Annotated in this window: 51 protein-coding genes (2 of these 51 cut by a window edge); 26 read left to right on the top strand and 25 right to left on the bottom strand. The window is 34.6% G+C overall.

All coding sequences use genetic code 11. The annotated features are described in order from the left end of the window. The 3 genes in view from arsB to BLV84_RS10250 are tightly spaced (at most 18 nt apart) and all read right to left on the bottom strand, a layout consistent with a single transcriptional unit that may run on beyond the window. Positions 1–4, bottom strand: the beginning of a protein-coding gene (gene arsB / locus BLV84_RS10260) for an ACR3 family arsenite efflux transporter (protein WP_093244634.1). It extends 1,007 nt beyond the left edge of the window; the window shows 4 of its 1,011 coding nt (coding positions 1–4); it begins with the start codon at positions 2–4; the stop codon falls past the left edge of the window. A 9-nt stretch (positions 5–13) separates the two neighbouring features. Then, positions 14–457 (bottom strand): DUF6428 family protein, encoded by a 444-nt coding sequence (locus BLV84_RS10255; RefSeq protein WP_093244632.1) that lies wholly within the window; start codon positions 455–457, stop codon positions 14–16. A gap of 18 nt (positions 458–475) precedes the next feature. Then, positions 476–811 (bottom strand): ArsR/SmtB family transcription factor, encoded by a 336-nt coding sequence (locus tag BLV84_RS10250; protein ID WP_093244629.1) that lies wholly within the window; start codon positions 809–811, stop codon positions 476–478. A 158-nt stretch (positions 812–969) separates the two neighbouring features. Between BLV84_RS10250 and BLV84_RS10245 the strand changes: the two genes are divergently transcribed. Beyond that, complete coding sequence (locus BLV84_RS10245; protein WP_234953135.1) at positions 970–2,841, top strand: ABC-F family ATP-binding cassette domain-containing protein; 1,872 nt, start codon at positions 970–972, stop codon at positions 2,839–2,841. Between the two features lie 79 nt (positions 2,842–2,920). Here the strand turns inward: BLV84_RS10245 and BLV84_RS10240 are convergent, their stop codons facing one another. Beyond that, the gene (locus BLV84_RS10240; RefSeq protein ID WP_093244626.1) at positions 2,921–3,109 is read right to left on the bottom strand and encodes a hypothetical protein; all 189 of its coding nucleotides are present in this window, start codon (positions 3,107–3,109) and stop codon (positions 2,921–2,923) included. Positions 3,110–3,255: 146 nt separating this feature from the next. On the opposite strand from BLV84_RS10240, the gene BLV84_RS10235 reads away from it, so the two are divergent. From BLV84_RS10235 to BLV84_RS10215, 5 genes are all read left to right on the top strand, one after another. Continuing rightward, on the top strand, positions 3,256–4,032 hold the full coding sequence (locus tag BLV84_RS10235; RefSeq protein WP_093244623.1) for an O-methyltransferase: 777 nt from the start codon (positions 3,256–3,258) through the stop codon (positions 4,030–4,032). A 206-nt stretch (positions 4,033–4,238) separates the two neighbouring features. Further along, the gene (locus BLV84_RS10230) at positions 4,239–4,817 is read left to right on the top strand and encodes a cob(I)yrinic acid a,c-diamide adenosyltransferase (protein WP_093244620.1); all 579 of its coding nucleotides are present in this window, start codon (positions 4,239–4,241) and stop codon (positions 4,815–4,817) included. A 156-nt stretch (positions 4,818–4,973) separates the two neighbouring features. Continuing rightward, a complete protein-coding gene (locus BLV84_RS10225) occupies positions 4,974–5,195 on the top strand; it encodes a DUF2795 domain-containing protein (RefSeq protein WP_073193496.1) in 222 nt (73 codons plus the stop codon). Between the two features lie 88 nt (positions 5,196–5,283). After that, positions 5,284–8,646 carry a preprotein translocase subunit SecA gene (secA, locus tag BLV84_RS10220; protein ID WP_093244617.1) on the top strand — a complete coding sequence of 1,121 codons (3,363 nt, stop codon included), beginning with the start codon at positions 5,284–5,286 and terminating at the stop codon, positions 8,644–8,646. 11 nt (positions 8,647–8,657) lie between these two features. Beyond that, positions 8,658–9,131 carry a DUF4199 domain-containing protein gene (locus tag BLV84_RS10215; RefSeq protein WP_143521351.1) on the top strand — a complete coding sequence of 158 codons (474 nt, stop codon included), beginning with the start codon at positions 8,658–8,660 and terminating at the stop codon, positions 9,129–9,131. Between the two features lie 3 nt (positions 9,132–9,134). On the opposite strand, the gene BLV84_RS10210 is transcribed toward BLV84_RS10215, so the two are convergent. Both BLV84_RS10210 and BLV84_RS10205 read right to left on the bottom strand, forming a co-directional pair. Then, entirely contained in the window at positions 9,135–10,373 is a 1,239-nt protein-coding gene (locus BLV84_RS10210) for a glycosyltransferase (RefSeq protein ID WP_093244611.1), read from the bottom strand. Between the two features lie 103 nt (positions 10,374–10,476). After that, positions 10,477–12,441, bottom strand: coding sequence for a putative porin (locus BLV84_RS10205; RefSeq protein WP_093244608.1), 1,965 nt, complete (start codon positions 12,439–12,441; stop codon positions 10,477–10,479). A 101-nt stretch (positions 12,442–12,542) separates the two neighbouring features. Here BLV84_RS10205 and BLV84_RS10200 point away from each other — a divergent pair, with 101 nt between their 5' ends. After that, complete coding sequence (locus BLV84_RS10200) at positions 12,543–13,142, top strand: ribonuclease HII (protein WP_093244606.1); 600 nt, start codon at positions 12,543–12,545, stop codon at positions 13,140–13,142. A 68-nt stretch (positions 13,143–13,210) separates the two neighbouring features. Then, positions 13,211–15,658 carry a hypothetical protein gene (locus BLV84_RS10195; protein ID WP_093244603.1) on the top strand — a complete coding sequence of 816 codons (2,448 nt, stop codon included), beginning with the start codon at positions 13,211–13,213 and terminating at the stop codon, positions 15,656–15,658. 18 nt (positions 15,659–15,676) lie between these two features. On the opposite strand, the gene lipB is transcribed toward BLV84_RS10195, so the two are convergent. The 8 genes from lipB to BLV84_RS10155 all read right to left on the bottom strand — a co-directional run bounded on the left by lipB (position 15,677) and on the right by BLV84_RS10155 (position 25,425). Beyond that, complete coding sequence (gene lipB, locus BLV84_RS10190; RefSeq protein ID WP_093244600.1) at positions 15,677–16,372, bottom strand: lipoyl(octanoyl) transferase LipB; 696 nt, start codon at positions 16,370–16,372, stop codon at positions 15,677–15,679. Between the two features lie 109 nt (positions 16,373–16,481). Beyond that, entirely contained in the window at positions 16,482–17,834 is a 1,353-nt protein-coding gene (gene mgtE, locus BLV84_RS10185; RefSeq protein WP_093244597.1) for a magnesium transporter, read from the bottom strand. Then, positions 17,824–18,624, bottom strand: a complete 801-nt coding sequence (gene rsmA, locus BLV84_RS10180) for a 16S rRNA (adenine(1518)-N(6)/adenine(1519)-N(6))-dimethyltransferase RsmA (protein WP_093244594.1) — start codon at positions 18,622–18,624, stop codon at positions 17,824–17,826. The genes mgtE and rsmA overlap by 11 nt, the downstream gene beginning before the upstream one ends. Before the next feature lie 5 nt (positions 18,625–18,629). Further along, entirely contained in the window at positions 18,630–18,938 is a 309-nt protein-coding gene (locus BLV84_RS10175; RefSeq protein ID WP_093244591.1) for a DUF4286 family protein, read from the bottom strand. Continuing rightward, complete coding sequence (locus BLV84_RS10170; RefSeq protein WP_093244588.1) at positions 18,925–20,721, bottom strand: tetratricopeptide repeat protein; 1,797 nt, start codon at positions 20,719–20,721, stop codon at positions 18,925–18,927. The genes BLV84_RS10175 and BLV84_RS10170 overlap by 14 nt, the downstream gene beginning before the upstream one ends. Before the next feature lie 116 nt (positions 20,722–20,837). After that, the gene (locus BLV84_RS10165; protein WP_093244585.1) at positions 20,838–21,527 is read right to left on the bottom strand and encodes a zinc metallopeptidase; all 690 of its coding nucleotides are present in this window, start codon (positions 21,525–21,527) and stop codon (positions 20,838–20,840) included. Between the two features lie 98 nt (positions 21,528–21,625). Beyond that, on the bottom strand, positions 21,626–24,457 hold the full coding sequence (leuS, locus tag BLV84_RS10160; protein ID WP_093244582.1) for a leucine--tRNA ligase: 2,832 nt from the start codon (positions 24,455–24,457) through the stop codon (positions 21,626–21,628). A 77-nt stretch (positions 24,458–24,534) separates the two neighbouring features. Further along, complete coding sequence (locus BLV84_RS10155) at positions 24,535–25,425, bottom strand: hypothetical protein (protein WP_093244579.1); 891 nt, start codon at positions 25,423–25,425, stop codon at positions 24,535–24,537. A 41-nt stretch (positions 25,426–25,466) separates the two neighbouring features. Here BLV84_RS10155 and BLV84_RS10150 point away from each other — a divergent pair, with 41 nt between their 5' ends. The 5 genes from BLV84_RS10150 to truB all read left to right on the top strand — a co-directional run bounded on the left by BLV84_RS10150 (position 25,467) and on the right by truB (position 28,666). Continuing rightward, a complete protein-coding gene (locus tag BLV84_RS10150) occupies positions 25,467–25,838 on the top strand; it encodes a TM2 domain-containing protein (RefSeq protein WP_234953134.1) in 372 nt (123 codons plus the stop codon). A gap of 170 nt (positions 25,839–26,008) precedes the next feature. After that, positions 26,009–26,887 (top strand): cell division protein FtsX, encoded by an 879-nt coding sequence (locus BLV84_RS10145; RefSeq protein ID WP_093244576.1) that lies wholly within the window; start codon positions 26,009–26,011, stop codon positions 26,885–26,887. Positions 26,888–26,916: 29 nt separating this feature from the next. After that, positions 26,917–27,177 (top strand): DUF3098 domain-containing protein, encoded by a 261-nt coding sequence (locus BLV84_RS10140; protein WP_093244573.1) that lies wholly within the window; start codon positions 26,917–26,919, stop codon positions 27,175–27,177. Next, entirely contained in the window at positions 27,177–27,968 is a 792-nt protein-coding gene (locus tag BLV84_RS10135; protein ID WP_093244569.1) for an undecaprenyl-diphosphate phosphatase, read from the top strand. Before BLV84_RS10140 ends, BLV84_RS10135 begins: the two co-directional genes overlap by 1 nt. After that, entirely contained in the window at positions 27,968–28,666 is a 699-nt protein-coding gene (gene truB / locus BLV84_RS10130; protein ID WP_093244713.1) for a tRNA pseudouridine(55) synthase TruB, read from the top strand. The genes BLV84_RS10135 and truB overlap by 1 nt, the downstream gene beginning before the upstream one ends. Here the strand turns inward: truB and BLV84_RS10125 are convergent, their stop codons facing one another. Next, positions 28,667–29,284 (bottom strand): thioredoxin family protein, encoded by a 618-nt coding sequence (locus BLV84_RS10125; protein ID WP_093244566.1) that lies wholly within the window; start codon positions 29,282–29,284, stop codon positions 28,667–28,669. A gap of 294 nt (positions 29,285–29,578) precedes the next feature. Here BLV84_RS10125 and BLV84_RS10120 point away from each other — a divergent pair, with 294 nt between their 5' ends. From BLV84_RS10120 to BLV84_RS10085, 8 genes are all read left to right on the top strand, one after another. Continuing rightward, a complete protein-coding gene (locus BLV84_RS10120) occupies positions 29,579–31,885 on the top strand; it encodes a T9SS-dependent choice-of-anchor J family protein (protein WP_093244563.1) in 2,307 nt (768 codons plus the stop codon). A 326-nt stretch (positions 31,886–32,211) separates the two neighbouring features. Then, on the top strand, positions 32,212–35,424 hold the full coding sequence (locus BLV84_RS10115) for a SusC/RagA family TonB-linked outer membrane protein (RefSeq protein ID WP_093244562.1): 3,213 nt from the start codon (positions 32,212–32,214) through the stop codon (positions 35,422–35,424). 11 nt (positions 35,425–35,435) lie between these two features. Next, the gene (locus BLV84_RS10110; protein ID WP_093244561.1) at positions 35,436–36,884 is read left to right on the top strand and encodes a SusD/RagB family nutrient-binding outer membrane lipoprotein; all 1,449 of its coding nucleotides are present in this window, start codon (positions 35,436–35,438) and stop codon (positions 36,882–36,884) included. Positions 36,885–36,963: 79 nt separating this feature from the next. After that, on the top strand, positions 36,964–37,518 hold the full coding sequence (locus BLV84_RS10105; protein WP_093244560.1) for a DNA-3-methyladenine glycosylase I: 555 nt from the start codon (positions 36,964–36,966) through the stop codon (positions 37,516–37,518). Between the two features lie 131 nt (positions 37,519–37,649). Next, positions 37,650–39,407, top strand: coding sequence for an aspartate--tRNA ligase (gene aspS, locus BLV84_RS10100; RefSeq protein ID WP_093244559.1), 1,758 nt, complete (start codon positions 37,650–37,652; stop codon positions 39,405–39,407). A 43-nt stretch (positions 39,408–39,450) separates the two neighbouring features. Further along, complete coding sequence (locus tag BLV84_RS10095; protein WP_093244558.1) at positions 39,451–41,244, top strand: chloride channel protein; 1,794 nt, start codon at positions 39,451–39,453, stop codon at positions 41,242–41,244. A gap of 8 nt (positions 41,245–41,252) precedes the next feature. Continuing rightward, a complete protein-coding gene (locus BLV84_RS10090; RefSeq protein ID WP_093244557.1) occupies positions 41,253–41,489 on the top strand; it encodes a hypothetical protein in 237 nt (78 codons plus the stop codon). Between the two features lie 114 nt (positions 41,490–41,603). Next, on the top strand, positions 41,604–41,795 hold the full coding sequence (locus BLV84_RS10085) for a cold-shock protein (protein ID WP_093244556.1): 192 nt from the start codon (positions 41,604–41,606) through the stop codon (positions 41,793–41,795). Between the two features lie 201 nt (positions 41,796–41,996). On the opposite strand, the gene rpmF is transcribed toward BLV84_RS10085, so the two are convergent. Genes rpmF through pdxA form a run of 3 tightly spaced genes read right to left on the bottom strand, consistent with a single transcriptional unit; the run spans position 41,997 to position 43,860 of the window. After that, complete coding sequence (rpmF, locus tag BLV84_RS10080; RefSeq protein WP_093244555.1) at positions 41,997–42,200, bottom strand: 50S ribosomal protein L32; 204 nt, start codon at positions 42,198–42,200, stop codon at positions 41,997–41,999. A gap of 11 nt (positions 42,201–42,211) precedes the next feature. Next, positions 42,212–42,751 (bottom strand): YceD family protein, encoded by a 540-nt coding sequence (locus BLV84_RS10075; protein ID WP_317041018.1) that lies wholly within the window; start codon positions 42,749–42,751, stop codon positions 42,212–42,214. A gap of 50 nt (positions 42,752–42,801) precedes the next feature. Further along, the gene (pdxA, locus tag BLV84_RS10070) at positions 42,802–43,860 is read right to left on the bottom strand and encodes a 4-hydroxythreonine-4-phosphate dehydrogenase PdxA (RefSeq protein ID WP_093244553.1); all 1,059 of its coding nucleotides are present in this window, start codon (positions 43,858–43,860) and stop codon (positions 42,802–42,804) included. A gap of 50 nt (positions 43,861–43,910) precedes the next feature. Between pdxA and BLV84_RS10065 the strand changes: the two genes are divergently transcribed. Next, on the top strand, positions 43,911–44,498 hold the full coding sequence (locus tag BLV84_RS10065; protein ID WP_093244552.1) for a riboflavin synthase: 588 nt from the start codon (positions 43,911–43,913) through the stop codon (positions 44,496–44,498). On the opposite strand, the gene BLV84_RS10060 is transcribed toward BLV84_RS10065, so the two are convergent. The 5 genes from BLV84_RS10060 to BLV84_RS10040 all read right to left on the bottom strand — a co-directional run bounded on the left by BLV84_RS10060 (position 44,495) and on the right by BLV84_RS10040 (position 50,400). After that, positions 44,495–45,016, bottom strand: coding sequence for a 1-acyl-sn-glycerol-3-phosphate acyltransferase (locus BLV84_RS10060; RefSeq protein ID WP_234953133.1), 522 nt, complete (start codon positions 45,014–45,016; stop codon positions 44,495–44,497). The two genes, BLV84_RS10065 and BLV84_RS10060, sit on opposite strands and share 4 nt — an antisense overlap. Positions 45,017–45,065: 49 nt before the next feature. Beyond that, positions 45,066–45,503 carry a TlpA family protein disulfide reductase gene (locus BLV84_RS10055; RefSeq protein WP_093244550.1) on the bottom strand — a complete coding sequence of 146 codons (438 nt, stop codon included), beginning with the start codon at positions 45,501–45,503 and terminating at the stop codon, positions 45,066–45,068. Positions 45,504–45,571: 68 nt separating this feature from the next. After that, on the bottom strand, positions 45,572–47,929 hold the full coding sequence (locus BLV84_RS10050) for a TonB-dependent receptor (RefSeq protein ID WP_093244549.1): 2,358 nt from the start codon (positions 47,927–47,929) through the stop codon (positions 45,572–45,574). Positions 47,930–48,208: 279 nt separating this feature from the next. After that, positions 48,209–49,921, bottom strand: coding sequence for a DUF6029 family protein (locus BLV84_RS10045; protein ID WP_093244548.1), 1,713 nt, complete (start codon positions 49,919–49,921; stop codon positions 48,209–48,211). A 2-nt stretch (positions 49,922–49,923) separates the two neighbouring features. Further along, the gene (locus BLV84_RS10040) at positions 49,924–50,400 is read right to left on the bottom strand and encodes a TlpA family protein disulfide reductase (protein WP_093244547.1); all 477 of its coding nucleotides are present in this window, start codon (positions 50,398–50,400) and stop codon (positions 49,924–49,926) included. A gap of 116 nt (positions 50,401–50,516) precedes the next feature. On the opposite strand from BLV84_RS10040, the gene BLV84_RS12700 reads away from it, so the two are divergent. The 4 genes from BLV84_RS12700 to BLV84_RS10020 all read left to right on the top strand — a co-directional run bounded on the left by BLV84_RS12700 (position 50,517) and on the right by BLV84_RS10020 (position 54,382). After that, positions 50,517–51,980, top strand: a complete 1,464-nt coding sequence (locus BLV84_RS12700) for a T9SS type A sorting domain-containing protein (protein WP_093244546.1) — start codon at positions 50,517–50,519, stop codon at positions 51,978–51,980. Between the two features lie 4 nt (positions 51,981–51,984). After that, positions 51,985–52,737 (top strand): T9SS type A sorting domain-containing protein, encoded by a 753-nt coding sequence (locus BLV84_RS10030; RefSeq protein WP_093244545.1) that lies wholly within the window; start codon positions 51,985–51,987, stop codon positions 52,735–52,737. Between the two features lie 8 nt (positions 52,738–52,745). Next, positions 52,746–53,804 (top strand): Omp28-related outer membrane protein, encoded by a 1,059-nt coding sequence (locus tag BLV84_RS10025; protein WP_093244544.1) that lies wholly within the window; start codon positions 52,746–52,748, stop codon positions 53,802–53,804. A 104-nt stretch (positions 53,805–53,908) separates the two neighbouring features. After that, positions 53,909–54,382, top strand: a complete 474-nt coding sequence (locus tag BLV84_RS10020) for a CYTH domain-containing protein (RefSeq protein WP_093244543.1) — start codon at positions 53,909–53,911, stop codon at positions 54,380–54,382. 74 nt (positions 54,383–54,456) lie between these two features. Here BLV84_RS10020 and BLV84_RS10015 read toward each other — a convergent pair whose 3' ends face one another. After that, a complete protein-coding gene (locus tag BLV84_RS10015) occupies positions 54,457–54,843 on the bottom strand; it encodes a TraR/DksA family transcriptional regulator (protein ID WP_093244542.1) in 387 nt (128 codons plus the stop codon). Positions 54,844–54,845: 2 nt separating this feature from the next. Further along, on the bottom strand, positions 54,846–57,671 hold the 3' portion of the coding sequence (gene ileS, locus BLV84_RS10010; RefSeq protein ID WP_093244541.1) for an isoleucine--tRNA ligase. The gene runs 582 nt beyond the window's last position; 2,826 of the gene's 3,408 nt are visible here — the last part of the coding sequence; its start codon lies beyond the right edge, outside the window; the stop codon is at positions 54,846–54,848.

The following is a 57,671-nucleotide window of genomic DNA, read 5'->3' as shown; positions in this document are numbered from 1 at the left end:
CCATAAAATAAATTTAGCAGCAACCAGAATTTGGATCACATGCATTTTCAGGTTGAAGTTCAGGAATGCCGCATTTGTCTTTTGCTAAACAGTCAGTTAAAGTTGATTTTAAATGAAAAAATTCTCCATCAAACTCAAGACTGTAGATTCCAATCGTGTCACCTTGGTACTCAACCTTGACTTCTAAAGTATCATCGATGCTCAATTGGCGTTTGGCAAGCTTGATAATGTTTCTCAGTTTTTTGGGTTGCAAGCGATGCTCAACATCCTCAGCGCTCCATAATTGGAAATTCACATGTTTTTCATCTCTTAAAGTGCCACCACAATCGATAAATTTTCTATTGATTTCTCCTATTTCAGTGACATGAAAATGTTCAGGAACAATTTTCCCGTCAGGACGTTTAAAAATAAGTTGATCTATTTTTTCTAAATTCTGTTTAACTTCTGATAATGTCATCTTTCTATATTTTTGTTTTTAACAGCAATTTTTCTCTGCAGTTGAAGGATATTTATCAAATAAGGCGATAAATAAATTCTTGGTTTCTTCCCATTTTTTTGGTTCGATGCAATAGCAAACCGATGTGCCTTCAATTGTGCCTTGTATAATGCCAGTTTTTTTTAACTCGCGTAAATGTTGACTGATTGTTGCTTGTGCTAGGCCAAGTTCTTCAACCAAATCGCCACAAATACAAGTTTTGGTTTCTAATAAATATTCAATAATTGCCAAACGCGCTGGATGTCCAAAAACTTTGGCAATTTGCGCAAACTCATTTTGATGTTTTGTAAATAAATCTTTCTTGGTAATTCCCATCATTAAATTATATATTGCAATATTACGATGAATAAATAAAATGACAATTTGATTCTTTTAATTTTTATAAAAAATTTCTTTATCTCATTTGAACTGAAGTCATAAAAGTGCTGTATTCGGTTAAATTAAAGTATTTTCGTGCAAAAATAAATCGAGCTGTGGAAACAAGTGCTGCTTTACTTTCAGTAGAAAATATTGATAAATCATACGGAACATTGGTTTTGTTTGAGAATTTATCTTTTGGAATTAATCAAGGTCAGAAAATGGCTTTAATTGCTAAAAATGGAACTGGTAAAACCTCCCTTTTAGAAATTATAGCAGGAGCTGATCAACCCGATGCTGGTCAGGTTGTTAAAAGAAATGATGTTAAAGTAGGTTACTTACCTCAAGAACCAAATTTAGATCCTCAGCTAACAGTTGAAGAAAGTATTTTTGCTGCTGATAACGAGACTTTACAAGTGATTAACCGTTATGAAAAAGCATTAAATAACCCTGAAGATACTGAAGTTTATCAAAAAGCTTTTGACCAAATGGAGGCTTTGCAAGCTTGGGATTTTGAAACGACTTACAAGCAAATTTTAAGCAAATTAAAACTTGATGATCTTTCTCAAAAAGTCAGTGATTTATCTGGAGGCCAACGTAAAAGATTGGCTTTAACAAATTTGATTCTGGATAGGCCAGATTTGTTAATTCTTGATGAGCCAACTAACCACCTGGATTTGGAGATGATTGAGTGGTTAGAAGATTATTTAAAATCAGAAAACCTGACGCTTTTTATGGTGACTCACGACCGTTATTTCCTTGATCGTGTTTGTAATCATATTATTGAATTGGACGATCAAAAACTCTACTCTTATAAAGGAAATTACGCTTATTACGTGGAGCATCGCGCTAATCGTATGGAAACTGAAGCGACGAACTTAGCAAAAGCAAAGCAACTTTATAAATCTGAACTTGACTGGATGCGTCGTCAGCCAAAAGCGAGAACGACCAAATCAAAATCACGAATAGAAAATTTTGATGATATCAAGGAACGTGCAACTAACCGTCGCAAAGAACACAAAGTCAGTCTCGAAATTAATATGGAACGTCTTGGCTCAAAAGTGATTGAACTTCACAAAATTTCAAAAGCTTATGGCGAAAAAGAGCTCTTTTCAAATTTTGAATATGTTTTTAAGCGCCAAGAACGCATCGGTATTATTGGTAAAAATGGAACTGGAAAATCAACTTTTCTAAACATCTTGACGGGTCAGGAAGAGCCAGATTCAGGGAAAGTTATCATTGGCGAAACCATCAAAATTGGTTATTACACACAAGGCGGCATCAAGATCAAGCCAGAGCAAAAAGTAATTGATGTTATCCGTGAATTCGGTGATTATATTCCGCTCAAGAAAGGACAAAAAATTTCTGCTCAACAACTTTTAGAACGTTTTCTTTTTGATCGTAAAAAGCAATATGATTTTGTTGAGAAGTTAAGTGGAGGTGAACGTAAACGTCTTTATTTATGTACGGTTTTAATTCAGAATCCGAATTTTTTAATTCTCGATGAGCCAACCAATGATTTAGATATTATTACACTTAATGTTCTTGAACAATTCTTGCTCGATTTCCCAGGTTGTTTGATCGTTGTGTCTCACGACCGTTACTTTATGGACAAGATTGTGGATCACCTTTTTGTTTTTGAAAATGAAGATATTTCTGATTTTCCAGGGAATTATTCTGATTATCGTGCTTATAAAAAACTTGAACAAGAAGAAGCTTATGCAAAGCCAAAAGCTGAAAAGAAAGTTCAAGAAAAACCAAAAACCACTGAAGTCACTTTAACTTATCAGGAACAAAAACAATACAAGCGATTAGAAAGTGATATCAAAAAACTGGAAAGTCAAAAAGCTAAGCTTGAAGCTAAATTCCTAGAAGATCTCAATCCAGAAAAAATCAAAGAATTATCAATCGATTTACAGAAAATTGAATCAGACATTGAAGAAAAAACCGAAAAATGGTTTGAGCTGTCAATGAAGTCTGAGAGTTAAAACAAAAAGCACCAACTCTCTACTAAAAGTTGGTGCTAAAAAAAATCCTATTATCATGAAATATAATGCGAACTACACATTATGCGTTAAGCGAATTGCTTTCTTCTTTTTCTTGTAATTCTTTTTCGCGTTGTTCTTTTTTAATGCTATTATTAATAAAAATTAAAACAGCTGCAACAAGTCCGATGATGACAAGTCCAAAAACGACTGTCATTATAAAAGCACCATTGCTCCAATTCACGAATAAAGTTAATAAGTTAGGTATCATAGCTTTTGAATTACAAGACAAAAATAAGACCCAAGTTCGCATTATAAAATGACCAATGTCAGTTTTCGAGTTTTATTTTAATTTATCTTTGATGAATGATAAAAATAACAAATTTTAATAGTTTTCCTAATTCAAACTCTTGATTAATGATTCATCAGGCCAAAGCTTATTTAAAATTCATTCGATGTTCCAAGAATCAACATGGCATACATTCGCCATTTGTATATCAGTTGATCACGAAATGTTTTTATCATAAAAAAAAACGCAAAGCTTATCAACTCTGGAAGCAAGCTAAAAAATCACTTTTAAATGATAAATCTTTTATTGAAGTTGAAGATTTTGGTGCTGGCTCAAAGGTTTTTAAGTCAAGCAAACGTCAAGTCAAAAAAGTTGCTGCCAGAGTAGGTGCTTCTTATAAAAGAGCCAGATTATTAAATCGTTTTGTCTATTATTTAAATTCCAAAACAGCGCTTGAATTAGGCACATCTTTAGGTTTAGGAAGTTTAGCAATAAGTTTAGAAAACAATCTTCAATTAACCACACTTGAAGCTTGTCCAAACACACTAAATAGGGCAAAACAACTATTTAAAAAAATGGATTGTCAAGATAAAATAAAATCCGTGAATGCAGATTTTCAATCTTATATCAATGAACTTTCTGGCGAACAAAAATTTGATTTAATTTTCATTGATGGTCATCATAATTATGAAGCAACTATCAGCTATTTCAACCAGCTTTTAAAGCATAAGCACAACGATTCTGTTTTTATTTTTGACGATATCCATTGGTCAAAAGGCATGGAAAAAGCTTGGGATGAAATTTGTCAATCAAAGGAAGTGACAGTTAGCATAGATACTTTTCAGTGGGGTTTTGTTTTTTTTAGAAAAGAACAAGCAAAAGAACATTTTACAATAAGAGTCTGAGCATTTTTTGTATTTTAGAGCAAAAATTATCTTGAAATGTTAGAGGATTTTTCACCGACAATGCAATTCGTTATTGTCATTATTATTTTAGCTGTTTTATTTCTTTTGGTTATTTTGAATAACAAGAGAAATAAAAGCAAACGTGATCGCAGGTCAAAACGAAATTTTAGAGAAAACATTTCTGAAAAACGCAAAGAAAAAGAATCATGAAAATTTATACAAAAACTGGTGATAAAGGAACAACAGCTCTTTTTGGCGGCTCGCGTGTTCCAAAACATCATATCAGAATAGAAAGTTACGGTACCGTAGATGAGCTGAATGCCAACTTAGGCATGTTGCGTGATTGTGAAGTGAATGCACAGATCAAAAAAGATATTGAACTCATTCAAGATAAGCTTTTTACCTTAGGCGCAATCTTGGCAACCGATCCCAAAAAAGCAAAATTAAAAAGCGGAAAAGATCGTTTAAACATCCCGCGCATCACAGCAAAGGATATCGAATATCTTGAAAAACGCATTGATGAAATGAATGAAACTTTACCACCAATGACGCATTTTGTTTTGCCAGGTGGACACAAAGCCGTTTCTCAAAGTCATATTGCGCGATGTGTTTGTCGTCGTGCTGAACGAAATGCCGCAGCTTTGCATGAGATTGAAGCTTTTGATGAAGAGGTTTTACAGTATCTCAACCGTTTGTCAGATTATATTTTTGTGGTTTCACGAAAAACAGCAGACGATCTTAACGTCAAAGAAACACAATGGATACCCGAAAAACTTGATTCTTAAAAAAGAGATAACAAGTTAAGCTTTGTGATTTAGTACTTTTTTGAAGTTAAAGCATCAACTCTAATTTCCTGATAATCAAAGAAGAAATAAAGAGTAAAATGTTTGCTTGTTACAATAAAAAAATTACATTTGCAAAAATTTAAAACGACTTAAAAGATGTATTGGACATTAGAATTAGCATCGTACTTGAGTGACGCGCCTTGGCCAGCAACCAAAGATGAATTGATTGATTACGCTATCAGAACTGGCGCACCTTTGGAGGTTGTAGAAAATCTTCAATCAATCGAAGATGAAGGTGATACTTACGACTCAATCGAAGAAATATGGCCTGATTATCCCACAGACGAAGATTACCTGTGGAATGAAGATGAATATTAACAGTATTTTTCATATAAAAGCACTAAAAGTCTCCTAAAGGGACTTTTTTTTTTCACTACCTTTGAATTATTAATTTTTTAAACAAGTTATGGGTGTATTAGACTCTGTATTAAAAATATTTGTTGGTGATAAGACGAAAAAAGATCTGAAAAGCATCACGCCTATCGTCAACAAAATTAAATCCCTCGAAAAAGAATATGAAGCGCTGACTTTAGATGAGCTGAGAGGAAAAACAATTGAATTTAAAGGGAAAATAAAAGAAGCTTTAGCTGAAAATACTGCCAGGCAAGATGAGCTGAAAAAGCAGGCTGAGGCTGAAGAAGATATCGATGATAAAGAAAGCTTTTTTAGTCAAATTGATCAACTGAAAGATGAGGCTTATAAAATTTCTGAAGAGGTTTTAAACGAAATTCTACCTGAAGCTTTTGCGACTGTCAAAGAAACTGCAAAAAGATTTTGTGATAACGAAACTTTAAAAGTCACTGCTTCTGAATTCGATAGAGCATTATCTGCTCAAAAAGATTATATAACCTTAGATGGAGATGATGCCATGTGGAGCAACTCTTGGGATGCTGCTGGTAAACCAGTAACTTGGGATATGGTTCACTATGATGTGCAGCTCATCGGTGGTATTGCAATGCATCAGGGCAAAATTGCAGAGATGCAAACAGGTGAAGGTAAAACCTTAGTGGCAACATTACCGATGTATCTGAATGCTTTAACCGGAAATGGCGTTCACCTTGTCACAGTCAACGATTATTTGGCGAAACGTGATAGCGCATGGATGGCACCAATTTTCGAATTTCATGGCTTAAGTGTTGCTTGTATTGATTATTACAGACCAAATTCAGAAGAGCGTCGTCAGGCTTATAATGCAGATATCGCTTACGGAACAAACAACGAATTTGGTTTTGATTATTTACGTGACAACATGAGTCACTCGCCAGATGATTTGGTTCAGCGTCCGCACAACTTTGCGATTGTCGATGAGGTCGACTCCGTTTTAGTCGATGAAGCAAGAACACCTTTAATTATTTCTGGACCTGTGCCAAAAGGTGATGTTCACGAATTTGATAATTTAAAACCTCCAGTTGCTAAAATTGTTGAAGCGCAACGCCAACATTTGATTAAAGTCTTAGCTGATGCAAAAAAATTAATCAAAGCTGGTGAAACTAAAGAAGGCGGATTTTTGTTACTCCGTGTATTCAGAGGTTTACCGAAAAATAAAGCACTGATTAAGTTTTTGAGTGAAGAAGGTGTAAAGCAACTTCTTCAGAAAACTGAAAATCATTACATGCAAGATAACAATCGTGAGATGCATAAAGTTGATGCAGATTTATATTTCACGATTGAAGAAAAGTCAAATCAAATTGACTTAACAGATAAAGGAATCGATTACCTATCTGGCGGAGATGATGATAACTTCTTTGTGATGCCAGAAATAGGAATGGAAATCGCAAAAATTGAAAGCGAAGGCCTTTCTAAAGAAGAAGAAGCAGAAAAGAAAGAAGAACTCTACCGCGATTTCAGTATTAAAAGTGAGCGTATTCACACGATGAATCAGCTTTTAAAAGCCTACACTTTATTTGAAAAAGATACAGAATACGTTGTCATGGACAATAAAGTTAAGATTGTCGATGAGCAAACAGGTCGTATCATGGATGGCCGTCGTTACTCTGATGGTTTGCACCAGGCAATCGAGGCAAAAGAAAATGTCAAAATTGAAGATGCAACACAAACCTTCGCAACAGTTACACTTCAGAATTACTTCAGAATGTACAACAAACTTTCTGGTATGACAGGTACCGCCGTGACTGAAGCTGGTGAGTTCTGGGAAATTTATGAGTTAGATGTTGTTGAGATTCCAACAAATAGACCTATCGCTCGTGACGACAGACAAGACAAAGTTTATAAAACAATAAGAGAAAAATATAACGCAATCATTGAAGAGGTTGTTAACTTATCAGAGCAAGGGAGACCTGTTTTGATCGGGACAACATCAGTTGAAATTTCTGAATTACTCAGTCGAATGCTGAAAATCAGAAATGTGAAACACAATGTCCTGAATGCGAAATTACATAAAAGAGAAGCTGATGTTGTTGCTGAAGCTGGTAACAGTGGTGTTGTCACAATTGCAACAAACATGGCTGGTCGTGGTACCGATATTAAACTTTCTAAAGAAGTTAAAGATGCAGGTGGTTTAGCAATTATTGGTACTGAACGTCACGATTCGCGTCGTGTTGACAGACAGTTGAGAGGTCGTGCTGGTCGTCAAGGTGATCCAGGAAGTTCACAGTTTTACGTTTCTCTTGAAGATAGTCTTATGCGTAAATTTGGTAGTGAGCGTATTGCCAAATTGATGGATAGAATGGGCTTAGAAGAAGGCGAGGTGATTCAGCATTCGATGATTTCAAAATCTATTGAGCGTGCTCAACGTAAAGTTGAAGAAAATAACTTCGGTATTCGTAAGCGTTTACTAGAATATGATGATGTGATGAACGCGCAACGTGAAGTGATCTACAAGCGTCGTTACAATGCATTATTTGGTGATCGTCTAAGAATTGATGTTGCAAACATGATTTACGACACCACTGAAGCGATTGTGAATTCAAACAAAATGCAAAATGACTTTAGTAATTTTGAGTTTGAATTAATCAGATTTTTCTCTCTAAGTTCTTCAATTACAGAAAAAGAATTTGAAAAAGAGTCGACTCAAAAGTTAATTGCTAAAATATACAAAGAAGCTTACGCTCATTACCAAGATAAAATGTCGCGTAATGCTGAAGAAGCTTTCCCTGTGATCAAGCAAGTTCATGAAAATGAAGGTCAGAAGTTTGAGCGTATAGCTGTGCCATTTACCGATGGTCAGAAAACACTTCAAGTTGTCACAAATCTTGAGAAATCTTATGAAACAGAAGGAAAAGAACTGATTAAAGATTTTGAAAAAAATATCAGTTTAGCGATTATTGATGAAGCTTGGAAAAACCATTTGCGTAAAATGGATGAGCTTAAGCAAAGCGTTCAATTAGCTGTTCACGAGCAAAAAGATCCACTTCTCATTTACAAGTTTGAAGCTTTAGAGCTTTTTAAAATGATGATCGAAGATGTCAATAAAGAAGTGATTAGCTTCTTATTTAAAGGAGAAATTCCGCAAGGAAATCCAGAAAAGAACATTCAGGAAGCTAAAGAGCAAAAGCCAAAACAAAAGCTAAAAACACAAAAAGATGATGTTCAGAACCTGAATCAGCAGGCGTCACAAAACAGACAAGCTGGCGAGCAAGCAAGTCAGCGTCAACCTGTGACTGAAACGATTACGCGTGACCAACCTAAGATAGGAAGAAATGAAAGGGTAACGATCAAGAATGTTGTTAATGGCGAAGAAAAAACAGTTAAATACAAACAAGCAGAACCATTGCTTTCGCGTGGTGAGTGGGTTTTAAAAAACCATTAAAATTTATAAAATTGAAAAATTTTAGAATAGAATTCAAATGGGCAATGTTTTATACATTGCTCAATTTTCTTTGGTTATATGCAGAGAAAGCCTTTGGGTGGCACTCAAGTGGTGCTTCTCGTTATGCGGTTTACAGCATGATTATGGTTGTTCCTCAAGTTGCTGTCACTTATTTTAATATGAGAGAAAAAAGCGAAAAGTTTTTTGATGGCAATATCGAGTGGCGTAAAGCTTTTTTCTCAGGTGTTGTTCTTTCTGTTCTTATCGCAGCTTTATCACCTGTGATTGTTTACGCATTAACGGAATTCGTTTCGCCAGATTTTGTAACAACTGCAATTGAACAAGGTGTCGGCAAAGGCATGGAAGAAGATTCTGCAAAAAGTTTGTATAACATGAATTCATTATCAAAGCAAGCCATGTTTGGCAATTTAGCAACAGGCGTGTTTTGGTCAGCAATACTCGCTTTATTCTTTAAGAAAAAGTAAATTTCACTTCTTCTTATTTTTCTCTTCTATCCATCTAGACATGTATTTTGTGCTTTGATGGCTGTGGTGCATCAACATTTGTCCAACAAAATTCTCTTGCCTGTTTTGACTAAGCTCTTTCTCAAGCTTGTTTAAACGTTTAAAAAAGATACTTTTAAAAGTGCTTGCTTTAAAACGTTTTTCAAGAATCTGGAATCCATTTTTTTGAGCTAAAGTCCATCTTTTTTTATTTGTATAAAGTTTGACAGCTTGTTCAGCAATCAGTTGAGGTTCATTCGCTATTTCGCCACACCATGGCAAGTCTCCGCAAATACCTTCTGCACCAATAATTGTCGTGATTGCTGGCGTTCCTGCACGCATCCCATCAATAAATTTTCCTTTTAAACCAGCACCAAAGCGTAATGGAGCAAGTAAAACGCGTGATTCTCTAATGACGCCAACGGCATCTGCAGCGCGTCCCATAATGTAAAAATCATCTTTAGGTTGATGGAGTTGTTCGACTTTTTGTGATGTATAAGCGCCGTAAATAAAGAGTCTTGCTTCTGGTAATTTCTTCTTGATTAATGGCCAGATTTCTTCTTTTAAGAATTTTGTTTTATCAAAATTAGGCGGATGTAAAAAGTTACCGATACTTACAAAATCTTGACGCTCTTCAAAAGCAGGAAGATTTTCTTTTTGTATCAATTTCTGATCAACCAGAAAAGGAAGATAGAGGAGGAGTTTTTTGTCTATTTTGAAATGCTTGATAAGAAGTTGCATTTCAGTTTGAGAAATAATCAAACTTAAATCTGATCTATACATCGACGCAATTTCTCTTTTGGCTTCATCTGTTAATAATGAAGATTTGACGAAATTTTGTTTTTGCTCATAAGCCCGTTGACGTGCTTTTCTGAAGAAATGTAAATCTTGTGTGTCTAAAATCCGAATAGCATCTGGGCAATTTTCAGCGATTCGCCAACCGAATTGTTCCTCCATCATAAAACGATCAAAAAGAACATGACTAGGATTGAGTTTTTTTATATAATCATCAAAATCAGAGTTGTTAGCTGAAATCTGTTGTGTTTGAATTTTATAATCCGATAAGTCTTCAGCGTGTACAGAATCTTTAGCGGGAGAAGCATAAATAATTTCAAATTTTTTAGATAAAAAAAGACGAATCAACTGCATCATCCGACTTCCTGCAGCTGAAGAGTTTGGTTCAGGCCAAACAAAACCGATAATTAACAACTTTTTCCCTGTCATATACTTTATTTTAAATGTGAAGAAAAGCTGAGATCAACTCAATTTTCAAAAGTACGGTTAAAAGCTTGTAAGCTTCAAATAAAAGGATGGTTTTAATGAAATTTTACATAAAGAAATTCCAGACGATTCCAAAGCGTATCGCAAAATCACGGTATGGATGTCGAGGTGCAGCAAAGTTGTTATTGCCTTCCAATAATGTTGTGAAGTTTTCTAATTTAAAATACAGTCGTGCAGTTCTCACTTTAGCATTAAAAAAGAAATCAAGTGTGTAAAAACTTTTAAAATCTTGATTCGTAACAAAAAATTCAGCTAAAATGGGATCATATCCATCTGATTTAAAATCAGTGAAATAATTAAAAGTAAAACCAGTTTGTAGGTATAAAGCTTTTTGGAACCAATAATCTTTATAATAGATTGATTGTCTCGTCACGAATTCAGGTACATGAAAAGCACTTTCGCCAGATAAAACATTTTGGTAAATCACATCGTTGGCCAATGCAAACTTGCCAAGCTCAAAATCTTTAGAAGCTTGAAGTTTAAAGTAGCGCACTTCTTTCCCGCTTTGCATAGGTTTTACCAATGAATCAATAGAAGAAGAAGTATCTGGATTATCGATTAAACCAAAATATGTGTAGTTATTAATTTGCGTTAAACTTGCTTTATAATCTCCGAATTTCTCGCTATTAATCGATGCTGAAAGGCTTTGTGTTTCAATATTAGAAAAATCAGGATTATGCCAATTGTAATTTTTATAATCGTTTTGAAATAGTAAAGTATTGAAGTTTGGTCTAGCAGAATTTAATTTAATTCCGGCTTGTACGCTGTTTAGAGAATCGATTTTGTAAGCTGCATTAGCTTTTAAATCGTAACCTTCAAAGCTGTCGCTAAGGTTGTAAACAGCTTGAGCTTTAAGCTTAATCCCAGCAATTTGATTTTGATATTTTCCACCAATACCAACAACATCTTCTTTAATTCTGTTTGGGATGATTTCATTGTCTTTTAAAACCACAGATTGATAGCCATAATTATAATCAGTATGTTCGATAAAACCTTCTAAAGTCCCTAAATCTGGCTGAAAGTAGCTGGCGCCAACTTGGTTTTTAATATATTGGTATTCAACTTCGTTGTAGAGATCTTTATTTTCATAAGTTTCTCCATAAATATTAGTGGCTTGTTTCTGCTGGAAACGGTATTCTTTATCAGAAAAATTAAGGCGATGATTAATTCTTATCTCGTATCGACTTAATGAATCTCCTGCTTTTAATTTGTAAAAATGATCAAGATAAAAGCGCTTGCCATCTAATTGATTTTCTGCATTTTGATATTGTACAGCAACTGATGAACGCTCATCATATTCTGGAATTTCTTCTATATATAGACGTTCACCTTCAGCGGTTAAACCACCGTTTTCTTGGTTCATCAAATCTTGAGCAACAAAATGCGTTTTGGCATAATAGCGCTCATTTTTTGTGTTGTAATTTAAAGTCATTCGTAAATTACCTGTGCTCGTGAGAGAATTTTGGTAATTTCCTAAAGAGCGCAAACCTTTGTAAGCTATAGATAAATTGACATTTGGTTTAATGTTAGTTGTGAAAAATGCATCAACATTCTGACCTTGTTCGAAAACTGTTTTAAAGTAAAGCTCAGTAAAAGGCGTTGGCACACGATAATAATTAATGTCTTTGGCTTCCATGAAATTGAAATGTCTGGCGCGTGCTCCAAATTTCGGCGAATTTGATAGGTCATCAAAATCGTAAGTAAGACGATTGAAAGTTTGTCCGATATTCTGAAAAGCTAACAAACCAAAATCATCACGCCTTAAATAGTTGTATTTGTAAGCTTTCTGAATTGTTAGGCTTGTATCAACGTAGGTTGTATCATTTTCAATAGAAATGATTTTATAGCTTTCCACTTCTGTTTCTACATCCTTGGTTTTCTTTTTGTTATCTTCTTCGTTATTATTTTTGCCACCAAGTCTCGTATCTGGCAAGCTAGTACCAGTAAGCTTGCGTTGTGCAGATGCGCTTAATGCAAAAAGGAATAAAAACGTTATAAGGACTAATCTCATCTTTCTATTTACAAGCGCAAAAGTATCATTTTTTCATGAAAGCCGTTTCTAAAAATAACTTAAAGACAACCAATACTTTCTGAAATGTTTACATTTGTGAGATGCTTAAATTACAATTTCAAAATCAGTTAATAGAATGCGGCACAGATGAAGCAGGCAGAGGTTGCTTATCGGGACCAGTAACGGCGGCAGCTGTGATTTTGCCAGTCAATTTTAAAAATGATTTACTCAATGATTCTAAACAATTAAGTGAGAAAAAAAGATTGATTTTGCGAGAAATTATTCAGAGAGAAGCTGTTGTTTATGCTATAGCTCATGTGATGATGGATGAAATTGATGAAATTAATATTCTGAATGCGTCAATTTTAGCAATGCACAAAGCTGTTGAAAAATTAAAACCACAACCTGAGTTTATTGCTGTTGATGGAAATAAATTTAAACCTTATAAAGATTTAAAACACCAATGCGTCGTTAAAGGAGATGCAAAATACATGAATATTGCTGCGGCTTCAGTTTTAGCTAAAACGGCTAGAGATGATTTTATGCAGAGAATTTCAGAAGAGTTTCCTGTTTATGATTGGCATAAAAACAAAGGTTATCCGACACAAGCTCACAGAAAAGCAATTCTTGAATACGGTTCCACAAAGTATCACAGGCAGAGTTTTAAATTATTACCTGAGCAATTAAAAATGGAACTTTAAAAATTCATTTTATTATCTTTATAAATCTTGAGTTTGTTAACTTTGCTCATCGTAAAGGTGTCTATGCTATGAAGAAAATATTAATTCTATTTCTTGTTCTAATTGTTGCTTCTTGTCAAGATTCTTCACAGTCAACTTCATCGGATTCCTATCATTTATTGCCGCTTAAAAGTATTTTGGTTTTTGATATTCAATCGCTAGAAGATTTAAATGAAAACTTAAATCAGAATGAATTTTTGGCTTCAAATATGGAGTCAAAACTTATTGTTGACCTCAAAGATAAATTCGATTTACTTCAATCTGTTGATCCGAAGTTATCTGGTTTGTTAAGTATTTCTGCTATTGGTACAAAAGATTTTGCTTTTACATTTATTGTTAACACGACTTCTGAATTTTTTAAAGCTGGTGTCATTGAACAAAAATCTTCTGAAACTTATGATGGTATAGCTATTCAAAAAGTTCAAATTGATCAAAAGGATTTTTATTTATCAGAATTATCAGGTCACCAAGTGATCAGTACTTCAAAGTTGACACTTGAAAATATTATTCGAAATTCTAAAAACAATTTAGACCTTGGTTCAGCTTTTTTTAAAGCCAAAAAAGCAAGTCGTTCTCGAGATTTAAGTATCTATGTGAGTCTTGATCATGTTGACTTATTGGCTAAATCTCATTTTCAATCGCTGGATTTCGATTATGAAAATTATGGGAAATGGATGGTTTTAGATACAGATCTTGAAACTCAAAAGATTTGGTCTAGCGGCGTTGTTATTTCACAAGAAAATAAACATTCAAAGTTTGAAACCCTTGAAGGGAATACAACTGAAAATTCAAATTTTGCAGAAATTGTCCCTTTAAACGCAAGCTATTTTGTAAACTTTTCAGTTAAAAGCTTTAAAAATTTACAACAAAAGAGAAGACAGCTAGGTTATACAGACGATATTATTAAGCATCGCATAGGTCAATATCCTGCTGAATTTGGTATCATTAAAATTGATAATTATTACCTGATAGATTTTAAACCTGATGATGTGCTTGGCTTTGAAGAAGAGTTTTTGCAAACAGAAACTCAAGTTGAAGAGTTTAGAGGAGAAAATATTTATCAACTTGATAATTTTGATGGATTTCAGCATTTTTCTCCTTTATTGCCTAAGCTTAAAACCAACTATGTTGTTAATCATCAAGGACATTTTGTTTTTGCTGAAAAGCTAGATCAATTAGAATCACTTTTAGTCAACTTGAAGAATAATTCTATATTATCAAAAACCTCCTATTATAAAGAAACAGCCGATGATTTACGTTCTTCATACAGTGTTCAAATTGGTTTTTTAAACGAAAATCTCAAATCTCATTTGTCTGGTAAATCAACTGATGCTTATCAAAAATCTTGGAAGACGTTAAAAACTGAATCTTTTAAGTTTGGTTTGGCTCAATTGACCAATGACAAGGGTTTTACACATGTCAATTTCAGTTTTGGTTCTACTGAAAATGGTTCTTCTTCCAATCTGAAAGTCAATAGAATCAAGTTTGAAAAAGACTTGATCACATCGCCGTCGTATTTTATTAATTGGCGAACAAGACAGCGTGATATCGCGGTTCAGGATGAAGATTATCAATTGCATTTGGTGAGTTCAAAAGGTCAAAAAATATGGACTAAACAATTGGATAGCAAAATTGTTGGTGATATTCAATGGCTTGATATTTACAAAAACACCAGAATTCAAATGGCTTTTGTGACACAAAATAAACTTTACATTTTAGATAAAAACGGAAAGGACGTCGGCCATTTTCCTTTGTCTTTTAATGACATCATCACACAAGGTTTGCAGATTTACGATTATGCCAACAATGGAAAATATCGCTTTGTTGTGACGCAAAACAACAATATGTTGATGTATGATAAGGAAGGGAAAAACGTCAAAGGATTTAAATATCACGCGAGTGATGACAAAATTATAAATCCACCCAAACATATACGCATTAGCAATAAAGATTACATTCTTGTACAAACAGAAAGTGATGTTTATATTTTGAATCGCGTGGGAGATATTAGGGTTAAAAAAGATAGATTAATTGAATCTTCACAAAACGAATTTTTCAGATATGATGATCAATTTGCAGGGACGAATACTGAAGGACAATTAGTGACTGTTTCAGAAGAAGGAAAAGTGAATTTCAATGATGAAGATTGGTATGATGGTCACCATTTTGCAGCTAATAATCGCAATTACGTCGTTCTTTCTGAAAATACATTACATATTAATGATAAAAAACTGAAGCTAGATTATGGCTTATATTTAACGCCTCAATTACATCAATTTAATGAACAACTTTTCATTTCTGTGGTTGATGAACAAAGCCAGAACATTTATTTATTTAATGAAGACGCTGAACTGATCAATGCTTTTCCTGTTTTTGGGAGTTCAGAAATTCAGATTTTAGAAATTGAGCCTGGCCGTTATGAAATTCTCACCAAAGGAGATAACAATTCTGTTTTGGTTTATCAATTATCACTTTAGTTTTAAAATAAAGAGTTTTTAAACGAATTTAGCTTCAAAAAGCTTCTCAAAGTTAGCTTTGATTTTAGTTTTAAGTTCATTTTCGTTAACCTTATGACCAAGTTCGACCTGTAACGAAGTCACAGCCTTGTCTTTAATGCCGCAAGGAACGATATGATCAAAGTAGCCTAAATCTGTATTGACATTGAGTGCAAAACCATGCATGGTCACCCAGCGAGAAGCTCTGACGCCCATCGCACAAATTTTTCTAGCAAAAGGAGTGCCGACATCAAGCCAAACGCCAGTTTCGCCTTCGCTTCTTTCTGGCTTTAAACCATAATCTTTAAGTGTCAAAATAATGACTTCTTCTAAAGTTCTAAGATAACGATGGATATCAGTAAAAAAGTTTTCGAGATCTAAAATAGGATAACCAATAATTTGTCCTGGACCGTGATAAGTAATGTCGCCACCACGATTGATCGGGTAGAAACTAGCATTTTTTTCTTTAAGCTGATCTTCAGAAAGCAGCAAATTCTTGATGTCACCATTTTTACCTAAGGTGTAAACGTGTGGATGCTCAACAAATAAAAAGTGATTTTGTGTATTTATTGAAGTTTCTTCACGTCTGTTTTTAATTTTTGTATCAAGGATTTCTTGGAATAAGTCTTCTTGTAAGTCCCAAGTTTCTTTATAATCTCTTAGACCTAATTCTTGTAAATGCAGCTTTTTATTCATTATCTTATTTGTGGAAACAAATGTAAAAAAAGCCTTTTAATTGAATTGACATAAAGTGCAATAGCTGATCATATTTTAAGAAAAAATCAAGCTTTTTTGGATTAAGAATTTAAAAACCTAAAATCAATTTGGCAATTGTAAAGTAGATCAATATACCACAAATATCATTACTTGTTGTGATAAATGGGCCTGTTGCTAACGCAGGATCTATGCCGTATTTGTGTAAAGTAATGGGTACAAAAGTGCCAATAATTGAAGCGATGATCATTACAGAAATGAGTGATACAGAAACCGTGATCCCAATGCTGTAAGGATGTCCGAGTAAAAAGTGAGTTCCGATTAGTAAAATGAGAGCTAATGCAAGTCCATTTAAGATGCTTAATCCCATTTCTTTAAGAACTCTTTTAAATAGAGAACCTTTTAATGTATTATTAGCAATACCTTGCACCATAATCGCTGAAGATTGCACACCAACGTTTCCAGCCATCGCTGCGATGAGAGGCGTAAAGAAAAATAATACACCAAATTTAGTCATCGCACTTTCAAAAGTTCCAGCAACATGTACGGCTACAAAACCACCTAAAAGCGCCAAGATTAACCATGGCAAACGCGCTTTAATCATGTCGAGCATACTTGCATCTGCTTCAACATCATCAGAAATACCAGCTGCCATTTGGTAATCACGATCGGCTTCTTCACGAATAAAATCAACAATATCATCAATCGTAATCCTTCCGACCAATCTGTTGAGTTCATCAACTACAGGAATCGCTTCAAGGTCATACTTCTGCATTATTCTAGCCACTTCTTCTCCTTTTGTATGGACATTCACATAATCAACTTTTGTGATATAGATGTCAACAATCTGAGCATCTTTTGATGCGGTAATCAAGTCTTTAAGTGATAAACGGCCTTTAAGTCTATCTTTATTATCTACGACATAAATGGAATGCACACGTGTGACATTTTCGCCTTGAGCTCGCATTTCCTCCATGCAGCCTGTTACACTCCAGTTTTCATTAACACGTATGAGTTCTTTTGCCATTAAACCACCTGCGGAATCTTCAGGATAATTTAAAAGCTCGATAATGTCTTCAGCATGTTCGCGATCAGACATTTTACCAATGACCTCTTTTCTTAAATCGATACTGAGTTCTCCGATAATATCGGCAGCATCATCGGTATCCATTTCTTCAACTTCGTCTGCAATCTCTTGTGCATCTAGGTTTTGAAGTATTTTCTCTCTATCGTCTTCAGTAATTTCCATCAAAACTTCAGCAGTTTTATCACTGTCTAATAGTTTGATGATATAGGTTGCTTCGTCGAGTTGTAACTCGTCTAAAATTTCGGCAATATCAGCGTGGTGAAGTTCCTCAAGATGCGTTAATAATTCACGATCATTTTTTTCTTCAATTAATCGTTCTATTTTCTCAATGAAATTCTTACTGATTCTAAACCGCATCGGCATCAATTTTTTGAGTTAATACTATAAATTCTGAAACGCTGAGTTGTTCAGGTCTTTTTGAGAAAATCTCATCAGTTGTGAGATCTTTTGAAAGATTCAGGCTTTTCAAACTGTTTCGAATTGTTTTCCGGCGTTGATTAAAGGCCGTTTTAACAACTTTAAAAAATAGTTTTTCATCACAATCCAGACTGAAATTCTCACGTCGTGTTAATCTTAAAACACCACTTTCTACTTTTGGAGGCGGATTGAAAACTTCTGGTTTAACGGTAAAAAGATATTCAGCTTTATAAAATGCTTGTGTTAAAACGGAAGTAATGCCATAAACTTTACTACCAGGATCTGCGCAAATTCGCTTGGCAACCTCTTTCTGAAACATACCAGCAAACTCAGGAACATAAGCTCTGTTTTCAAGAGTTTTAAAAACGATTTGCGTTGAGATGTTATAAGGGAAATTTCCGATCACAGCAAATTGTTGTTGATCTACAATTTTGAGCACATCTTCTTTTAAAAAGTCGGCTTCAACCACTTCAAAATTTTTGAGGGTTTCGTTTTTAGTAAACTGTGCACGAAAACTTGTGTTGAGGTATTCGATGGATTCTTTATCGATATCCATCGCGATAAGTTTAGCAGGTTTGTCAAGTAAATATTTCGTTAGCACGCCCATTCCTGGACCAATTTCGATAATTGTATCGCAGTGATCAAGACTCAAAGTATCAGCAATTTTTTTGGCGATATTTTCATCTTTTAAAAAATGTTGTCCTAAATGTTTTTTTGCTCTAACCTGCATAATTATTAATGTTCTGAAACAACTTTTAAAACAGAGCTGAAGAAAACAACTTTGCCTTTAAATTGTTGAAATTTTGATTCAACTTTTGGTTTGTGTACTTGCTGAAAAGCTTCTAAATGACTTTCTGTAGGCGCTGTAAATTGAATAGAATAAGTGATTCCACCCATTTCTTCATTCACCATCACTTGAGTGATAAGGGCTTTTGAGAATTTTTTAGTATTGAGCATACTTGGTATATAACTCTCGTCTAACCACTGCTTCCATTTTAAGTGAATGCTTTCATCTACATTCATTGTCATATTATATATCAGCATTTTCTTTTATTTTGTCTCCTCTTAATTCTCTAAAATAGCGTCTTGCGGCTACAAAGAAAATACTATCTGAATAATTAAAGATGATAGATTCAAAATAAGTTTGTGCTTTTTTGGGTTGATTTAATTTGTTCATATAAATCAGTCCAAGCTCAAAGTTGGCATTATCCGCTAAAATACTTTCAGGGTGATCATCTATTAATTTTTGATAATAAGTTGAGGCTTGTTCTAAATCTTGATTTTCGTTGTGTATTTGCGCTAAGCGATAAAGCGTTTTGTCGATAATTTCCTCTGTTTTATAATCTTCTAGAACCTGCTCTAAAACCTGAATTGCCTCAGTATTTTTATTTTGAAATTTCAGAAAATCAGCTTTTGCAACTTTTTTTAAATCGGTTTGTGTGCTATCTTGATATGCATTGTCTTTGATATGTAATGCCAATTCCATCGCATCATTAGCAATGAGTTCTGATACTGAGTTTTTTAAGACATCAAGTTGAGATAAAGCCCATTTGAAGTCTCCTTTAAAATAACTGGCTTGTGCTGTTTTAAATTTTGATTCGCGTGACAAATCAGAGTTAGGCACTAAACGTTCAACTTGAGCGTAAAGTAATAATGCTTGGTTAAATTGCTCGTCTTTAAGCAAAATATCAGCTTTTAATGTTTTGAGTTCGGCTTCTTGTGTTTTCCTGATTTCAGCATCTGCTGCATCATCTAAAAGCTGAAGTGCAGCGGTTTTATCATTGTTTTGAAAAGCTTTAAATCTTGCCCAATTCAATAGAATAGGTGAAGTATATTCGTTAACATCTTCATTATCAAAAAATGTTTGGTAGGCTTCTTCGACTTCAATTTTTTTGATGTCTTCTCTTTTTTCTAAAATCAGTAATAAGTGTTGTGCTGATTCGTAAAACAAACTTTGATAATTTGTTTTGTCTTGGACTTCTAAAAATATTTTTTCAGCTAAAGAAAAATCTTCTTCTTCAAAAACGATTTTAGCCAAATCAAATAGGCGTTTTGCGTTCTTTTCTTCACTTCTGGCATAAATGGCTTTTTCTTGAATAAAAGCCATGTTATAATCTTTTTGTTGTGTAAATAACCAACTTAAAGTTTCGTTATAAATCAACTTCGGTTCTTCTTGATTGCGTTTGAGAAGTGTCTTTTTAAGCGCTAAATTTGCTTCATTTTGAGGATCTTCAGTAATAAATTCATTAAAAATCTGATTTAGCATTTTGAAGTAACGTTCATTTTTTTCAATAAGATCAACATACATTTCAAACATTTGATCAAATTTAGATTGCTCACCGTAAATCTGCGCTAGCTGGATCAAGAAATTTGTGCTTGGCCTGAGTTCTTGCGCTTTCTCATAAGTTTGCTGCGCGTAACTAAGTAAACCATACTTCTGAAAAGCTTTACCGATTGCATAAGCGTAAACAGGTCTGATTTCAACTTTGCTAATAGCTGAATTGTAAAGGCTTTCAGCTTTTTTTAATTGTTGATCTTGCTGGTATAAGTAACCTAATTCAACTTCAATATGCGGATAATCGCCAGGTCTTTTTAAGAACTCAACTAGCACATCTTCAGCTTGATGTATACTGTCAAGGTTTTTATACGTATCGACCAGATCAACTAAAAATGTTTGAGAGTTTGGGTTTTGCTGATAAAGCTCTTTGTAAATCACTAAAGCTTTTGCATACTCGCCTTGTTCAGCATAATTTTCAGCTAAACTTTTGTTTTGGGCTTCTGAAATGCCCAAGCACAGAAAACAGAGGATGATCAGAATTTTTTGCATCTCGCTAAGTTAGTGATTTTAAAGAAAAAACATCTTGAATTAAGATAAGCCTAAGCATAAAAAAATCGGTTATCTTCATAAAAACAACCGATTTTAAATTAAAAAATATTTAGATTTTAATCTCTTCCTAAGTAAATACTTAAGAAATAGAGCAGTGTAGCTAATGAACCAATTGCAGCAACAACATAAGTTCTGGCAGCCCATTTGAGCGCATCTTCAGAGCCTTTATATTCTTCAGCAGTCACAATATTTCTATCTTTCAACCAAGCCAAAGCTCTGTTACTTGCATCATATTCAACTGGTAAAGTGATAAAACTAAAAAGCGTTCCCATCCCGAACATGATAATTCCGGCTAAAAGGACAGCTTGACCAACGCCAACAGAAACCATCCCCATTAAAATTAAGCCTCCGAAAATAACCCATTGCGAAAACTGTGAAGCCACACTTACAATTGGCACAAGTTGACTTCTCATCTCTAACCATTTATAGGCTTTAGCGTGTTGTACAGCGTGGCCAACTTCGTGAGCAGCAACTGCAGCCGCAGCAGCATTTCGTTGGTTATAAACGCTTTCGCTGAGGTTTACTGTTTTCTTTGTTGGGTGGTAATGATCGGTTAATCGGCCAGGTGTCGAAATCACTTCAACATCTGTGATATGGTGATCGGCAAGCATTTGGCGAGCAATCTCTGCTCCGCTCATGCCATTTTGTAAATGAACTTTGGAGTATTTCTTAAATTTAGATTTAAGCTTGTTACTCACAAGCCAACTCACTAAAAGAATTCCTCCGATTAAAATATAATAACTCATTTTTTATCGTCTTTAAAAATCAAAAAATAATAGGTCAAATTTAGCACCAAAGTCTAATCAACTGACAAAGTTTACTTTTATTTATGAAAATAGATAAATTAACCGACAATATTGACAATTTTGCCTGGTACAATAATCACTTTTTTAGGTGTTCTGCCATCAAGTTGTTTCTGGGTTCTTTCATCGGCCATCACAATTTTTTCAATTTCATCTTTGCTAAGGTCTAGAGATAAATCTAGTTTAAAACGCATTTTTCCATTGAAAGAAATCGGATAAGTTTTTGTGTCTTCTACTAAAAACTTCTCTTCAAAAACAGGGAATTTTGCTTGTGAAATACTTTCAGTATGTCCGAGTTTCTCCCATAATTCTTCAGCAATGTGCGGCGCAAAAGGCGAAATTAAAATCGCTAAAGGTTCGAGAACTTCACGTGAATTACACTTTTCAGAAAGTAAAGTATTCACGCAAATCATAAAACTAGAAACACTTGTGTTAAAGCTGAAGTTTTCGATGTCTTCTGTCAGTTTTTTTATGGTTTGATGCAAGGCTTTTAAAGCTTCTTTAGAAGCTGGATTTTCGCTCACTTCAAAATCATCGCCTTTATGATAAAGTTTCCATAGCTTCTTCATAAAACTAGAAACACCAGAAAGTCCTGCAGTATTCCAAGGTTTTGATTGATCAATCGGGCCTAAAAACATCTCGAATAAACGCAGGCTGTCAGCGCCATATTCATCACAAACATCATCAGGATTGACGACATTAAATTTTGATTTCGACATTTTTTCAACTTCTCGAGAAACCAAAACTTTCCCATCATCATTTTTGATGAATTCTGCATTTTCAAACTCAGGTCTCCACTTTTTAAAAGCTTCAATATCTAATTCATTTGACGTGTTGACAAAAGAAACATCAACGTGAATTTTCAGTGCTTCTTTTTCAGTTTTTAAATCTGAAGAAATGTAAGTGTTGGCATCAATTCTATGCACAAAAGCACTTTCACCTAAAATCATGCCTTGGTTAATCAGTTTTTTAAAAGGTTCATCAACTTTTATGAATCCTCTATCTTTCAGAAATTTTGTCCAAAATCGTGAATAGAGTAAATGGCCAGTTGCATGTTCGCTTCCGCCGATATATAAATCAACATTTTCCCAATAATCGAGAGCTTCTTCAGAAGCAAAACACTTGTCACGATTTTCGGTTTCCATGTATCTGAATAAATACCACGAGCTGCCAGCCCAACCAGGCATTGTGTTAAGCTCTAGTGGGAAAACTGTTTTGTGGTCGATTTCTGAATTATGAACAACCTCATTTGTTGTTGTATTCCAAGCCCATTTGTTAGCGCGACCTAAAGGAGGTGCGCCATCTTCAGTTGGTAAATACTTTTCAACCTCAGGAAGCTCAAGAGGTAAATATTTTGTCTCGATGATTTTTGGTAATCCATTGACGTAATAAACTGGGAAGGGTTCGCCCCAGTATCTTTGTCTAGAAAAAACAGCATCACGCAAACGATAATTGATTTTTGCATAACCTGATTTTTTATTCTCTAAAGCTTCAATTGCTTTTCTGATGGCTTTTTGAGGTTCTAAATCATTTAGAAATTCAGAATTTGCAATCACTGTATTGTCTTGTTCTGTATGTGCTTTTTCAGAAATATCAATGTTTTTAAAAACATTTGGAATCGGTAAATCGAAATGTCTTGCAAAATCATGGTCACGCTGATCACCAGATGGAACTGCCATCACAGCGCCAGTGCCGTAACCTGCTAAAACATAATCGCCTATCCAGATCGGGATTGGTTCATTTGTAAGTGGATGTTCAGCGTAAGATCCTGTGAAAACACCTGTAATTGTTTTAACGTCGGCCATACGTTCACGTTCGCTGCGTTTTGAAGTTTGAGTGATATAATTATCAACAGCTTCTTTTTGCTCAGGAGTTGTGATTTTTTGAACCAAATCATGCTCAGGCGCAAGCGTTAAAAATGAAGCGCCGAAAATTGTATCAGGTCGCGTTGTAAAAACTTCAATTTTTTGGTCTTGATCTTTTAAGTTGAAAAAAACTTGCGCACCAATCGATTTTCCAATCCAGTTGCGTTGAGATTCTTTCAGGCTATCTGTCCAGTCAAGCTTATTTAAACCTTGAAGTAAACGCTCTGCATAAGCTGAAATACGCATGCTCCATTGTTTCATTTTTTTACGAACAACTGGATGCGAACCACGCTCTGAAACGCCGTTGATGATTTCGTCGTTTGCTAAAACAGTACCAAGAGCAGGACACCAATTGACTTCAGTTTCGGCAAGATATGTTAAACGATAGTCAAGTAAAATTTCTTCTTTTTTCTCATTTGAAAAAGCATTCCACTCATCAGCAGAAAAGTTTTCAACATTTTCATCACAGGCAACATTGATATTGATATTTCCTTCTTTAGAAAAAATCTTGATGATTTCATCAATAGGTTTGGCTTGGTCAGCTTTATGACAATAATATGAATTGAACAATTCGCTAAAAATCCATTGTGTCCATTTATAATATTCAGGTGAGCTTGTTCTGACTTCACGATCCCAATCAAAAGAAAAACCAATTCTGTCGAGCTGTTCACGGTAGCGTTTGATATTATCTTCTGTTGTTTTTGCAGGGTGTTGGCCTGTTTGTATGGCATATTGCTCAGCAGGCAAACCAAAAGAATCATAACCTTGCGGATGCAAAACATTAAAACCTTGATGACGTTTGTAACGCGCAAAAATATCACTTGCGATATAACCTAACGGATGACCAACGTGCAAGCCTGCGCCTGATGGGTAAGGGAACATATCGAGAACGTAGTAAGGCGGTTTTGCTTTCTCTTTAAAATCTTGAGGTTGCTGAGCAGCGAAAGTTTTGTTATCTGCCCATTTTTTCTGCCATTTGGCTTCGATTTCTTTAAAATTATATGCCATGATTTTTTGCTAAAATTCAATTTTGGCAAAAATACTATTTATGTGCTAAAAAGGTGTGAAACTTGAGAGTTAAAAGTTTACTGATTGCTTTTAAGCATAATGTAGGCTTGTTCGTCTTGTTGAAGCTTGGTTCTGATTTTATGCGAATTGTTTTTATCGCGTAAAATTAAACTGACGGTGTTTGGCGCTTTTTGACCGATATTGTTGGCAATAACTGTCACGCTAACATCAGAATTACTAAATGGTATTTTGATAATTTTCTTTTGATTTTTGATTTCAAAATTTTCTAAAACTATTTTTTGGTTGATGAAAAGATCAATTTTATCGCCATCTTCAAGCTCTTCATCCCACAATTCCAAAAAAACTTCGCTTGAATCGTCAATATATAAAGAGATAACATCTTCGTTTTCTAATAGATTTTTAGCAAGCTTCTTTTTGAAAGTTGACGTTTTTAAATTCGCTTTTGTGACGCTATCGATCTTTTTAACACGACTAATCTTTCTATTAAGTTTTTCCATGCGTTTATAGAAAAATTCAGAACCAACAAGAATAAGTTCGCCTTCCACGCAATTTTCTCCATCAGGAAATTTGCCTTGAAAGCTTCCTTTAATTGAGCTTTTTCTGTTTTTGAGATTAAAATCTGCATTTGTCAAGTGGATATAGCAAAAATTTTCTTCATCATAATCTGATTTTGTTGATAGATTTTTCACTTCTGCGTAAGATATTCTGTCATTTTCATAATCAATTCGTCCTTTGATTTCTGAGGTTGTTCTATGATCACCAGAAAAATCTGTGATCGATTTACCTTCAATCATGCCTTTGCCAATATCAGTAAATTTTAGTTTGTAAGAAATGGTGCTATTGTCCTCTAATTTAAGGGAACCAATAAACTCGAATTCTTTAATGTTTTGACTATTTGAGACAAAAAAAAGTGAAGAAAAAATTATCGTAAAAAGTATTTTTAACATAAAATTTATATATTGTGAGCCTAACTTAAAATTTCAAAATTATGAAAAATTTATTATTACTTGTTTTTATTTTCACCTCATCTTTGATGTTTGCTTCTTTTCCAGTGAATAGAGAGAAAATGAGTAATGATCTCGTTGTTCATGAAAATCTTGACACTGATAATTACAAAGATTTTTCAGTTGCAGAAGTTTCTGAAACTGTTAAAAAGGAAGAGGCTTTAACACCAATAGTTGCTTCTGGCTATGATAAATGGGTTGCTGCAGCGCTTTGGTTTATTTTATGGCCTTTTGCAGCGCACCGTTGGTACGCTGGAAAACCTGTTTGGGTGAATATTCTCTTTATTGTAACTTTAGGAGGTTTAGGTATTTGGGCTATTATTGATATCATCAACATATTGACAGATAATTTTTAATAAAAACTTTATCTTAATTATTTTTAAGATTACCATCTTTTAAGCAGCTTCATAAAGTGAAAATCTCTTTTGAAGCTGTTTTATTTTATGCTATAAGGTATTAAAGAAAATATTTAACAGGAAGAGGCGTTAGATGTAGAGAGTTTTATATTTTTACGAAAATTAAATTTGTGGCATCATCATTTGAAAAATACCAAAAAAGACGCTTAATCACCTCATACTTTTCTGTTGTGATCAGTATTGCGTTGGTTCTTTTTTTAGTAGGTTTATTAGGTATTTTAGTTTTAAATACTAAAAAAGTTGCTGATCATTTCAAAGAGCAAATTGCGCTCACTATATATTTAGATGATACGGCAAAAGAAGTGGAGATTGATCAATTACAGAAATCTCTTGCTTTGGCGGAGTATACTAAATCTGTGAATTTTGTTTCTAAAGAAGATGCTGCCAAAAAATATAGTGAAGAAATCGGTGAAGATTTCATGGAGTTTTTAGGGTATAATCCGCTTCAGAATTCTATTGATATTTATTTTAATGCAGATTATGTTTCTGAAGTTAAGCTAGCTGAAATTACAAGAGATATCAACGAAAATAAATTTGTTGACGAGATTGTTTACGATAAGCCTTTGATTGCTTTATTGAATGATAATATCAAGAAATTAAGTTTGTGGATTATCATTATCAGCGTTGTCTTTACATTTATTGCGGTTTTACTCATCAATAGTTCGATAAGATTATCGGTGTATTCAAAACGATTTACAATCAAAACTATGCAAATGGTTGGTGCGACTAAATCATTTATTCGTCGCCCTTTCATATGGAAGAGCATCAAGTTAGGTTTGATAGGTTCATTTTTGTCCCTAGCAGGGATGGCTGCTGTTTTATATTATTTAAATGAAAGTTTTCCTGAACTGAATTTCCTCTCAGACAGACTTATTTTATTAGCTTTGTTCGCAGCAATATTATTGCTTGGTATTTTGATCACTTGGTTGAGTACCTTTTTTGCAACACAGCGTTTTCTTAATTTAAAAACTGACGAACTTTACTACTAATTCAATCTAAATTCAAAAATCTCAATATTATGGGAGAGAAAAAACGTAGACAGGAAAGCGAAATTGATAAAAACTTTGTTTTTGAAAAAAAGAACTACAAGTTTATGTTGATTGGCTTGGCCGTGATCGCTTTAGGTTTTATCCTGATGGCTGGCGGTGGAAGTGATGATCCTGAAGTTTTTAATCCTGAAATTTATAATTGGCAACGTATTCGTTTAGCTCCGACTCTTATTCTGATTGGTTTCGCAATTGAGGTTTACGCCATACTACTTAAGCCTTCAGGTGATTAATGGATATTTTAGATGCTAGTATTTTAGGGGTTATTCAGGGTTTAACTGAGTTCCTGCCAGTTTCGTCAAGCGGACATTTAGAGCTTGGGAAAGCGCTTTTAGGTGACCATAGTTTGCCAAAAGAATCTATGCTTTTTACAGTTGTACTGCACTTTGCAACAGCATTGAGCACCGTTGTTATTTTCAGAAAAGATATTTTAGAAATCATCAAAGGTTTGTTTCAGTTTCAATGGAATGAATCTTCTCGTTTTTCTTTAAAAATTATCATTTCGATGATTCCTGCAGCTTTAGTGGGTTATTTTTTTGAAAGCCAAATGGAAGTCTTGTTTGGTGATAATATTGTGCTAGTTGGTTTTATGTTAATTGTAACAGCGCTTTTATTATGGCTAACCGATAAAGCGAAAAGCACACCTAAAAAAGTAAGTTATGGAAATGCTTTCGTGATTGGTGTTGCACAGGCGATAGCAATTTTGCCAGGAATTTCGAGAAGCGGCTCTACAATTGCAACATCAGTTTTGTTAGGAAATGATAAAACACAAGCAGCGCGTTTTTCTTTTTTAATGGTTGTGCCTTTAATTTTTGGAAAAATAGCCAAGGATTTACTTGATGGAAATGTTTTTCAAAGTCAGGTAGATTTTATGAGTTTGAGTGTAGGATTTCTGGCTGCATTCCTCACAGGCTTATTCGCTTGTACATGGATGATTAGTCTTGTTAAAAAAAGCAAGCTTAAATATTTCTCAATTTACTGTTTTGTTGTTGGTGTGATTGCAATTATTTTAACTCAAGTATGATGCGTGACTTAACTTTAGAAGATTTTAAAGAAGGACAATTAATCTGCTTTGATAAGCCTTTAGGGTGGACTTCATTTCAGGTAGTCAATAAAGTGAGATGGTTGATTAAAAGGAAGTTTGGCATTAAGAAAATAAAAGTTGGACATGCAGGAACTTTAGATCCTTTAGCAACAGGTTTGGTGATTTTGTGCACTGGCAAATACACAAAGCAAATCGAAAGCTTGATGGGGCAAACTAAAGTTTACATAGGTGAAATAACACTAGGTGCGACACGTCCGTCGTACGATATGGAGACAGAAATCGATCAGACTTTTGAAACTAAACATATCACTTCAGATTTATTAGAAGAAGTCCGTCAAGAATTTTTGGGAGAAATTATGCAACAGCCACCAATTTTTTCTGCCTTAAAGAAAGATGGAAAAAAACTGTATGAGTATGCGAGAAAAGGAGAGGAGGTTGAGATTCCGAAACGCCAAGTTCTAATAGATGACTTTCAGCTAACAAAATTTGATTTGCCAAAGTTTGAATTTAAAGTCACTTGTAGTAAAGGAACATATATCAGAAGTTTAGCTCATGATTATGGAATGGCTGTCAAATCAGGCGCCTACTTAAGTGCTTTAAAAAGAACTCAAATAGGCGACTATAAAATTTCAAATGCGTTAAGCATTGAAGGTTTTGAAGATATGATGAAAGCCTAATTAAGCTTTATTATTCTCTTCTAAAAGTTTGATAAGGTCTTCAATTATATTTTGTCCTTTGTCCTTATTATACCATTGTTGTAAAACAGTTTTGGAGTCGGCTGTAAATTTGCCGTCATTTTTGGCCTTTTCTTCTTCAACAAGTTTCGTTGCTGCTGCAGAACGAGGTCCCCATGTGTAAAGAATCTTTTCCTCTGAAGAATCAATAGCAATGAGTTTAGGGATAGATTGCCCGCCGTTAGTCAAGAAAGCATTGATTAAATCTTGGTATTCATCCCTTAAAATGACTTTTAATGTGATCAAAGAGTTAAGGGAGCTTATTTTTTCCATTACAGGAAGTGCTGTCGCTGCATCACCACACCAGCCTTCAGCAATAACTAGCCATGTTTGAGGTTTAGAAATGTTAATGATTCTTTCCTTTTGTTCATCATTAATCTTGACTGTTTTCTCCCAGCGTTTCATTCTTTGAACGCCGAGTTTCGAAAATTCTAAATAAGTTTCATCTTGAGTATTTCCTGTAGCTTGACCTTTTTCTAACAATTCGTTTACAAGAGCTTTGTAGTCATTGTAGCTCATTGATTGATCAAGGTGTTTTTTGACGATTTTATATGAATCCATAATTAATTTTGAATATAATTTCAACAAAGTTACAACTCAAAAATCACTAAAAGGCTGATTTAAATCATCTTTAGGAATTTGAAAACCTTCATGAAATTTTTGTTATACGCTAACCACTCAAGTATAAGCCAATTGGCTTATACCGAATCTTATCAATATGCGTAATTTAAATTTTTAAATCAATACTATTTAAGGCCATAAATGATTTAGGATTTAAAAATTTAACGTTTTTAAGTTTTTATTAGTTGTTTTTTGCTTAGTTTTACAATTCATTAACTTAAAAATCATAACAATATGAAAAAAATTACATTTTTAATGATGTCATTTATGATGTTTGCTTTCGGGTATGCACAAGATGCCATCATTACAGGTTATGTTGATTCTCCTTGCCCTGGTGCAGATGGAAGAACAATAGAAATTTACGTTAACGGAACGGTTGATTTTACAGACTGGAATCTTGCAAGACAATCTAATGGAGGTGGTTTTACAACAAATGTTGATTTAACTTCATTAGGAAGCTTAACAGATGAATTTGCTTATGTTACAAACGATGAAGCAACTTTGGATGTTGAATTTACGATTAACTCCACAACACACAACGTAATTGAGAATTCGGTTATTAGCAGTAATGGAGATGATGCTTTTCAAATTACTGATGCTGGTGATGTTGTCGTGGATAGATTTGGAGAAGAAAACGTAGATGGAACGGGAACTGCTTGGGAGCATGTCGATACTTATTATTATCGTAACGATGGAGCAACAGCTAATGCAGGTGCTTTTGATCCTGCTAACTGGACTTTTGGAACGCAAGATGCGCTTGATGGTTTAGGTTTGTGCAACTCTTCAACACCATTGAGTGATACAGTTCCATTTGGGTCATATATGTCGACTGTATCTAATCCGGGTGAGTCTTGTGCAAATCCTATAGCAATTACTGGTTTACCTTACACTACATCTGATGATACTGCTAATTATGGTGATAATTATGATAATGTTGATAGTCCATGTAGTTCTCTTTATTTAAGTGGTGATGAGGCAATTTATGCTTTTACACCGGCAAATAATATGGCTGTCAATATTAGTTTTTATAATGTTTCCGTCGATTACTCTGCAATTCATGTTTTAGATGCTTGTTTAGATGATAGCCCAAATTGTGTGGCTTTTGAAGGAAATTCTAACTCAATTGATAGAAATTTAGAGGGTGTATATTTGACAGGTGGACAAACCTATTATATTGTTATTTCAACATGGGCTACGCCACAAAGTGTGCAATATGAATTAAGTATAGAAGAAATTACTTGTCCTGCTCCTGCTGATGTTGTGTTTAGTAATATCACACAGACTTCTGCTGATGTTTCATGGACATCTTTTGGATCAGAAACCGAATGGGAGATTCTTTATGGTGAAACAGGCTTTGATCCATTAGTTGATGGAACTTCAGTTGCAGATAATGATGGAACTTTAGGTGAAACTTTATCAGGTTTAACTTTAGGTACTACTTATGATGTCTATGTTAGAGCAATGTGTTCTGCAACAGATATGAGTGATTGGACGGCTGTGGAGACTTTTTCAACAGCTTGTGATATCATAAATACAGCTTATACTGAAGATTTTGAATCTGTATCAAGTTTACCAGCTTGTTGGTCAGTTATTAATCAAGGTGGAGCGAATGAGTGGGTGTTTGAATCAAGTCCAGATGGTGGCGCTCAAAGCGGAGATAATGTGATGAAAATTAGATATAATTCTTCTGCTCATGATGATTACTTAATTATGCCAGCAACTGAAGTTATTGCAGGAACTACAGATATGGTTTCTTTTTCTTTAAGATCAAGAGCTTCTAGTCTTTTAGAACCTTTTGAAGTTGTTTTATCTACAACTGATAATATGTCGGACACATCTTTTGATGAAGTTCTTCAAGCTGAAATGGATGCTCCAGATACTTGGACGCAATACGAGTTCGATTTATCGGCTTATGCAGGTCAAACTGTTTATGTTGCGATTAGAGCGACTGGTACTGATGAATTTGAATTATATGCTGACGACTTTGCGTTTGGAACAAATACAGTTTGTGCAGCTCCAACCGATGTGATGTTTACAAATATAGATGACACCTCTGCTGATGTTGCTTGGTTAGAAAACGGAACAGCAACTGAATGGGAAATTCTTTACGGAGAGGCAGGATTTGATCCTCTTGTAGATGGAACGTCTATCATTGATAATGATGGAACATTAGGTGAGACACTAACAGGTTTAACTGCAGCGACAGATTATGATGTTTATGTTCGTGCGCTTTGCGGACCAAGCGATGAAAGCAGTTGGTTTGGGCCTGCGGCTTTCACAACAACGACTTTAGGTTTAGAATCTGTAGGTTTCGATAATTTTTCTTATTATCCTAACCCTGTGAAAAACGAGTTAGTTTTAAAAGCAGGTCAAGTAATTGATCAGATAGATATCTATAATTTGAGAGGTCAAGTTCTAATGTCGGAAAATGTTGAAAGTATTAATGCAAAAATTAATTTACAAAAACTTCAGTCAGGTATTTACTTGATGAAGGTAAAAATTAACAATGCAACTAAGACATTTAAGTTGATCAGAGAATAAATAAACGAAAGTTTCTTTTTGTTAAAGCAAGCTATGTAAATAGCTTGCTTTTTTGTTTTTAAGAGTTTTTAGTACAATATACCTATGTTTTTGAGAATGATGTTCAATGATGTCTTAAACATACATTGAATGAGTCTCAATTGATTAAAATTAAAAAAGATGATTTTGATAACATCATTGGGTAAGCTTGCCTATGCTGCAATAAGCGTGTTATTTATTAACATAATAAATGTTAAAAAGTTAAACAATTAACCTAATATGGATTTTAGGCTTTGTTTTTAACATATAATTTATATATTCGTTCTATAACTTAAAAAACCTTACTCATGAACAAAGTCAAAAACACAGTCTTGTTATTGTTCACCTTGTTAAGTGCAGGAATGTTTGCACAACAAGTGACGGTGACAGGTGCTGTTAAAGATGCAGACGGGATTCCTTTACCAGGTGTAAATATTTTGGTAAAAGGAACGTCAAATGGTACTCAGACTGACTTCGATGGTCAGTTTACCATTCAAGCAGAAACAGGTGAAACACTTGTTTTTTCTTATCTAGGCATGAAAACTCAAGAGATTGGAGTTTCAGGTGATGCCGAAATTGAAGTCGTTTTAGAAAGCGACGCAAACAAACTAGATGAAGTAGTTGTTACTGCTCTCGGTATCAAACGAGAAAAGAAATCACTTGGTTACGCAACACAAGAAGTTGGTGGTGAAGAGGTTTCTGATGTGGCAACACAAAACTTTACAAATGCACTTTCAGGTAAAGTGGCAGGATTAAAGGTTAAATCTTCAGGTACAATGGGTGGTTCTACCAACGTTGTGATTAGAGGTAATGCTTCATTAACAGGTAACAACCAAGCTTTATTTGTTGTTGATGGTACGCCGATCATTAACCAGAACTCAAACACTGGAGACCAACAAACAGGTCGTGGTGGTTATGACTACGGTAATGCTGCTTCTGATATTAACCCAGACAATATTGAGTCAATCAATATTTTAAGAGGTGCTGCGGCAACTGCACTTTATGGTGAAAGAGCTGCCAACGGTGCGATTGTTATTGAAACAAAAAAAGGAGCACGAAACAAAGGAATGGGCGTAAGCATTCGTTCATCTGTCACTTTTGCTGATGTTAACAAAGAGACCTTGCCTAAATATCAAAAAAAGTATGGAGCTGGTTATGCACCAACTTATGATACAGGAGATGGTTTTTGGTTAACTGACTTAGATGGTGATGGTATCGACGAAGAAACAACAGTGTTTACAGCAGATGCTTCTTATGGTGCTAGATTTGATCCAAATAGAATGATTTACCAATGGAATTCTATTTATCCTGAATTAGATACGTATTTACAAGCAACACCTTGGACTGCGGCTAAGCATACACCTAATGATATTTGGGAGACTGGCCACACAACAATCAACTCAGTTGCTTTGGATGGAGGTAATGAAGATGGGAATTTTAGAATTTCTTACACAAATTTAAATCAAAAAGGAACTTTACCGAACAGTAGAATCAAGAGAGATAATATTAAATTCTCAGGATCTCATGATTTAACTGATCGTCTGACAGCTGCTGCAAATGTAACTTTTATTAAAACTGATGGTAAAGGTCGTTTCGGTACGGGTTATGATGGTCAGAACTTAATGCAGACTTTCAGACAGTGGCATCAAATGAATGTTGATCTTTATGATCAAAGAGATGCATATTTCAGCACTCGCAAAAACATCACTTGGAACCCGAATAGTGCTTTTAATAGAACGCCTATTTATACTGACAACCCTTACTGGGTAAGATATGAAAATTATCAAACGGATACGAGAAACAGATACTACGGTAATGTTAATTTGAATTACAAAATTAGTGATGTCTTTAGTGTTTTAGGGCGTTTTACTTTTGATACTTATAGTGAGTTGCAAGAAGAGCGAATCAATGTAGGTTCTGCGGCGGTATCTAGTTATTCTAGATTTGATAATCGTGTTGCGGAGTATAACTATGATTTGATTCTTAACTTTAATAAAGACTTGACTTCTGATTTAAATCTTGATGGTAACATCGGTTTTAACTTAAGAAGAAATGAACAAACCTTTATCAGAGCTGCAACTAATGGTGGTTTAAATGCGCCTGGTTTTTATGCTCTAAGTAACAGTAAAGATCCAATTAATCCACCTTTAGAGTATGAGGCAGACGAAATGGTTGATGGTATTTTTGCAAGAGCAAGTCTTGGCTATTTAAGCACATATTATTTAGAAGCAACAATCCGTCGTGATCGCTCTTCGACTTTACCAAGTTCTGACAATACTTATTATTATCCTTCAGTATCAACAAGTATTTTATTATCAAATATTATTAATGAAGACTGGTTAGGTTTTGCGAAGTTACGAGCTAACTTTGCACAAGTTGGTAGTGCAACAAATCCATATGAGGTCTTTAATACTTATGTGGTGAGTACGCCATTTAATGGTCAAGGCTCTGCAAGTTTAAGTAGTACTTTAAACAACTTGAATCTTAAATCTGAAACATCAACTTCTTACGAGGTAGGTTTAGAGTCTAGCTTTATCGATGATCGTGTAAACTTTGATATTTCTTACTACCGTACACGTACAGAAGATCAAATTACGCCAGTGCCAATTTCTACTGCAACAGGTTATTCAAGAAAATTATTGAATGCTGGTGAGATAGAAAACAAAGGTGTTGAAGTTTTAGTTGGTTTAGTGCCAGTGAGAACTGAAGATTTTAGCTGGAATATGAATGTGAACTGGTCTAAAAATGAAAATGAAGTGATCAGTTTAAGAGATGGTATTAACAACCTTCAATTGGCAAGTTTCCAAGGAGGTGTTTCAATAAACGCAGCGCCTGGTCAGCCTTATGGAGCTATCAGAGGTACTGACTATGTTTACGATAATCAGGGTAACAAAATTGTTGGTGCTGATGGATACTACGAAGTAACATCAAATAATAATGAAATTATTGGTAATATTCAGCCTGACTGGAATGCTGGTATTACAAACACGTTCAAATATAAAAACTTATCATTTAGTTTCTTGATTGATATTCAGGAAGGTGGAGATATTTTCTCTCTTGATACATGGTATGGTATGGCAACTGGTTTGTATGATGTGACTGCAGGTCTTAATGATTTAGGCAACGAAATGCGTGCGCCAATTGCTGATGGCGGTGGAGTTATTCTACCAGGTGTTGATGCAAGTGGAAACCAAAATACAGTGAGAATCCCTGCTGGCTCAACATCAGACAGTCCTTATGGTTACTCTAATGATGCTAACAGAGGTCATGTTTATGATGCATCTTTTATCAAATTAAGAGAGATGAGTTTAACTTACAGTTTAGACGATAAGTTAGTAGAAAAGCTACCATTTACTGGAGCTTCATTATCTTTAATTGGTCGTAACTTATGGATTATTGATAAAAATATGCCTTACTCTGACCCAGAAGCAGGTTTAAGTTCAGGTAACATCCAAGGTTACCAATCAGGTGCTTACCCTTCTGCTAGAGAATATGGTGTGAATGTTAAACTTAAATTTTAAAAAATAATAGGATGAAAAAATATATAATAACATTCATAGTTGTCTCTTTATTCATCGGCTGTGCTGATGACGACAAGTATGAAAGATTAAATGAAGATCCTAAAAACCCTACAACGGTGAGTGAAGATTTTCTCTTCACAAGTGCTGTTGTAAGTTTAGGGGATTTGTTAGCGAGTCCAAATGTTAATACGAATATTTACAGATTTGTTTCTCAGTATTTAACATCTACGGAATATTTAGATGAGCCAAACTATAAGTTGGTTTCAAGAAACGTTCCTCAAACACAATGGTCTGAAACATACCGTGATGTGTTGTTGGATTTAGATGATGCAAAATCATATATCGAAGAAAAAGAAAATTTAACGCAAGCAGAAAAAGATGCGAGATTAGGGCAAATAGAAGTCATTCAAGTTTATGCATGGCAAATGCTTGTGGATACTTTCGGAGATGTCCCTTACACTGAAGCATTGAGAGCTCAAGAAATCACAAACCCAGTTTATGATGATGCTTCTGGTATCTATGAAGATTTATTGACAAGAATCCAAGCGGCAAGAACTATGCTTCAAGCAGGTCAAGGTTTTTCAGGTCCAGATGTGATTTACATGGGAGACATGGCAAAATGGGAGAAGTTTGCTAATTCATTACAATTAAGATTAGCTTTAAGAGTTGCTGACGTTTCTGGTATGCAATCTATGGCGCAGACTGCTGCTGAAGATGCAATCAGTTCTAGTGCAGGCGTAATGGCAAGTAATGCTGATAATGCTGTGATTCAATATCAGAGTTCACCTCCGAACACAAACCCATTGTGGGAAGATTTAGTTCAGTCAGGTCGTTCTGATTATGTTTCTGCAAACACAATTGTAGATATTATGAATGACTTAGATGATCCACGTCGTTCTTATTACTTTGATGATAACTTAGGTGCTGGTGTATTTGATGGTGGGACTTATGGTGGTTCTAACACATATGCTAATTACACGCACATTGGTGACGCTTTTAAAGACCCTACACATCCAGGTATCTATATGGATTATGCTGAGGTTTCATTTTTATTAGCTGAAGCTGCAGCAAGAACTTATGCAACACCATCAACAGCTGATGTTCATTATGAAGATGGAATCACTGCTTCTATGAATTATGCTGGAATTACGAATGCTGCTGATATTTCAGCTTATATAGCGCAACCAGATGTTGCTTATGACGCAACAAACTGGAGAGAAAGCATTGGAGAGCAATTCTGGATTGCAATGTTTGATAATCCTTTCCAAGGATGGGCTGTATGGAGAAAGTTTGATGCACCTACATTTAACTTGCCAGAAGACACAAACAACCCAGTTCCGTTGAGATATACATATCCTGTGAGCGAGCAAAACCTGAATGAAAGTAATTATAATGCTGCTTCAAGTGCAATTGGAGGAGATGAGCAACAAACTGCTTTATTCTGGGATACGATGCAATAAATATTTGAATTAGTTTTTTAAACTAGATTTATAAGCGGCTGGACTTAGTGTTCAGCCGCTTTTTTTATAAATTTATAGAATGAAAAAGAAAAAATGTGACTGGTGTTTAGAAAGTCAACTTTATGAAGATTACCACGATAATGAGTGGGGTAAGCCACTACATGATGATCAGAAGTTATTTGAATTTCTTGTATTAGAAAGTTTTCAAGCAGGTTTAAGTTGGTTGACTATTCTCAAAAAAAGAGAAAATTTTCGACAAGCATTTAACGACTTTGAAATAGATGAAGTTGCTGATTATACCGATGATAAAATTGAAGAATTATCCAAAAATGCTGGAATTGTAAGAAATAAGCTAAAAATTAAAGCTGCGATTAACAACGCAAAGTGCGTCAAAAAAGTTCAAAAGGAACACGGTAGCTTCAATGATTTTTTATGGTCTTATGTTGATTATAAACCTTTACAAACCAATTTTATGACCATTAATGATGTCCCTTCTCAAACAGAATTGAGTCAGAAAATCTGTAAAGATCTCAAGAAAAAGGGTTTCAAGTTTCTCGGTCCAACCATTATTTACGCCTTTATGCAAGCAACAAGCATGACAAACGATCACCTTTTAGAGTGTCCTTCACGTTAAAATACACAAGATTTTCTCAATGGAAAATTATAGGAAACTAAGAAATATGACATAAATAATTTTTTCTGAAGAGTCTATGTTTACGACCTATAACTTCTTACTTTTGCAAATCGATTTACAATAGAAAAAAAATGTACAGAACGCACGATAACAACACGTTAAACTTAAAGAATTTAGGCGAAAAAGTAAAGCTCTCAGGTTGGGCACAAACAATTAGAGATAAGGGTTTTATCATCTGGATTGATATCCGTGATCGGTACGGAATGACGCAACTTGTCTTTGATGCTGAGCGAACGCCAGAAGCTGTTGTTAAAAAAGCGAGAGAAATCGGAAGAGAGTATGTGATTCAAATTGAAGGAGAAGTCATTGAAAGAGAGTCAAAAAATAAAAATATTTCGACTGGTGAAATTGAGATTTTAGTTGAGGATTTAAAGATTTTAAACGCATCTAAAACACCACCATTCACAATTGAAGATGAGACTGATGGAGGCGAAGATTTACGAATGAAATACAGATATCTTGATTTAAGACGTTCTCCTGTTAAAAATAAATTGCTTTTCAGAAGTAAAGTCTCAATGGCAATCAGAAACTACTTGAGCCAAAAAGACTTTGTAGATGTAGAAACACCTTATTTGATTAAATCGACTCCAGAAGGTGCTCGAGATTTTGTTGTGCCAAGCCGTATGAACGAAGGTCAATTTTACGCATTGCCTCAATCTCCGCAAACATTTAAGCAGTTGTTGATGGTTGGCGGACTTGATAAGTATTTTCAAATTGTCAAATGTTTTAGAGATGAAGATTTAAGAGCAGATAGGCAACCAGAATTTACGCAAATTGACTGCGAAATGTCTTTTGTTGATCAAGAAGAAATTTTAGAAACTTTTGAAGATTTAACTAAACATTTATTGAAAGAAATCAATGGTGTTGAAATAGAGAAATTTCCAAGAATGACTTATGCTGATGCCATGCGTAAGTATGGAAATGACAAACCAGATATCCGTTTTGGGATGGAGTTTGGTGAACTCAATGAAGTGACTCAACATAAAGAATTTAAAGTTTTTAATGAAGCTGAGCTTGTCGTTGGTATAGCAATCTCTGGAGGGGCAAGCTATTCAAGAAAAGAGATCGATAAACTTATCGATTGGGTCAGAAGACCTCAAGTGGGAGCTAAAGGTATGGTTTACGTTAAATGTAATGATGATGGCAGTTTTAAGTCTTCAGTTGATAAGTTTTACGATCAAGATGATTTAAAAGCTTGGGCTGAAAAAACCGGCGCTCAACCTGGCGATTTAATCGCTGTTTTGTCTGGAGATGTCAATGAAACAAGAGCACAACTGAGTGCTTTAAGAATGGAAATGGCAACGCGTTTAGGCCTAAGAAAAGCTGATGAATTTGCACCATTATGGGTCGTCGATTTTCCATTGTTAGAATGGGATGAAGACTCAAAACGTTTTCACGCGATGCATCATCCGTTCACTTCACCAAAAACCGAAGATCTTGATAAACTTAAATCAAACCCAGGTGAGGTAAGAGCAAACGCTTATGATTTGGTTTTAAACGGAAACGAAATCGGTGGCGGTTCTATACGTATTCATGATAAGGAAACGCAATCTAAAATGTTTGACTATCTTGGTTTTTCTGAAGAAGAGGCAAGAGCACAATTTGGTTTCTTGATGGATGCTTTTGAATATGGAGCACCTCCACACGGCGGAATCGCTTTTGGTTTAGATCGATTAGTGGCTATTTTAGGCGGCCAAGAAAGTATACGTGATTTTATTGCTTTCCCTAAAAATAACTCTGGACGTGATATCATGATAGATGCGCCAGCTCAATTAAGCACTGATCAACTCAAAGAACTCAATATCGAGGTGAAACTCTCTCTTGATTAAGTTTTTACTGAGTTTAAAAGGAATTTAAAACAAAGCTTTTAAAATGAAATCTTTTAAACAAGTATCGGTTTTGCAGAAGTTTTTGCTTTGGAAGACTAAACATCTTTCTGAGCAGCAATTCACGCTTATACTCAGCGCGATTATAGGTTTTACTGCTGGTCTTGGAGCAGTCGCGATTAAGAACTTGACGCACTTTATGCAAGAGTTGCTTGAAGGTGAGTTTATTGTTAATTATCACCATGCGTTTTATTTTATTTTCCCAGTGATAGGTTTAGCGATTGTCTATTTTATTATAAAATATTTAATCAGAAAACCTTTGGGTCACGGAATTCCTTCAACTTTATATGCTATTTCAAAGAAGAAAGGCATTATGGAGCGCTTTCAGATGTACGCTTCCTTAATTACTGCACCTATTACTGTTGGTTTTGGTGGTTCTGTTGGTTTAGAGGGACCGACAGTAGCGACAGGTGCATCATTGGGTTCTAATATTTCGAGAATGTTCCGCATGAACCAAAGTATGCGTACACTTTTGATTGGTTGTGCAGCTGCAGGAGCAATGTCTTCAATTTTTAAAGCGCCCATCGCAGCGATTATTTTTGCTATAGAAGTCTTCAGTCTCGACTTAACCTTGGTGAGTATGCTGCCGCTCTTGACGGCATCGGTTTCAGCTATTTTAACTTCTTATTTCTTTTTTGGCTCAGATACAATTATTCCTTTTGTTTTAGAGGATGATTTCACCATTTCACAAGTGCCATTTTATGTTGTTTTAGGATGCATTTCAGCCTTGGGTTCTATTTATTTTACAAGTGTTTATTTCAAGGTACAGAAGCTTTTTCTGTCTATTAAGAATTCTTTTTTAAGATTAATTTTGGCGGGTTTAGGCTTGGGAATTATCCTGTATTTTATACCTCCACTTTATGGTGAGGGCTATGGAGTCATCAATAGTTTGCTCGCTGAAAATTATCAAGAAGCCTTACAGACAAATTTTTTCGATGCTTTTCTTGATAATATTTGGGTCGTTATTATTTTGCTAGCAGGCTTGGTTGTCTTTAAAATTTTTGCAACCTCCTTAACTTTTGCCGCAGGTGGAGTTGGAGGTATTTTCGCTCCTGTTCTTTTTATGGGCAGTGCTTTAGGGCACTGTTTTGCTTTGTTAGTAAATCATTTGGGCTTTCTTAATAAACCGATATCAGTTGGAAGTTTTACAATGGTTGGTATGGCAGGTTTAATGGCTGGCGTGCTTCATGCGCCTTTAACAGCAATCTTCTTAATTGCTGAATTAACTGGAGGCTATGCTCTTTTTGTACCTCTGATGATTACAGCCTTAATTTCATATTTGATCACACATGCATTTCAGCCACATTCGGTTTATACAATGGAATTGGCGCAAAGAGGAGAATTGTTGACGCATGATAAAGATAAAACAATATTAACTTTACTTGAGATAAGAAAAGTGATTGAAAAAAACTTTCAAGTGCTTACAGAGAATATGACTTTAGGTGATATTGTAAAAGAAGGTGTTGTTAAATCATCCAGAAATATTTTTCCAGTTGTTGATGAAGATTATAACTTTAAGGGAATAATTTTATTAGATAATATCAGGACGATCATGTTTGATCAGAAGATGTATGAGAAAGTCAAAGTCTATGATTTAATGCAAAATGCACCTGATGTTATTGATTTGAAGGATTCTAGAATGCAGACAATTATGAATAAATTTCAAAAAACAGATGCTTGGAATTTACCAGTTGTCAAGGACGGAAAATATATCGGATTTATTTCTAAATCGAAATTATTAACAGCTTATCGACAAAAGTTGATTGAAGTGACAGTATAAATTAAATTATGAGAACACTTATTATAATCGTATTCATCATTATTGCTCTTAGTTTTGGTGTGGGTTTCTACATCAAGCTATATGATGATGCAAAAATGGGCGAAGTTATTATCGGTTTGTCTGTGCTGGCAAGCTCGTTCATTTTGATGCCTTTATTTCTTTATCATAGATGGAAAGGCAAGAGGTTAGAGGATTACACACTGACAAAGGAAAAAATGGATAAGATGAAAGGCAAAGATTTGTAAGCTATTCTTTCTTAATTCTTTATAAATAAAAAAAAATCAAATAAAATGTGTTTTATTTAATTCTCTATCATTTTTATTATGTAGTTTTGTGCAATTATTAATTATTATTATATTATGCAAGGTAAAGTAAAATTTTTCAATGAGTCAAAAGGTTACGGATTCATTACAAACGACGAAACAGGAGAAGACATTTTTGTACACGTCACAAGTTTAGACGGCGAATCTTTAAATGAAGGTGACGCTGTAGAGTACACAGAAGAAGAAGGCAGAAAAGGAATGAACGCAGCTAACGTGCGTTTGATCTAATCAAATAAAACATTTTTTTTCAATTTCCAAAGGCTACTTTCGAGTAGCCTTTTTTATGCTTAATACTTTTTTATCTAATAAAAAAGCAAGAGCGGTAACCTGACTTCAGTTATTGTCTTGCTATTGCCTCTTAAATAAGAACCAACAAAAAAACTCTTCCATAAAGATGAAAGAGTGCATTTTATGAGAAGAAAGTTGAAACTATTCTACAGCTTCTACCTCTTCAGTATTGTCGATAAGAACTTTACCTCTGTAATAAAGTTTTCCTTCATGCCAGTGTGCTCTGTGGTATAAGTGAGCTTCACCAGTTGTTGAATCTGTTGCGATTTGAGGCGTAGCAGCTTTTAAATGTGTACGTCTTTTATCTCTTCTTGTTTTTGAGGTCTTTCTCTTTGGATGTGCCATTACTCAACTATTTATTCGTTTAATAATTTTTTTAAATCTTCCCATCTTGGGTCAATCTCTTCTTCGTCTTTATTATCGTTCTCAGCTTCGGGCTGATAATCTTCTAATCTATCTAAAATCTCTGAGTTTAATGTTCCGTCTTCTACACCAGGATGAATCCTTTTCTGAGGGATTGCTAACACAATTGCCTCGTAGATGTATTGCTTGACATCGATTTCATACTCAGACCACGGTAAGATTAAAACATCTTCATGATCGTCGTTGTATTCTTCGCCAAACTTGACAACAAGCTCTAGTCTGTTTTGAATTTTTTGATCATAAGCTTCTGTTGAAACATCACAATCTAAATTCATAACGCCAGTCAAATCAAAAGTGAACTCAAGCATATTTGCTTTTTTATTGAGCTCAATATTAGCTTTAACATCAGCTGTATTGAAATCGTCATACTCAAAAAACTCAAAGAACTCGTCTTTAATATGGTAATCAAACTGGTGCTTTCCTTCCTTTAGGCCTACAAATTTTATGGTGTAAGCATTTTTCTCTTCCATCATAACATCAGTTTTGAGCGTGCAAATATATAAAAATTTTCTAAGAAACTATTTTATTTTCTATTATTATGAGATGTTTTTTGAGGCTCTAATGCATTCTTTTTGAGATTGATATATTCCATCCTATTTTTATAGATTTTGATAGAAGTAAATATCGCTTCATTAAAAGAGTTTGCATTGGCCTTTCCTTTCCCTGCAATGTCAAATGCTGTTCCGTGGTCAGGAGACGTACGAACTCTATTTAAACCAGCGGTATAATTAACGCCTTCGCCAAATGATAATGTTTTAAAAGGAATTAAACCTTGGTCGTGATAGGCTGCGAGTATCGCATCAAATTTTTTATGTTGTTTTGTACCAAAAAAGCTATCGGCTGCATAGGGTCCAAAGACAAATTTACCAGCATCAACGAATTTTTTTAGCGCAGGCTTGATGATTTCTTCATCTTCCAGACCGATAACACCATTATCTCCGCTGTGTGGATTGACACCTAAAACTGCAATTTTTGGCGTTTCGACACCGAAATCCATCTTTAATGAATTATGTATCGCATTCACTTTGTCTTGAAGACTTTTAGTCGTGATGTGATTAGAGATGTCTTTAATAGGAACGTGATCTGTTAATAAACCAACTTTAATAGATTCAGAAACCATGAACATGAGGCTTTCACCTTTCAGTTCTTGCGCTAAATAATCTGTATGTCCAGGAAAGTTGAATTTATCAGATTGTATTGAGTTTTTATTGATGGGTGCTGTGACTAAGGTTTGTACATCATTTTTTATCAAAGCTTGAGTCGCCGCTTCTAAAGACTTCACGGCGTATTCACCTATCAGCTTGTCTTCTTCGCCAAAGTTAATTTTCACGCCTTCCTTCCAAACATTAACAACGTTTATTTTTCCATCTATGGCTTTATCAGCAGAAGGGATGCCGTTAAATTGAACTTTTGTTTTAAAATGTTTAGAAAAGAAAGACATCATTTTTGAATTTGCAAAAATGACTGGTGTAAACAACTCTAGCATGCGTTTGTCTTCCAAAGATTTTAAGATAATTTCTGGACCAATACCATTCATATCTCCAATACTTATTCCGACCTTTATAATTGATTGATTTCTCATGAAATTCGTCTATTTTTGTACTCACAAAGGTAAATAAATAATCTACAACTATGTTTACAGGCATCATTGAAACCTTAGGAGAGGTTAAGAATATCCAGAAAAATAATTCAAATATTGATTTTACTTTTAAATCTGATTTTACACAAGAATTGAAAATCGACCAAAGTGTGGCGCATAACGGTGTTTGTTTAACTGTTGTTTCCATTGAGGATGACAATTATACGGTAACAGCGATTCAGGAAACTTTAGATAAAACGAATCTGGGCAATCTTAAAACTGGCGATCTTATTAACCTTGAACGCGGCATGCGTATGAATGCACATTTAGATGGACATATTGTGCAAGGCCATGTTGATCAAACTGCTGTTTGCGAAAAAATAGAAGACCAAGATGGAAGCTGGAAATTTACTTTTAGATATAGCCCTGAACAAAAAAATGTGACTATCGAAAAAGGCTCAATCACGATTAATGGTGTGAGTTTAACAGTGGTTGATTCTGAGTTAGATGCTTTTAGTGTTGCGATTATCCCATTTACTTATGAGCATACAACTTTTAAGTATATTAAAGTAGGCGATACTGTCAATTTAGAATTTGATGTGATTGGAAAATATGTTAAGCGATTAATGCAGTTGTCTTAATCTTTCTTCCCTTTAATTCCGTTATAAAAACTTCTGATTTCTAGCATATCTTTTTCAATATCACCAGTGGTATAAAATGGAGGTGCAATTTTGACGATTCTGTTTTTATAATCTAATGCCATTCTGACGATAGGCACTTTTGCTTGATGAGCGATATGGTAAAATCCTGTTTTCCAAGTATCCACTTTTTGTCGTGTGCCTTCAGGAGCAATGGCTAATCTGAATATTTTCTTTTCTTCAAAAAGGCGAACGGTTTGCTCAACTGTTTTTCCTTTTTTTGAACGGTCGATTGGTGCGCCGCCCATCCAACGAAAGTAAGCTCCAAAAGGCCATTTAAAAAGTTCTTTTTTGGCTACATAATTAATTTCAACACCTGTAGCACTTCTGATGTAAGCACCCAAAAAGAAGTCATGCCAACTTGTATGTGGCGCGGCTGTGATGATGCATTTTTTGATTTCAGGAGGTATGTTGCCTTCAATTTTCCACCCTAAAATGCTTTGAAATATGAATTTATACAAAATTTATTTGCGTCAAAATGAAATACGAAAATAAGCTTTCTTGTTGATATTACTGCGTTTTCATCTCAGCTAAACTGTAGATAATTCTGTTTTGCGCATTGGGTTGAGACCCGAAAATACTTTGCGTGATGTTTAAACTCTTGTCGATGAGTAGCCAATGCGGTGTGCCTTCACATTGAAATTGATCGTAAGCATAGTGATTTTCATCAATAAAAACGTCTAAAGGAAGTTCAGGTGTGGAGAAGATGCTTTCGATATCTATTCTATTGACGCTAAAACTAAAGTTAGAATGTATCAATATCACTTGAATGCCATATTCTTCTTTAAGCTCATAAGCAAAAGGAATTGCACGACCTGTGCAGCCTAAGCAATCATTGTTGTAAAATAATACCAATGTTGTTTTTCCTTTAAAGAATTCTGCTTCTAAAGGATGTTTATTTAAGTCAACATCTTTAATGTTCTCGAAGTTTTTTAACCAATCTGCCATAATTCAAAAATATAAAAAAAACCCTGAATAAATCAGGGTTTTCTTACAGCTAATTTTCAATATAAATTTTAGAAATTTAATTCTATACCAACTAAAAAGTTAATGCCAGCTTGCGGATAGTATCCTGCACCTCCCATGGTTTCTGTATTGCCATTTGAAGTAACATCATAAGTGTAGAAGAATCCGTTAGACTCATATTCAATATCAAAAATATTGTTGACTAAACCTGTGAAAACAACACTTTCGAAAATTGGTGAATTTGTCCAGTTGTAAACCAAATTAATGTCATTGACGAAGTAATCACTTAAAATTGATTTTTCAGCATCAATATTTCCCATGTATTGCTCACCAACATATTTACTGAGCAAAGAAACTTGAAATTTATCATTTGGATGATAAATAAATTGGTTTCCTGCAATAATTTCAGGTGAAAAAGAAATATTTGTGTCTCCTAAATTTTGCAATGAGCCATCAAGCTTTGCATAAAAATCTAGGTTTTTATTTCTGCTGATTGCCACATTAGGTCTGATGCTGAAATTAGAGCTGAGCAGAATTGAGGCATCAACCTCCAAACCTAAACGGTAACTTTTACCGCTTGTTTCTCTAATTGGCGAGCCAACATCATCAAGTGCGCCAGTAAGAACCATTTGGTTGTTGTAATGCATATAGTAGAGGTTTGTGTTGATTTGAAGTTTGTCGTTATTTAATCTCCAGCCTAATTCAAAATCATCGAGTTCTTCTGCTTTAGTAATACCGTTTTCAAAATCTGACCTTCTAGGCTCGCGATGTGCTTTTCCGTAAGATGCGTAAAATTGATTCATGTGATTTAACTGATAACTCAAACCTGCTTTTGGGTTAAAAAACTCATAGTTTTGATCGACATCTAAAGGTATTTTATCTGATGATAAACCATCTGTTTTGTAAGTGATAAATCGACCTTGCAAATCAAGAAATGCTTGCCACTGATCACTAAATTTGTAAGTTGCTTTGCTGAAAATAGTGTACTCATTCTTTGTTCCGTTACTGTCGTAATAATGATCATAAATTTCAGAATCGCCAGCATATTCACTCCAAATCACTTCACCAAAATGATCGTTTGTGTAATAGCTGTAAAAAAGACCTGTTGTAATATTAAGGTTATTTGATTTGTAGCTAGCATCCGAACTGACAACAAAATAATCATTGTCTAGCCAACGCCTTCTGATAAGGTCAGCTTCATTAACGGGTGCATTTTCAATATCATGAAAGTCTAAATCAGCGTCTTCTTTATATTGTTCAAAGAAACCTCTTCCGTTGGTATAATTCAAACTGAGTTTACTTGACCAATTTGAGTTATAATCCTGATGCCAATGCAGTTGATAATGATCTTGTTTGTAAGAATCTATTTCGTTTTCATAGAATTTGATATTTCCATTTTTATCGGTGTATTCTCCAGCTGAATTGTATGTTCTGTCATCTTTTAATTGATCGCCTTCAATTCCATTCCAAGCTTGGTAAGTTTCTTGTTCGCCGCCAAATGTCAAAGCTTTAATGTAAGTGTTTTCATAAGAATAAACACCTTGTACGAAATAAGATTTAAGGTCGGAAGTTGCTCTGTCGATATAACCATCAGACTTGATTTGTGATAAACGCCCCGAGATTTCAATATTAGAATCTAACATGCCTGTACTGTATTTCAAAGTATGCTTTCTTGTATTGAAAGAACCATAAGAATTTGCAAGTGAGCCGCTTGCTTTAGATGAAGCAGCTTCAGTTAAAATGTTAAGACTGGCACCAAAAGCACCAGAACCATTTGTTGAAGTTCCAACACCACGCTGAAGCTGAAGGTTTTGTGTTGTTGAGGCAAAATCTGGTAAATTAACCCAAAAAGTCCCTTGACTTTCTTGATCATTATAAGGAATTCCATTAATTGTGACGTTCACACGTGAAGCATCACTACCACGAACACGAATCCCAGAATATCCAACGCCATTTCCTGCGTCAGTTGTTGTGACAACCGAAGGAATATAGTTCATCAAACTCGGTATATCTTGACCTAAATTACGTTGTTTGATTTCCTTTTTATTTAAGTTGGAATGTGTGATTGGAGAGTCAGCTTTCACTCTTACCGAGCTTACCAGAACCTCGTTGAGTTCTTCAATTGTTGACTCCCATTGAAGGTTGATGGTTTTGTTTTCAGTAAGTTTTAAATCGATTTCTTTTTTGTTGCCATAAGCAAATACTAATGTGTATTCGCCCTTAGGTATTTTGAGTTCATAGTTTCCATTCGGCCCAGTAAAAGTGTGATGATTTTCGTTTTTTGTGTAAACATCAACAGCTTCTATACCTTGATTGTTCAATGTTACTTGACCTTTGATTGTGAATTCTTGAGCGTAGCTCATGAGGCTTGCAAGAAGGCAGACCTTCATAAATAATAATGTTTTCATCCGTAAAAAATTCTACGAATAAAAGGGGTTATTATTCAATTGTTTTAAGTGTTAAAATAAAAAATCCTGAGAACCACTTTGGTCGTCAGGAGTGTTGCGCGCAATCTTAAGCCTTTCGGCTTTTTCAATTTTCCCTTGGCAGCATTATCCGCCCAGGTTCATTGGGTATAATCTCAGTCTTGCTTTCACAAAACACCCCTTTGAGATGTGCTGCAAAGATATGATAAATTTAATGTGTAAAAAAATGCTTTGAGAGACTTTTCTTACACATTAAATTTTTTAAAATGCTGTGTTGAATGAGAGCGATAGGCCAGAACTTTCTGGGACATATCGGCAAACGCCACCGACACAAACTAATCCACCTCTTTGTCTTCCGTAATTTAAAGCAATTCGAGAAGCACCGCGTCTATAGGAGCCGCCAAAGTTGTAATAATGAATTTGTTTATCAGGATCATCATTGCCATAGTTCCACATGTCAGAAACATAAAAGGATAAATTTTCATTCACGTTAAATTCTGCTGTTCCTGCAGCCCAATCCTTTCTGTCTTCCGTTGCCCACATGTGTTCAAGCTCTAATCTTATAGAACGAGAATTTGTAAAGTTGTAGGTTGCTTCCCCAACCACAACATTTGCTTTAACTAAATCGCCACCGCCCATAAAGCGTTGGTCATAATACTGATTGATATAATCAAAACCTAAATGCCATGTTTCGTTTACTTTTTTCTTGATAGAAAGATTGTAATCTGAAAAGTATTTTTTTCCTCTTCCTAAGAAATCTGTATCATAATCAGGAGGGTTGAATGTGTATGTGCCAGGTAAATTGCTCCACATAGATCCGTTAAGGGAGATGTTCGTTCCGTATTTACCACCTAAAGAAGTTCCTTTTTTAAATGTATAATATAAATCGATTTGTCCACCAGTTTCACCAGCTTTCATGATTGCAGCGTCTTCAAAGAGAACAGCGTTTTGAGCTTGGTACACATAGATGTTAGCTAATTGTGAGTGATGTTGTTTTGTCAAAGCTGGTGTAAAATTGACAACTTTGTCTAAATAATCAATGCTTGTCGTGATTTCACCGTTAGATGCTGTGTATATTGAAGGTTGTCGTTCAGAATAAAAACTCATATTTTCTAAACGACGTAATGAAACATCAATACCTAAACCTGATTTAGAATAACCAAAATTCAATCTTGCGGCGTGGCCAGGTTTTGCAAAGTCTGGACTTAGTTTATTTTGCACGTCAAGTAAGCCATCTTTTGTCTTGTAATTTAATTCTGTATTGATGTAAAAAGAATTAATCATATAATCTGCTCTAAACGAAAAAGCATTTGTCAATTCTTCATAATCAGCATTGTCAAAAGGCAACTCTTCATATCGGCCGACATAACTCAACCCAATTGATAAGTCTTGGTTTTTTTCGTATAAATTTAAAGTTTCGCCTAAAAGAAACTCGGCATTGAAGCCAAAAATATCTCCTTTGGCGACATCAAATCCTGAGCGTTGTCTGCCGTACAAAATTGTAAATTCTGTGTTGTATGTAGGGGAGTATTTAACACGCGCGCCACGTAAAGCTGTATTGATCCCTAAAGCGCGGTCTTCCCAAGCTCTTAGAATCATGCCGCTTCCAAATTGCTCGTAAAAATGACCTAGCGTAAAATCAAATTTTTCTGTTTTGTAATTCACAAAGTAAGTTCCTAAATCAATGCCTTCAAATTGTGGGTTATAATTTAAAAGAGCATTTTCCTCATAAGCTTCTAATTGTCCGCCTATGGTTAAACCGCCTATCGCGTAATTAAGTGAAAGGTATGAGTTAGATCTTAGTGGGTCGTTGGGTTCTTGAGTGCCAAGGCCATCGTCTTCAAAGTATCTTTGGATATTGGTTTCTAAGCCTCCGTAAACTCTTCCCCAATCTTTTTTGTTTTTACTTAAGGTGTCTTCTTGAGCAAAAGTAGAAATTGTGCTCAAAACCAGGAGTAAAGTAAATATTCTCATTCTTAAAGCGTCTTGATTGTTTCGAATAACTCAGCTTCTGCACCTTGGCTATAACCGTTAACAATTTTTACAATTTTATGATTTTTTACAATTATTGTATAGGGAATATTAACAATTGAGAGTGCGCGTTTTAATTCTTGGTTATCATCAATTAAGACTTTGTATGGCCAACCTCTCCCGTTAAGAAGGGGTCTGATTCTGCGTTGAGTTCTAGCATCGTCAATTGAAATTGCAATAAGTTCCATGTTGACTTCGTCCGTCCATTCATCGTAATTTTCACTAATAGCTTCTAGTTCTCTGATGCATGGAGCACACCAAGTTGCCCAAAATGAAAACACGTAAACCTTGTCTTTTTCGCCATAATTTTTTGAAATATTGACAGGTTTATTTTTTAAATCTTTAATCGTGATGTTTGGCATTTTTTCTTGGGCCGATAGGCCAATACTTACAAAAAATAATAGGTAAAAGAATGATCTCATTAATAATTTATTTATCTGTTTAATTTATCGCTAAAAATAAAATAATATTTTTAATATTAACTAAATTTTAATAAAACATCTTTTTATATATTTGAAGCGAATTAAAAATATACCTCATGAAACATTATTTACTCTTTACATTATTTGCTTTTAGTGTCTTTACTGCATCTGCACAAATAGCTGATGGCTCTGTTGCTCCAGATTTTACTGCAACTGATATTGATGGAAACACTCACTCACTTTCAGATTATTTAGCAGAAGGAAAAACTGTGATCTTGAACGTCTCTGCGACTTGGTGTGGACCTTGTTGGAATTATAAATCTCAAGGTCACTTATCAAATATTTACGAAACTTATGGGCCTAATGGGTCAGATGAAGTTGTGGTACTTTACGTTGAAGGTGATCCTTCAACTGGAATGAATGAACTCAATGGAATTGGGAATACAGTTGGTAATTGGGTTGAAAACACACCTTTTCCTATCATTGATAATGCTGCAATTGCAAATAGCTATCAAATTTCTTATTACCCAACTGTTTTCAGAATTTGTCCTGATGGCTTAGTTTACGAAGCAGGGCAATTAACTGGTTCTCAATTTGAAAGTATTATTCAATCTTCATTTGGTTGTGATATGGCATTAACTGGTATTTCAGAAAAAGCTTTAGCTTCAGTTGATGATGTTAATCTATGCGACGATAATACAGCAGCTGATTTGAGTGTGACAGTTAATAATTACGGTATAAACCCTATTACGTCTGTTACTTTAGGAATAAATGATGGATCACAAATCACTCAAATTACAGAGTCAGTTTCTATACCTAAATGGGGTAATGCACCTGTAACTATCAATACTGTACTATCAAATGCTAATGATTATTCTGTTTCAATTACAGGAATTAATGGCAATGCTATGGCTGCAGAAAATATTATGACACAAGATTTTGAGGTGAATTCTGCTGTTCAAGCTCTTGAGAACATTGAAATTCATATCCATACAGATTTTTATCCAGCTGAGGCTTCATGGAAATTATACGACAGTAATGATGTTGAGATTGCTGCAGGCGGCCCTTATCAGGCGGGAACAGCAGATCAGTTTGGAGGTGGTGGTCCAGATGCGAATACAACAATTGTACACAATGTTCAATTACCAATGGTTGATGAGTGTTATAGACTAGAGTTATCTGATTCTTTTGGTGACGGATGGGGAAATACCCCAAGTAATCATGAGGCAGGTGCTTCTATATTTTTTGACAATGCAGAAATTTACAATATTGTTGTCGGTAATTTTGGGGGTAGTTTATCTATTGATAATATCGTCAAAAGAGTTCAATCTCTTGGAAATGAATCGATGGTTTTTGAGCAATTTGCAATGTATCCTAACCCGTCTGAAGGTCAGGTGAATTTCAAATCAGACGACAATTTTTCTTTAAAAATTTATGCTTTAAATGGTCAATTGGTTTATGAGAGTTTAGAAATGCAAAAGCAATCTCAAATCGATTTATCTCAACTTGCTAAAGGAATTTATTTAACCAAAGTAACTATTGGAAATCACACAAAAACAGAAAAATTAATTTTAAAATAACAACATGTTAAAAAAACCACTTTACTTAATCTTAGCTTTATTCATAGGTGTGCATTCTTACGCTCAACTTGACTTATCAACTCTACAAGGAGATCCAATTCAGGATGGTGATGTATTTGATTTCGATCAATTAGGAACAGCCGATCCATCTTCAAGTTCAGGGAAAATTAAATTTGTTATTGCGAATTCATCAGATACTGAGTCGATTAATGTACTTGTAGAAGTCACTTCTCTTACAAACACAGATGGTTCTAGCTCTCAATTATGTGTTCAGCCATTATGTTTTTATGCTGTAAGTGTAGGAACAACGATACCTAATTCACCAATTATTTTGGCGCCAGGAGCTAATAATGGTCCAAGTGATTATTTTTTCAATACTGATGGTGGTGATGGTCAAAATTACCCAATTACTTACGGGTTAAAGTTTTTTACTGTTGATGATCAAGGTGTTGAAACTGGTGAAAGCATTAACGTCACTTATAATTATACACCTGAAACATTTTCTAATGCAAAATTCGATATGTCAGATATCGGTGTTACAGTCGTTAACACAATGGTGAAAGACGTTTTAGATTTTTCAAATGAAGATGCTGTTGATTTTACAATTTACTCTGTCAATGGTCGTCAAATGCATTCATCATCTTATAAAGCTGGTCAACATAGAATTGATTTTTCTGGTTTCGCAACTGGAATTTATTTGTTGAATGTTAAGAATGAAGCAGGACAAACTGCAAATCTCAAATTGATTAAAGAATAATTTTTATAATGAAAAAAAAGAGTTTTGTCGTTTTCACAAGTTTTCTAATTGTTTGCTTGAGTTTCCTTTATTCATGTGAGGAGAAATATGAAATCCAAGAAAGTATCACAGGTATTTACTTGGTTGCAAATGAAAATTCAAGAATCGTAGGGCAAACACTTGAGCTCAATGTGAATACTGATGCTGGAGAAAATGTCACTGATCAATCTTCTATTTTTGTCAATGGAGAACTTCTCGAAGGCAATACTTTTACAACTGATGAAGTTGGTATTGTAAGCGTTCGTGCTGAATATTTGAACTTAAGCTCTGAAGTTTTAGAAGTAGAATTTAGCGATGGCTCTGAAGTTAATTTCAGAAAACGCGCGCTTGTTGAAGATTATACAGGGACATGGTGTGGCTGGTGCCCACGAGTGGCAAAAGCAATTGAATTAGTTGATGAACAATCAGACGATATTGTATTTGTTGCCATACATCGTTCACCGTCAGGTACACAAGATCCTTATGTTTATGGGGAAGCTGATGCTTTAGAAAATCTCATTAACACTCCTGGTTATCCTAAAGGTTTTATCAACAGAATGACCCAATGGGATTTTCCTGAACCTGATAATGTCGGTCAAGTGTTGAGTTTTACTCAAGGTGCAAATCCTAAATTGGGCCTAGCTATTTCATCTGAAATAAGTGGTAATCAGGTTGATTTAGATGTTGATATTCAGTTTAGTCAAGATTTTCAGAACTTAAGAATTGTCGTTTATTTATTAGAAAATGCTTTAGTTCACCCTCAGGTCAATTATACTGCTTATTATGGTGGTGTAAATCCTGTTGAAAACTATGTGCACGATCATACATTAAGGGCGACAATGACAAATATTTTAGGCGACCCGATATCAAATGAAGAAAGCTTAACAGGTAGTATAAGTACGCAATCTTATAGTTTTAATTTACCTTCTGAAATTGAAAATGCTGAAAATATAGAATTTGTAGCTTTCGTTATTGATGAAAATGATGAAGTTATTAATGTAAGAAAGTCAGAGATCAATGCATCTCAAACTTTTGAAATCTTAGAGTAAATAGTTTTTAAATTTATGATTTGATGGAAAAGGTCTGATGAAAATCAGACCTTTTTTTATTTTTAATAAGAAGAATGTTTAGGTTTGTTTTTCAAAATTAAATTATGGCACAAGAAATAGAACGTAAGTTTTTAGTGAAAAATAAATCTTTTATTGAGCTATCATCACATCATGAAAGTTTTAAACAAGCATACCTTAACTCCAACCCTGAAAGATGCGTGCGAATAAGAATTACTGATTCTAAATCTTTTATAACAATTAAAGGAAAATCAACAGATGATGGTTTGTCACGCTTTGAATGGGAAAAAGAAATTCCAACAGATGAAGCGGAGCAACTCATGTTATTATGTGAAGATTTTTCAATTGAGAAAAAAAGATATGACGTTAAAAATGGGAAACACACCGTTGAAGTTGATGTTTTTGAAGGTGCTAATAAAGGCTTAATTCTTGCTGAAATTGAACTCTCTTCAGTTGATGAAACCTATGAAAAACCTGATTGGCTAGGTGAGGAGGTGACAGGACAAAAGCAATATTATAATGCTGCGTTGAGTAATTTTCCTTTTAGTCAATGGTCATAAAAAAATCGTCTTAAAATTTGAAGCTTATTGTCTAACCTCAAGCTTTAAGACGATTTCATGATTTTGAATAGATATTATTTCTGCTGATTCTTAGCTTCAATGCTCAATGTCGCGTGAGGAACTAATTTTAATCTTTCTTTCTGGATTAATTTTCCTGTCACACGGCAAATACCAAAAGTTTTGTTTTCAATACGTACCAAAGCGTTTTTAAGATCTCTGATAAACTTCTCCTGACGAATAGCCAATTGAGAGTTTGCTTCCTTGCTTAAAGTGCTACTGCCTTCATCAAAAGATTTAAACGTCGGTGAAGTGTCTTCAGTATCGTTTGAACTTCCATTTTTGTAAGCATCGACATAAAGCTCTAGCTGATGCTGTGCATTTTCGATTTTATTAAGGATAAGGCTTTTGAATTCTGCTAAATCTTCATCAGAATATCTCTCTTTTGTTGTTGATTCGCTCATAATTAATTGATTTTAGATATGCTTAAAACGGTTTTGACGTCATCAAATTCAATTTCAGTTCCGTTTTTAACACTCTCGTTAATATATAAATTTTCTGTCAAAGTTTCTAATTTTATGTAATCAAAATTAGCTTCAACAGCTTTTTCTATTTTTTCTGTTTTTTGTAACTCAATTGTAATTTTATCAGTCACTTCAAAACCTGAATCTTTTCGCATATTTTGTATGCGGTTGACAAGCTCTCTTGCGATTCCTTCATTGATGAGTTCTTCAGTTAAACTCACATCAAGTGCAACTGTCACGCCATTTGATGAAGCGACAAGCCAACCTTCAATATCTTGAGAAATGATCTCAACTTCATCTATTGAGATGTTTGTTTTTTCACCATTGATATCAATTTCTAAACTTTTTTCTTGCTCAATTTTAGAAATATCAGCCGCTTCAAGTTTTTGAATAGCTTGAACAGCATGCTTCATTTCTTTACCAAATCTTGGACCAAGAACTTTAAAGTTAGGTTTGATTTCTTTGATTAAAATTCCTGATGTATCATCTAAAAACTCAACAGATTTGACGTTAATTTCAGATTTAATCAAGTCTGAAACTTCTGAAATTTCATCTTTGATGTTTTCATCTAAAACAGGAATCATAATACGTTTGAGAGGTTGTCTCACTTTAATCATTTCCTTTTTACGTAACGATAAAGCTAATGAAGAAATTGTTTGTGCCATTTGCATTTTATGCTCAAGCTTTTCATCAATCATGCTTTCGTCAGCTTTTGGGAATTCTGATAAATGCACACTTTCAGAGAAATCTCCTTTAATGTGTGTTGTCAAGTCTTTATAAAGTCTGTCGCTAAAGAATGGTGCTACAGGCGCTGAAAGCTCTGCAATCACTCTTAAGCATTGATGTAATGTTTGGTAAGCCGAAATTTTATCGGTTTTATAATCGCCCTTCCAGAAACGTCTTCTGCTGAGACGAACATACCAATTACTTAGATTTTCCTGAACAAATTCTGAGATTGCTCTTGTCGCCTTCGTCGGTTCGTATTCAGCGTAAAAAGTGTCAACGGTTTTGATTAAACTATTGAGCTCAGAAAGAATCCATCTGTCAATTTCTGGTCTGTCTTCTCTTGCAATGTCTTTTTCTGAGTAATCAAACTCATCGAGATTTGCATAAAGTGAGAAGAACGAATATGTGTTGTAAAGCGTTCCGAATAATTTACGTTGCACTTCGCCAATGCCTTCTAAATCGAACTTAAGGTTATCCCAAGGATTTGCATTCGAAATCATATACCAACGTGTGGCATCAGGTCCATATTTCTTAAGTGTTTCAAAAGGATCAACAGCATTGCCAAGTCGTTTCGACATTTTTTGTCCGTTTTTATCTAAAACAAGTCCGTTTGAAACAACATTTTTATAGGCAACGTCATCAAAAATCATTGTAGCGATAGCATGCAATGTGTAAAACCAACCACGCGTTTGATCAACACCTTCAGCGATAAAATCAGCTTGTCGCCATGTATTTTCAACTTCTTCTTTTTTCTCAAAAGGATAATGCCATTGTGCGTAAGGCATTGAACCTGAATCAAACCAAACATCAATCAAATCAGCTTCACGCTTCATTGGTTTTCCTGTTTTTGAAACTAAAATAATGTCATCAACAATATCTTTATGCAAGTCAACTTTATTATAGTTTTCATCAGATAAATCTTCTGTATCAAAATCAGCATAAGGATTGTCAGACATGTAGCCTGCAACCATTGATTTATCGATTTCTTCTTTTAATGTTTTGACAGAATCCATGACTTTCACCTCTTGTCCATCTTCTGTTCTCCAGATCGGAAGCGGGATTCCCCAGTAACGTGAACGTGATAAATTCCAATCATTTGCATTGGCTAACCAATTTCCAAAACGACCTTCTCCAGTTGATTTTGGCTTCCAGTTGATGTTTTTATTCAGCTCATGCATTCTGTCCTTAAATTCGGTCACTTTAATGAACCAAGAATCTAAAGGGTAGTAGAGAATAGGTTTATCTGTTCGCCAGCAATTTGGGTAACTGTGAACATATTTTTCAACAATAAAAGCTTTGTTTTCTTCTTTGAGTTTGATGGCAATTTCAACATCAACAGATTTCCCTGGAGCTTCACCATCAGCGTAATATTCGTTTTTGACATACTTGCCTGCGAGTTCGCCCATTTCTGGTCTGAACTTTCCTTTGAGGTTCACAAGCGGCACTAAATTTCCGTTTTCATCTTTTACCAACATGCCTGGCACTTCAGGGTTGGCTTGTTTTGCCACTAAGGCATCATCAGCACCAAAAGTTGGCGCTGTGTGTACGATTCCTGTTCCATCTTCAGTTGTCACAAAGTCTCCAGCGATGATGCGGAAAGCGTTTTCTGGTGTATGGTATGGTTTCGTATAATCTAAAAGTTGCTCGTATTTTGCGTCAACCAATTCATTTCCTTTAAATTCTGAAGAAACGAAATAAGGTATTTTTTTATCGCCAGCATTGTAATTGTCAAGCTCAGCAACATCTTCAACTTTCTTAAATTTCTTTTTAAATAAGTTTGAAACCAAAGCTTTGGCAGCAATGATATTGATGGGTTTGTGTGTGTACTGATTGAAAGATTTGACAAGCACATAATCAATCTTTTTTCCTACAGTTAAAGCTGTGTTACTCGGAAGCGTCCAAGGCGTTGTTGTCCATGCAAGAAAATGAATATCACCATCAACATCTTGCAGATGCTGAGGTAAAGTTTCTTTTATGGCTTTAAACTGTGCTGTCACCGTTGTGTCAGAAACATCTTGATAGGTCCCTGGCTGATTAAGCTC

This window comes from Psychroflexus halocasei, from assembly GCF_900107595.1.
GTDB classification, from domain to species: Bacteria; Bacteroidota; Bacteroidia; order Flavobacteriales; family Flavobacteriaceae; genus Psychroflexus; species Psychroflexus halocasei.
This window is presented reverse-complemented; position numbering and strand designations above follow the sequence as displayed.

Bases quoted from the DNA above. Each gene is read 5' to 3' on its own strand.
- BLV84_RS10255 (WP_093244632.1), bottom strand. From the start codon at position 457: ATGACATTATCAGAAGTTAAACAGAATTTAGAAAAAATAGATCAACTT.
- BLV84_RS10250 (WP_093244629.1), bottom strand. From the start codon at position 811: ATGGGAATTACCAAGAAAGATTTATTTACAAAACATCAAAATGAGTTT.
- BLV84_RS10240 (WP_093244626.1), bottom strand. From the start codon at position 3,109: ATGATACCTAACTTATTAACTTTATTCGTGAATTGGAGCAATGGTGCT.
- BLV84_RS10235 (WP_093244623.1), top strand. From the start codon at position 3,256: ATGATTCATCAGGCCAAAGCTTATTTAAAATTCATTCGATGTTCCAAG.
- BLV84_RS10230 (WP_093244620.1), top strand. From the start codon at position 4,239: ATGAAAATTTATACAAAAACTGGTGATAAAGGAACAACAGCTCTTTTT.
- BLV84_RS10225 (WP_073193496.1), top strand. From the start codon at position 4,974: ATGTATTGGACATTAGAATTAGCATCGTACTTGAGTGACGCGCCTTGG.
- secA (WP_093244617.1), top strand. From the start codon at position 5,284: ATGGGTGTATTAGACTCTGTATTAAAAATATTTGTTGGTGATAAGACG.
- BLV84_RS10210 (WP_093244611.1), bottom strand. From the start codon at position 10,373: ATGACAGGGAAAAAGTTGTTAATTATCGGTTTTGTTTGGCCTGAACCA.
- BLV84_RS10205 (WP_093244608.1), bottom strand. From the start codon at position 12,441: ATGAGATTAGTCCTTATAACGTTTTTATTCCTTTTTGCATTAAGCGCA.
- BLV84_RS10200 (WP_093244606.1), top strand. From the start codon at position 12,543: ATGCTTAAATTACAATTTCAAAATCAGTTAATAGAATGCGGCACAGAT.
- BLV84_RS10195 (WP_093244603.1), top strand. From the start codon at position 13,211: ATGAAGAAAATATTAATTCTATTTCTTGTTCTAATTGTTGCTTCTTGT.
- lipB (WP_093244600.1), bottom strand. From the start codon at position 16,372: ATGAATAAAAAGCTGCATTTACAAGAATTAGGTCTAAGAGATTATAAA.
- mgtE (WP_093244597.1), bottom strand. From the start codon at position 17,834: ATGCGGTTTAGAATCAGTAAGAATTTCATTGAGAAAATAGAACGATTA.
- rsmA (WP_093244594.1), bottom strand. From the start codon at position 18,624: ATGCAGGTTAGAGCAAAAAAACATTTAGGACAACATTTTTTAAAAGAT.
- BLV84_RS10175 (WP_093244591.1), bottom strand. From the start codon at position 18,938: ATGCTGATATATAATATGACAATGAATGTAGATGAAAGCATTCACTTA.
- BLV84_RS10170 (WP_093244588.1), bottom strand. From the start codon at position 20,721: ATGCAAAAAATTCTGATCATCCTCTGTTTTCTGTGCTTGGGCATTTCA.
- BLV84_RS10165 (WP_093244585.1), bottom strand. From the start codon at position 21,527: ATGAGTTATTATATTTTAATCGGAGGAATTCTTTTAGTGAGTTGGCTT.
- leuS (WP_093244582.1), bottom strand. From the start codon at position 24,457: ATGGCATATAATTTTAAAGAAATCGAAGCCAAATGGCAGAAAAAATGG.
- BLV84_RS10155 (WP_093244579.1), bottom strand. From the start codon at position 25,425: ATGTTAAAAATACTTTTTACGATAATTTTTTCTTCACTTTTTTTTGTC.
- BLV84_RS10150 (WP_234953134.1), top strand. From the start codon at position 25,467: ATGAAAAATTTATTATTACTTGTTTTTATTTTCACCTCATCTTTGATG.
- BLV84_RS10140 (WP_093244573.1), top strand. From the start codon at position 26,917: ATGGGAGAGAAAAAACGTAGACAGGAAAGCGAAATTGATAAAAACTTT.
- BLV84_RS10135 (WP_093244569.1), top strand. From the start codon at position 27,177: ATGGATATTTTAGATGCTAGTATTTTAGGGGTTATTCAGGGTTTAACT.
- truB (WP_093244713.1), top strand. From the start codon at position 27,968: ATGCGTGACTTAACTTTAGAAGATTTTAAAGAAGGACAATTAATCTGC.
- BLV84_RS10125 (WP_093244566.1), bottom strand. From the start codon at position 29,284: ATGGATTCATATAAAATCGTCAAAAAACACCTTGATCAATCAATGAGC.
- BLV84_RS10120 (WP_093244563.1), top strand. From the start codon at position 29,579: ATGAAAAAAATTACATTTTTAATGATGTCATTTATGATGTTTGCTTTC.
- BLV84_RS10115 (WP_093244562.1), top strand. From the start codon at position 32,212: ATGAACAAAGTCAAAAACACAGTCTTGTTATTGTTCACCTTGTTAAGT.
- BLV84_RS10110 (WP_093244561.1), top strand. From the start codon at position 35,436: ATGAAAAAATATATAATAACATTCATAGTTGTCTCTTTATTCATCGGC.
- BLV84_RS10105 (WP_093244560.1), top strand. From the start codon at position 36,964: ATGAAAAAGAAAAAATGTGACTGGTGTTTAGAAAGTCAACTTTATGAA.
- aspS (WP_093244559.1), top strand. From the start codon at position 37,650: ATGTACAGAACGCACGATAACAACACGTTAAACTTAAAGAATTTAGGC.
- BLV84_RS10095 (WP_093244558.1), top strand. From the start codon at position 39,451: ATGAAATCTTTTAAACAAGTATCGGTTTTGCAGAAGTTTTTGCTTTGG.
- BLV84_RS10090 (WP_093244557.1), top strand. From the start codon at position 41,253: ATGAGAACACTTATTATAATCGTATTCATCATTATTGCTCTTAGTTTT.
- BLV84_RS10085 (WP_093244556.1), top strand. From the start codon at position 41,604: ATGCAAGGTAAAGTAAAATTTTTCAATGAGTCAAAAGGTTACGGATTC.
- rpmF (WP_093244555.1), bottom strand. From the start codon at position 42,200: ATGGCACATCCAAAGAGAAAGACCTCAAAAACAAGAAGAGATAAAAGA.
- BLV84_RS10075 (WP_317041018.1), bottom strand. From the start codon at position 42,751: ATGATGGAAGAGAAAAATGCTTACACCATAAAATTTGTAGGCCTAAAG.
- pdxA (WP_093244553.1), bottom strand. From the start codon at position 43,860: ATGAGAAATCAATCAATTATAAAGGTCGGAATAAGTATTGGAGATATG.
- BLV84_RS10065 (WP_093244552.1), top strand. From the start codon at position 43,911: ATGTTTACAGGCATCATTGAAACCTTAGGAGAGGTTAAGAATATCCAG.
- BLV84_RS10055 (WP_093244550.1), bottom strand. From the start codon at position 45,503: ATGGCAGATTGGTTAAAAAACTTCGAGAACATTAAAGATGTTGACTTA.
- BLV84_RS10050 (WP_093244549.1), bottom strand. From the start codon at position 47,929: ATGAAAACATTATTATTTATGAAGGTCTGCCTTCTTGCAAGCCTCATG.
- BLV84_RS10045 (WP_093244548.1), bottom strand. From the start codon at position 49,921: ATGAGAATATTTACTTTACTCCTGGTTTTGAGCACAATTTCTACTTTT.
- BLV84_RS10040 (WP_093244547.1), bottom strand. From the start codon at position 50,400: ATGAGATCATTCTTTTACCTATTATTTTTTGTAAGTATTGGCCTATCG.
- BLV84_RS12700 (WP_093244546.1), top strand. From the start codon at position 50,517: ATGAAACATTATTTACTCTTTACATTATTTGCTTTTAGTGTCTTTACT.
- BLV84_RS10030 (WP_093244545.1), top strand. From the start codon at position 51,985: ATGTTAAAAAAACCACTTTACTTAATCTTAGCTTTATTCATAGGTGTG.
- BLV84_RS10025 (WP_093244544.1), top strand. From the start codon at position 52,746: ATGAAAAAAAAGAGTTTTGTCGTTTTCACAAGTTTTCTAATTGTTTGC.
- BLV84_RS10020 (WP_093244543.1), top strand. From the start codon at position 53,909: ATGGCACAAGAAATAGAACGTAAGTTTTTAGTGAAAAATAAATCTTTT.
- BLV84_RS10015 (WP_093244542.1), bottom strand. From the start codon at position 54,843: ATGAGCGAATCAACAACAAAAGAGAGATATTCTGATGAAGATTTAGCA.